Raw genomic sequence first — 43,528 nt, forward strand, 5'->3', positions numbered from 1 at the left:
CGGCCGGGCTGGCTGTCGACGCCGACCTCGCCACCCATCAGCGTCGCCAGCTCGCGGCAGATCGACAGCCCCAGCCCGGTGCCGCCGAAGCGCCGCGTCGTCGACTCGTCGGCCTGCGTGAACGGGCGGAACAGCCGGGCCTGCGTCGCCGGGTCGATGCCGGGGCCGGTGTCGTGCACCTCCAGCCGCACGCGGCCGGCCGGCACGCGGCGCACCACGACACGCACGCCGCCCGCGGCGGTGAACTTCAGCGCGTTGCCGAGGAAGTTGGTGACGATCTGGCGCACCCGCAGCGGGTCGCCGACGACGGTGCCGTCCAGCCCCGGGCCGATGTCGAAGTCCAGCGTCAGGCTGCGCGCCGCGGCCATCGTCGCGTAGACGCGCTGCGCGCCGTGCAGCAGCTCGACCAGGTCGAAGGGCTCGCTGGCCAGCTCCATGCGCCCGGCCTCGATCTTGGAGACGTCCAGGATGTCCGAGACGATCGCCGCCAGCGACTGCGCGCTCTCGGCGATGTGGTCCAGGTACTGCTGGCGCACCTGCTCGTCGAGCTGGGCGTCGCGGGCCAGCTTGGCGAGGTTGATCATGCCGTTGAGCGGGTTGCGCAGCTCGTGGTTGGTGTTGGCCAGGAAGGCGCTCTTGGCGCGGCTGGCGGCCTCGGCGGCGTCGCGTGCGGCGGCCAGGCGGCGCTCGAACTCGCGCCGCTCGGTGACGTCCTCGACGATCCAGACCGCACCGCCGCGCGCCGGGTCGACCGGGTCGACGGCCTTGACCACGAGCCGGGCCAGGAAGGTGCTGCCGTCGCGGCGTTGGGCATGGCCCTCGATCTCCACCGGCTCGCCGCGGGCCAGCGCCGGCAGCGTGCCGCGGGCGATCTCGACGATCTCGTCGCTGCCCGGCCAGACCGCCGCCGCGGGGCGCTCGACGAGGCCGCCCGGCGGCCAGCCGAACATCTGCTCGAAACGCCGGTTGGCCATCATGAAGCGGCCGCCGCGTGTCACCGCGATGCCGATCGAGGCGTTGTCCAGGATCGCCTCGCGCTCGCGCCGGCTGCGTTCGGTCTCGGTGACGTCGCGTGCGTTGACGACGAGGTAGTCGTGGCCCTCGACGCTGAAGCGTGTGCCCGAGACCAGCACCGACAGCACGCGGCCGTCGCGGGCGCGGAAGTCCGCCGGCAGGTCGGTGGCGGTGCCGCTGCGCTGCATCTGCTCGGCGAACTGGCGGCGCTGCTCGTCGTGCAGCCACAGGCCGAGCTCGATCGCGGTGCGGCCGACGACGTCGGCGGCGGCGAAACCGGTGGCGCGCACGAAGGTGTCGTTGGCCATCGTGAAGCGCCCGGTGCCCAGGTCGGTCAGCGTGATCAGCTCGGGGCTGCTGGCGAACAGGTGCGCCAGCACCGCCTCGGAGCGGCGCAGCGTCTGCTCTGCGGCCAGGCGCTCGGTGTCGTCGGCGTAGATCGACAGCGTCGCCGGGCCGCCCTCGGCCTCGATGCGCACCGAGATCGCGCGCACCGACAGGCGCTCGCCGCCGCGCGGCTGCAGGCGGAAGTCGGCGATCGTCAGCGCGGTGCCGACCGGTGCGCCCTCCAGTTCGTCGAAGCGGCGGCGCTCGCGCTCGCGCGATTCGCCGGCTTCGTAGGCGCCCAGCAGCTCGTGGCCGACCAGCGTCTCCAGCATGTCGCAGCCCAGCAGCACCAGCGCCGCCGGGTTGGCGTCGAGCACACGCCCGCGGCGGTGCAGCACCAGCGGCGTCGGGATGCGCGCGAACAGCTCCTCGCAGCGGGTCTCGGCGGCCGCCAGCGCGCGCCGCGCGTCCATCTCGGCCGAGACGTCGCGCGCGACGCCCCAGAAGCCGGCGAAGCCGCCACGTTCGTCACGCCGCGGCTCGCCGCTGACCAGCAGCGACAGCGGCCGGCCGTCGGCACCCAGCCAGTGCACCAGCCGGTCGCGGAACGGGGCGCGGGCGTCGAGGTCGGCGCGCAGCAGGTCCAGGGTCTCGTCGTCGCACTGGAACTGCGGCAGCTCCCAGGGCAGGCGGCCCCGGGCCTCGGTGCCGGCCAGCGGGCTCGTGTCGCCGCGCTGGCGATAGGCGGCGACGAGGCGGTGCTCGGCGTCGAGCTCCCAGCAGACGTCGGAGGCCAGCTCGAGCAGCGTGCGCGCGCGGCGTTCGCCGGCGGCGGCGGCCTCGGCCAGCTGCAGCGCGCTGCCGCCCATCCGGCTGCCGGTGGCGGCGAGCAGCGCACCCAGGCCCAGCGCCAGGGCCAGCGGCACACGCAGTGCGGCGTCCAGCGGCAGCGGTGCGGCCAGTGCGGCCAGCGCCGCGGCCGCGCAGGCCAGGGCCGTGGCCCCGAGTGCACGGCGGCCGGCCTGCGTGCGCCGGCGCAGGCGCTCGGTGGTCGCGTCGCCGGCCGGACTGCGCTGCGACGCCGGCAGTGCGTGGTCTTCGGGCGGGCGCGTGACCAAGGTGAGCCCTGGCTACGAGCCGCGTTCGCGCTGCAGCAGCTCGCGGGTGGCCTCGGCGACACGCCGGGCCGCGGCGGCGAAGTCCTCGCCCGCGCTCGCGTACAGCACGGCACGCGACGAGTTGACGATGATCGGCCCGTCGGGGCGCCAGCCGGCACGCACCGTGGCCGCCGCGTCGCCGCCCTGGGCGCCGACGCCGGGGATCAGCAGCGGCACCGTCGGCGCGATCGCGCGCACGCGGGCGATCTCCTCCGGGAAGGTGGCACCGACGACCAGGCCCAGGCGGCGGTCACGGTTCCACGGGCCGGCGGCCAGACGCGCGACACGCTCGTACAGGCGTTCGCCGCCGTCGAGCAGCTGGTTCTGCAGGTCGCTGCCGCCGGGGTTGGAGGTGCGGCACAGCAGGATCAGGCCGCGGCCGTCCCAGCGCAGATAGGGCTCGATCGAGTCGAAGCCCATGTACGGCGACAGCGTCACCGCGTCGGCGTCGTAGCGCTCGAAGGCCTCGCGTGCGTACTGCTCGGCCGTCGAGCCGATGTCGCCGCGCTTGGCGTCCAGGATCACCGGCACGCCGGGCGCGACGCGCCGGATGTGGGCCACCAGGCGTTCGAGCTGGTCCTCGGCGCGGTGTGCGGCGAAGTAGGCGATCTGCGGCTTGAAGGCGCAGACGAGGTCGTGCGTGGCGTCGACGATCGCGGCGCAGAAGTCGTGGATGCGCGTCGCGTCGCCCTTCCAGGCGCCGGGGAAGCGCGCCGGCTCGGGGTCGAGCCCGACGCACAGCATCGACGCCTGGCGCGCCGTCGCGTCGGCCAGCCGGTCGATGAAAGACGTCATGCTTTATGAGCCAGCTGCACCGCCCGGCCGATGTAGTTGCCCGGCGTCATCGCCTTGAGCCGCTCGCGTTCGCCGGCGGGCAGCGCGTCCAGGCTGTCGATGAAGGCGTGGAAGGTCTCGCGCGTGACGGCGCGGCCGCGCGTCAGCTCCTTGAGCTGCTCGTAGGGGTTGGGCAGGCCGTGGCGGCGCATCACCGTCTGCACGGCTTCGGCCAGCACTTCCCAGGCGCCGTCCAGGTCGGCGGCGAGCGCGGCTTCGTTGAGCTCCAGCTTGTCCAGGCCGCGCAGCAGGCTGTCGTGGCCGAGCACCGCGTAGCCCAGCGCCACGCCCATGTTGCGCAGCACCGTGCTGTCGGTCAGGTCGCGCTGCCAGCGGCTGATCGGCAGCTTCTGCGACAGATGCGTCAGCAGCGCGTTGGCCAGCCCGTAGTTGCCTTCGGCGTTCTCGAAGTCGATCGGGTTGACCTTGTGCGGCATCGTGCTCGAGCCGATCTCGCCCGCCTTGGTCTTCTGCTTGAAGTAGCCCAGCGAGATGTAGCCCCAGACGTCGCGCGCGAAGTCGATCAGGATGGTGTCGCAGCGGGTCACGGCGTCGAACAGCTCGGCCATGTAGTCGTGCGGCTCGATCTGGATCGTGAACGGGTTGAACACCAGGCCCAGGCGGTCCTCGACGACCTGGCGGCTGAAGGCCTCCCAGTCGAACTCGGGCCAGGCGGCGATGTGGGCGTTGTAGTTGCCCACCGCGCCGTTCATCTTGGCCCGCAGCGGCACCGAGGCGATGACGTCGCGGGCGCGCGTCAGCCGCGCGACGACGTTGGCGATCTCCTTGCCGACGGTCGTCGGGCTGGCGGTCTGGCCGTGGGTGCGGCTGAGCATCGGCACCGCGGCGAAGCCGTGCGCCATCTTGCGCAGGCGCTCGATCAGCGCATCCAGCGCCGGCAGCAGCACGGTGTCACGCGCGGCCTTCAGCATCAGCGCGTGGCTGGTGTTGTTGATGTCCTCGCTGGTGCAGCCGAAGTGCACGAACTCGCCGGCCGTCTTCAGCTCGGGCTCATGCTCGATGCGCGCCTTGATCCAGTACTCGACCGCCTTGACGTCGTGATTCGTCGTGCGCTCGATGTCCTTGATCGCCTGGGCGTCGGCCTCGCTGAAACGCAGCGCCAGGCTGCGCAGCAGGCCGCGTGCGGCTTCGGACAGCGGCTTGAACTCGGCGAAACCGGCGTCCGACAGCGCGATGAACCACTCGACCTCGACCTGCACACGCCGGTGCATCAGGCCGAACTCGCTGAGCAGCGGGCGCAGCGCGGCGAGTTTGGCGGCGTAACGGCCGTCGAGAGGGGAGAGGGCGGTCAGGGCGGTCAGGGTCATCGCGGGCGCGCCGGGCAGGCGGAAATGGCGGCGGCCGTCGCGAAGACGGCCGAACGTCCCCCATCAAGGGGTATTGCAGATTCTAGGCCGTGTCCTGTGACACCTTGCCGGCGTTTTCCGCGCCGGGCCGCGCATCAGGCGTCTACCAGGTCAGCTCGAAGCGGCACTCGGTGTCGCCGCAGGCCTCGCAGGCCACCTCGCGGGCCTGCGCATTGCGGTGCACGAGCACCGTGAAGAGGCGCTCGAAGGTGCCGGTGTAGAAGTCGCAGGCGGGCTCGTCGGCCTGCCAGCCGCGGCACAGCGGGTTGTCGCGGATCGTCAGCACGCAGGGGCGGCCGACGACGTAGCTGAAGCGGCCGCTGCCGGCGAAGGTCCAGGAGTTGCGGCTGATCGCGGTGAGCAGCACGCGCGCGGCCAGCGGGGCCGGCATCAGCTTGAGCAGCACCTGCACCGGCTTGGGGATGCGCCGGGCGAGCAGGTAGTCGGCGGTGCGCACGCCGGCGGCGTGCGCGATCTCGCGCGCGGCCGCCGGGCCCAGCGACTCGCGCAGCACGCCGTGCAGGCGGCGCACCTCCGCCTCGTCGACCATCGACTCCGGCGGGGCGGTCAGGTAGTTCACCAGGCCGGCACGGTCGAACAGCCGCCGCGTCAGGTCGGTGCCGACCCGCGAGGGCAGCACCTCCGCGACGCGGATGATGGCGTTCGGACCGATGCGCCCGGCGACGTTCACGACGCGCGCGCCTCCGTGGCGGCCTGCTGCTCTTCGGTCAGCTGCTCGGTGCCGCCGCCGCAGGCCATGGCCTTCGCCGCGATCTCGAAGTTCTCGTCGCCCTTGCGGCGCTTCATCTCGATCTTCGGGCCGTGCATCGTGACCCAGCCGTCGTCGACGCGCGACAGCGCGTCCGCGGTCTGGGCGTCGATGCGGCGCTCCTTGTCGAAGCTGAAGTTGACCACCTTCTTGGACTGCGGGCCCCAGTAGCCGACGCGGCCCAGGTCGTAGAACTTGCGTTCGAAACCGCTCTTCAGGAACGCCTTCAGGCAGCCCATCAGGTACTTGCGGCGCAGCTTGTCCTTCGTGAACGGGTACTGCAGGAACGCCTTGTTCATGAAGAACCGGCGGTAGTTGTTCATCACCCGGTCGAGCAGCTCGCCGCGGTCCATCGCGTCGGGCTTCATGATCGGGGTCACGAAGTTGTACTTCTCGAAGTCGAAGACCTCGACCTTGTCGCCCAGCTCCTGGAACAGGTCGGAGAACGGCCACGGCGTGTACATCGCCCAGTTGGCCATGTCCGGGTTCCAGTCGCGCGCCATCCGGTACGTCTCTTCCAGCGTCTCGGCGGTCTCGTTCTCGAGGCCGACGATGAACTGGGCTTCGGTGACGATGCCGTTGTCCTTCAGGAGCTGGATCGCGCGCTTGTTCTGCTCGATCGTGGTCTCCTTGTTGAACATGTCGAGCTTGAGCTGCGCGGCGGCCTCGGTGCCCAGCGAGACGTGGATCAGGCCGGCCTTGCGGAACAGCGGCAGCAGCTTCTCGTCGCGCAGGATGTCGGTGACGCGGGTGTTGATGCCCCACAGCACGCCGAGGTCGCGCTTGATCAGCTCTTCGCAGAACTCGATGAACTTCTTGCGGTGGATCGTCGGTTCCTCGTCGGCGAGGATGAAGAAGCCGACGTCGTGCTGCTTGACCAGGACCTCGATCTCGTCGACCACCTTCTTCGGGTCACGGATGCGGTAGTCGCGCCAGAACTTCCACTGGCTGCAGAACGAGCAGGTGAACGGGCAGCCGCGCGCGAAGTTCGGGATCGCGACGCGCTTGTTCATCGGGATGTAGATGTACTTGTCCCACTCGAGGATGCCCCAGTCCGGCGTGATGCGGTCCAGGTCCTCGATCGGCGGCTCGGCCGGCGTGGCGACCACCTTGCCGTCCGGCGTCGCGAAGGCGATGCCGTTGACGCAGTTGCGGTCGGCCATGAAGCGGCCCTGGTCGACGGCGGTGACCAGGTTCAGCATGACCTGCTCGCCTTCGCCGCGCACGATGGCGTCGATCCACGGCGCTTCCTTGAGCACCTGCGGATACATGAACGTGCCGTGGATGCCGCCGAGCACCGTGACGATGTCGGGGTTCACTTCCTTGACGATCTGCAGCGTGCGCTCGGCCTTGTAGATCGCCGGGGTGATCGCGGTGCAGCCGACGATGTCGGGCTTGAGCGTCGTGATCTTCTCGCGGACCTGGTCTTCGCTCAGGTCGTTGGTCATCGCGTCGACGAAGATGACGTCCGTGTAGCCGCCCGCCTTGAGGTAGCCAGCCAGGTACGCCACCCACGCGGGAGGCCAGTTGCCGGCGATCTCGGCACCGCCGGAGTGATAGTTGGGGTGGATGAACAGCACACGCATGGAAACGGCTCCTCGCGATTCGGACTCGCACGGTAGGCGGGCACCCTGATTTCAGTTTTGCCCTAAGTCAATGACGCGCGACAGTCGCACTGACAACCCAGCCTGACACTCTTGGCGGCCGTCAAGTGCGTCAAGGCATGGCCCTTGCTAAAGTGGGCCGGTTGTCGTCGTCACATACCGATACAGCCCCAGGAGCCCTGATGAAGATCACCCGCCGCATCACCCTGCTCGCCGCCGCTTCGCTGGCGGCCGCCGTCGCCGTCCCGGCCTTCGCGCAAACCAAGCTGAAGGTCGCCGCCATCTACACCGTGCCGGTCGAGCAGCAGTGGGTGAGCCGCATCGACAAGGCGCTGAAGGCCGCCGCGGCGCGTGGCGAGGTCGAGTACGTGTTCAGCGAGAACGTCGCCAACGCCGACTACGAGCGTGTGATGCGCCAGTACGCCGAAGCCGGCAACGTGCTGATCGTCGGCGAGTCCTTCGCCGTCGAGACCGCCGCGCGCAAGGTCGCCAAGGACTACCCGAAGGTCGCCTTCCTGATGGGCAGCTCGGGCAAGCCGCAGGCGCCGAACTTCGGCGTCTTCGACAACTACATCCAGGAGCCGGCCTACCTCACCGGCATGATCGCCGCCGGCATGAGCAAGAGCGGCAAGATCGGCATGGTCGGCGGCTACCCGATCCCCGAGGTCAACCGCCTGATGAACGCCTTCATCGCCGGCGCCAAGGAAGTGAACCCGAAGGTCGAGTTCTCGATCAGCTTCATCAACAGCTGGTTCGACCCGCCGAAGGCCAAGGAAGCCGCCTTCGCGATGATCGACAAGGGCGCCGACGTGATGTACGCCGAGCGTTTCGGCGTCAGCGACGCCGCCAAGGAGCGCAAGGTGCTGGCGATCGGCAACGTCATCAACACCCAGGCCCAGTACCCCGACACGGTGGTCGCCTCGGCGCTGTGGAACATGGAGCCGACGATCGACGCCGCGCTCAAGGCGGTGAAGGCCGGCGCCTTCAAGGCCGAGGACTACGGCCGCTACTCGACGATGAAGTTCAAGGGCTCCGAGCTGTCGCCGCTGGGCACGTTCGCGAAGAAGGTCCCGGCCGACCTCGTCGCCAAGGTCCAGGCCAAGGAGAAGGCCATCCTCGACGGCAGCTTCGTCGTCAAGGTCGACGACAGCCAGCCCAAGGCCGGCAAGTGACGCGGCCCGGGGGAACCGCCTGGTTCCCCCGGCGCGTTCGCGCTTAGCATGCCGCCCGGGCGCACGACGCCCGCCCGCGGGCTCACGCCCCCTCTCGCCAACAAGACGAAGAAGCGCCTTCCATGACCCGTGCCCTGCTCTGTGCCGCCGTTCTCGCCGTCGCCGCGCCGTTCGCGTCGGCCGCCACCGCCCCGACCTACGACATCGAGGACTTCTCGACCGCCGCGCTGATCGACAAGCCGACCGTGATGGCGGCCTGGAAGGAGGCGCTGCCCACCGAGCGCCTGGTCAAGCTCTACCCGAAAGCCAAGTGGGGTTTCCTCAGCCAGGTCGAGGGCGGCGTCGTCGACGGCAAGCTGTGTGTCGTCACCGCGCGCGTGACGCTGCTGCCCAAGACCTCGCCGACGCGGCGTTTCGTCTGGGAGCCGGCCAAGAGCTCGACGGTCTTCGACGGCCGCCCGGTCGCCTCGGCCGCCGAGTGCAGCGCGCTGGCGCAGGACCGGCTGAAGGACGCGCTGCGTTCGCTGGTCTCCAGCCTGGTCAAGAGCTGAGCCTGGACGCAGGACGCCGGAAGGCGTTCTGCGCCTGCCGAAGGCCCTCGCGCGACTGCACGCACGAGGGCTGAGGTCCGGAGCGCCGCGGCCTCAGGCCAGCAGCGCCCACAGCGCCGCGAACATGGTCGCGGTGACCAGCGTCGTGAAGTAGAACGTCGCCAGGACGCTGGCGCGCAGCGCCTGCGTCCACCAGCGGCCGCCGTAGACGCGGCGCAGCGCCAGCCAGGTGTAGACCGGCACGGCCAGCCACGCCACGAGCTGCAGGCCGCCCAGCGGCAGCAGCGTCACGCCCAGCATCAGGAACCAGAACGCGTGCAGGTGCAGCGCGAAGACGAGGTGCTCGGTGTAGCGCAGCCGCCGGTTGCGGTAGGCGATCGCCAGCCCGGCCGCGAAACACGGCAGCAGCACGAACATCATCGGGCCGACGGCGTCGGTCAGCCGGGCCTTGAGCCCGCTCGTGTCGTTGGCCAGCGCCGCCGGCCCGATGCCCAGGCGCTGCTCCAGCCGCTTGCAGACCGCCGCCGGCACGTTGCGGCACTCGAAGCCCTCGCCGCCCGGCTTGATGCCGACCTGCATGCTGGCGCCGCCGACGCTGAGCTCGATCTTCGGCGTCTCGCCCTTGTCGACCTGCAGCGCCGGTTGTGGCGTGCTGGGGTCGAGCAGCGTGGACACACGCACCGCCAGCAGCACCAGCACGCTGATCGTCAGGTACAGCCGCAGCGGCAGCACGTAGTGCTTGCGCCGGCCGCGCAGGTACTGGCGCGTCAGCTCGCCTGGGCGGCGCAGCAGCAGCGCCAGCGTGCGCCACATCGCGCCTTCGGTCGACAGGTAGGCGCCGCCGAACTGCTGCACGAACTCGCCGACGGTCGGCGCACGCACCCGCGTCTCCTGGCCGCAGTGCGGGCAGAACTTGGGTGTCGGCTCGGGCAGCGGCTGCTCGCAGTTGGGGCAGGAGTCCAGGATGTGTGGTTCAGGTGGCGGGCGGCCGTGATGGTAGCGGCCGCCCCGGCGCCCGCCCGGGCTGGCGCGCTTCGTGCGTGACAATCCGCCGATGTCTGCGAGTCCCCCGGTCCTGCGCCTGAAGGGCGTCACCAAACGCTTCGGCCCCCTGGTCGCCAACGACGGCATCTCGCTGGATCTGGACCGCGGCGAGGTGCTCGCGCTGCTCGGCGAGAACGGCGCCGGCAAGAGCACGCTGGTGTCCATCCTCTTCGGCCATTACGTCGCCGACGAAGGCTCGATCGAAGTCGACGGCCGCACGCTGCCGCCGGGCCAGCCCAAGGCGGCGCTGGCCGCCGGCATCGGCATGGTGCACCAGCACTTCACGCTGGCCGACAACCTCAGCGTGCTCGACAACGTGATGCTCGGCACCGAGCCGCTGTGGCAGCCGTTCACGCGCCGCGGCGACTGGCGCCGCCGCCTGCTCGACGCGGCGCAGCGTTTCGGCCTGCAGGTCGACCCCGACGCGCGCATCGCCGACCTGTCGGTGGGCGAGCGCCAGCGCGTCGAGATCCTGAAGGCCCTGGTGCGCGGCGCACGCATCCTGATCCTCGACGAGCCGACCGCGGTGCTGACGCCCCAGGAGAGCGAGTCGCTGTTCGCGACGCTGGCGCAGATGGTCGCCGACGGGCTGTCGATCATCTTCATCAGCCACAAGCTCGACGAGGTGCTGCGCGTCAGCGACCGCATCGCCGTGCTGCGCGGCGGCAAGCTGATCGCCGTGCTGCCGGCCGAAGGCGCGAGCAAGTCCGACCTCGCCGAGGCGATGGTCGGCCGCAGCGTCGCCCCGGCGGTGAAGACACGCCACGAGCCCGGCCCCGTCGTCTGCGAGCTGCCCGGCACGACGCTCTCGATCCGCGCCGGCGAGGTCTTCGCGGTCGCCGGTGTCGCCGGCAACGGCCAGCAGGCGCTGGCCGAGGCGCTGTGCGGCGAACACGCGCCGCCCGGTGGCGCCGTGCGGCTGGACGGCCGCGAACTGCCGGCCGCGCCGCGGCGTTTCGTCGAAGCCGGCGTCGCGCGCATCCCCGAGGACCGCCACGCCGTCGGCGTCGTCGGCGACCTGCCGATCTGGGAGAACGCGGTGCTCGAGCGCCACGCCAGCCCGGCTTTCGCGCGCTGGGGCGTCGTGCGCCGCGGCGCCGCCCGCGCCTTCGCGCGCCAGGTCGTCGAACGTTTCGACGTGCGCGGCGGCGGCCTGGACACGACGACGCGCTCGCTGTCCGGCGGCAACATGCAGAAGCTGATCCTCGGCCGCGCGCTGCTGGGCAGCGGCACGACGCCGCGGCTGGTCGTCGCCAACCAGCCGACCTGGGGCCTGGACGTCGGCGCCGTCGCCTACGTGCACCAGCAGCTGCTCGACGCCTGCGCCGCCGGCGCCGCGGTGCTGCTGATCAGCGAGGACCTGGACGAGATCTTCGCGCTCGCCGACCGCGTCGCCGTGATCTGCCACGGCGTGCTCGGCGCGCCGCGCGCGGCCGCCGACTGGACGCTGGCCGACATCGGCCTGGCGATGGCCGGTGCCGGCCGGGAGGTGGCACATGCGGCTTGAACGACGCACCGAAGTGCCGCGTGCGCTGCTCGTCGCCGCGCCGCTGGCCGCCGTGGCCTTCACGCTGCTCGTCACCTCGCTCCTCGTGGCCTGGGCCGGCGCGCCGGTCGGCCGGGCCTACGCGCTGCTGCTCGAAGGCGGCTTCGGCTCGCGCTTCGCGATCACCGAGACGCTGACCCGCGCCACGCCGCTGATCTTCACCGGCCTGGCCGCCGCGGTCGCGTTCCGCGCCCGGCTGTTCAACATCGGCGCCGAAGGCCAGCTCTACGCCGGCGCGCTGGCGGCGGTGGCCGTCGGCGGGCTGCACGACGGCGTCGGCTACGAGATCGCGCCGGCGCTGCTGTTCGTGCTGATGTTCGCCGCCGCGGCGCTGGCCGGCGCGCTGCTGCTGCTGGGCCCGGCGCTGCTGAAGAGCCGCTTCGGCGTCGACGAGGTCGTGACGACGCTGCTGCTGAACTTCATCGTGCTGCTCTTCGTCTCGGCGATGCTCGACGGCGCGATGAAGGACCCGATGGCGATGGGCTGGCCGCAGAGCGTGGCGCTGCAGGACGCGCTGCAGCTGGACAAGCTGGTCGAACGCAGCCGCGTGCACACCGGCCTCGTCGCCGCGGTCGTGCTGGCCGTCGCGTTGTGGGCGTTGCTGAAGTACACGACGCTGGGCTTCGAGATCCGCGCCGTCGGCGCCAACCCGCGTGCCGCGCGTTTCGCCGGCATGCCGGTGGGCTGGACGACGGTGAAGGTGGCGCTGCTGTCGGGCGCGCTGGCCGGGCTGGCCGGCGCCGTCGAGGTCGCCGGGCGCACCGGCTACGTCACGCTGGACATGAGCCCGGGCTACGGCTACAGCGGCATCGTCATCGCGATGCTGGCGATGCTGAACCCGCTGGCCGTCGTCGCCGCCGCGGTCTTCGTCGCCGGCATGCTGGTCGGCGCCGACAGCATGAGCCGCGCCGTCGCCGTGCCGACCTACATCGCCGACGTCATCGTCGCCGTGTCGCTGATCACGGTGCTGGTGGCGACGATGCTCACCCAATACAGGATCCGTCGGGCATGAGCGATACGCTTGATTTGCTGATGGCCGCGCCCTTCTGGGTGGCGGTGCTGCGCATCGCGACGCCGCTGGTGCTGGGCACGCTGGGCGTGCTGATGTGCGAACGCGCCGGGGTGCTGAACCTCGGCATCGAAGGGATCATGGTCGCCGGCGCCTTCGCCGGCTGGCTGGCGGTCTACCAGGGCGCGGGGCTGTGGACCGGCGTCGCCGTCGCCGCGGCGGTCGGCGCCGTCTTCGGCTTGCTGCACGGCGGGCTGACGGTCGTGCTCGGGCTGTCGCAGCACGTCGCCGGGCTGGGCATCACGCTGCTGGCGACCAGCCTGGCGAGCTTCGCCTACCGCGTCGGCTTCCCCAAGGTCGAGACGCCGCCGACGATCCAGCCGTTCGAGCCGATGTCCTGGCTGCCGATCCCCGTGCTCAACGAGCAGACGCCCCCGGTGCTGCTGGCGTTGCTGCTGGTGCCGGCGATCGCCTGGTTCCTCTACCGCACGCCGCTGGGGCTGGCGGTGCGCATGGTCGGCGAGAACCCGGCCGCCGCCGAAGGCCAGGGCCTGAACGTCGTGCGCCTGCGCCTCGGCGCGGTGGCCGCCGGCTCGGCGCTGATGGGCGTGGCCGGCGCCTTCCTGACGCTGTCGGCCTTCAACGCCTTCTACTTCAACATGGTCAACGGCCGCGGCTGGGTCTGCGTGGCGCTGGTCGTGTTCGCGTCCTGGCGGCCGGGCAAGGCGCTGGCCGGCGCGCTGCTGTTCGCCTTCTTCGACGCGCTGCAGCTGCGATTGCAGCAGGCCGGCGGCGGCGTCTTCGGCGTCGAGCTGCCGTACCAGGTCTACCTGATGCTGCCGTACGCGATGGCGATCGTCGCACTGGTCGTGATGGCGCGGCGCGCGGCGTACCCGCAGGCCTTGATGAAGCCCTATCGCCAGGGCGAACGTTAGACGCCGTCCAGCGCGGCGAAGAACGCGGCCAGCTTGCGGTCGTCGAGCTGGCCGTCGCAGCGCACGCCGCTGCACAGGTCCAGGCCGTAGGGCTGCACCGTTTCCACGGCCTGGCGCACGTTGGCCGGGTTCAGGCCTCCGGCCAGGTACAGCGGCAGCGGGCCGATCGTGTCGCGGATGCGGCGGCTGATCGCCCAGTCGTGGCGACGCCCGGTGCCGCCCAGCTCCTTGACCGCCAGCGCCGGGTTGCCCGAGTCGAGCAGGATCGCGTCGACGTACGGCTCCACCGCCACCGCTTCGTCGATCGACGCTTCGCCGGTGACGTGGATGACCTGCACGATCTCGACGCCCGGGCACAGCCTGCGCAGCGCCTGCAGCTCCTCGACCGCCACCGCGTCGACGAGCTGCAGCGTCGTCGTGCCGGCCGCGGCGTGCTGCGCGGCGATCGAGGCCGCGTCGGTGCGGCAGGTCAGCAAAAAGGTGCGTGTCGGCGGTGGCACCGCGGCGGCGATCTCGGCGATCGTCGTGTCGTCGATCACGCCGGGCCCGCTGGGCATCGCCGACACCAGGCCCAGCGCCGAGGCGCCGGCCGCGACCGCGCGGCGCGCTTCGTGGACGCTGGCGATGCAGCAGATCTTGACCACGGGCTTCAAACGTCGTCTCCGTCGATCCGCTGGTGCAGCCAGGGCGGTGGTGGTGGCGCCGTGTCGGCCAGCGTGACGGCCGCCTGCACCGCGGCCACGGCACGCGCGGCGCTGTCTTCGTCGGCGGCATGCACACGCGCCAGCGGCTCGCCGGCGCGGCGTGTCTCGCCCAGCGCGACCATCGCGTCCAGGCCGACACGCGGGTCGATCACGTCGCCGCCACGGCGCCGGCCGCCGCCCAGCTCGACGATCGCATAACCCAGCGCACGCGCGTCGATCGCGGAGACGACGCCGTCGCGCGGCGCCGGCACCTCGGCGATGACCGGCGCGGTGGCCAGGCGCGCGTCCTTCAGCACGTCGGCCGGCCCGCCGAGCCCGGCGACCATCGCCGCAAAACGTTCGGCCGCCGCGCCGCTGGCCAGCGCCTGGCGCGCCGCGGCCAGCGCCGCCGCTTCGTCGGCCTGCAGCCCGCCCAGCACCAGCAGCCGCGCCGCCAGGCCCAGCGTGACGTCGACCAGGCGCGCGTCGCCCGGCTCGCCACGCAGCAGCGCCAGGCATTCGGCGACCTCCAGCGCGTTGCCGGCGCTGCGGCCCAGCACCTGGTTCATGTCGGTGACCAGCGCCGCGGCGGCCAGCCCGGCGCCGCGTGCCGTGTCGACGAGGCTCGTGGCCAGCGCCTGCGCCGCCGCCGCGTCGCGCATGAAGGCGCCGCTGCCGAGCTTGACGTCGAGCACCAGCGCGTCCAGCCCGGCCGCGAGCTTCTTGCTGAGGATGCTGGCGGTGATCAGCGGCAGCGACTCGACGGTGGCCGTGACGTCGCGGATCGCGTAGAGCCGGCGGTCGGCCGGCGCCAGGCGCTCGGACGCGCCGACGATGGCGCAGCCGGCCGCGCGCAGCACCGCGTGCAGGCGCTCGGGCGACGGGTTCACGCCGTAGCCCGGCAGCGCCTCCAGCTTGTCCAGCGTGCCGCCGGTGTGGCCCAGGCCGCGGCCGCTGATCATCGGCACCAGGCCGCCGCAGGCGGCGACGATGGGCGCCAGCAGCAGGCTGGTCTTGTCGCCCAGGCCGCCGGTGCTGTGCTTGTCCAGCACCGGGCGGCCGAAACCGGCCCAGCGCAGGCGTTCGCCCGAATCGGTCATCGCCTGCGTCAGCGCCACGGTCTCGGCGCGGTCCATGCCGCGCAGCAGCACGGCCATCGCCAGCGCCGCGACCTGGGCGTCGCTCCAGCGCGCATCGCCTTCGGGTGCTGTCAGCCCGGCGACGAAGGCGCGGATCTCGGTGTCGGACAGCGCGTGGCCGTCGCGCTTGTTGGCGATCACTTCGGCTGCCAGCATCGTTCTGCCTCGTTCAGTGGCGGCGCACGGCGCGTGCATCCTGCGGCGGCTGCAGGCCGGGGTGGCGGCCCAGGTAGTCGGCCAGCGCGTCGGCGTCGCCGATGCCGACGACACGCTCGCGGCCGTCGCGCAGTGTCGGGAAGCGGTCGCCGCCGTCGGCGAGGTAGCTGTTGACCGTCAGGCGCACGGGCTGCCCGGGCGTGACCGGCTGGCCGTCCAGCGTCAGCGAGCCCGGCAGCAGCCGCGCCCCGGCCGGGCGCGTGGCGTCCCACTCGTAGCGCAGGCCGCGCGAGGCCTGCAGCACCCGCGGGCGTTCGCCAGCGAACTGCTGCTCCAGCAGCGCCGCGAGTTGCGCGCCGCTGATCGTCATCGTCACCAGCCGGTTGCCGAAGGGCTGGGCCTCGAACACGTCCTCGTAGCGCACGCGGCCGTCGGCGGGCTTCAGGATCGGGCTGCGCAGCCCGCCGGGGTTGGTCAGCGCCAGCTGGGCGCCGGCGGCGCGGGTGGCCTCCAGCTGCGCGTCGGCGACCACGCGGCCCAGCACCGACTCGCCCGAGGCGTCGGGCTCGCGTGTCAGCGACGCGGCGATCGTGCCGACCACACGCTTGGCCAGCGGCGCGGCCAGGCGCTCGTAGGCGGCGATCAGCGCCGCCTGGCCGGCGTCGGGCGCGAAGCGGCGCGTGTCGACGACGACGTTGTGCGCCTGCGAGCGCAGCACGTCGCCGCTGGCGCGGTCGAGTTCCAGGTCGATGGCCGTGACCAGCGTGCCGTAGCGGTCGCCGCTGGTGACCAGCCGCCCGTCGACGCGGCAGACGTAGGCGCGGTGCGTGTGGCCGCTGACGACGACGTCCACCGCCGGGTGCAGCCGCGGCACGATGCGCGTGACGGCGCCGCGCAGGTTGTCGCAGCCGTCGCGCCCGCCGTCGGCGTCGCCGCCCTCGTGCAGCAGCACGACGATGGCCTGCACGCCCTGACGCTGCAGCTCGGGCACCAGCGCATTGACGGTCTCGGCCTCGTCGCGGAACTCCAGCCCGGCCACGCCGGCGGGCGCCACGATCTGCGGCGTGCCCTTCAGCGTGAGGCCGACGAAGGCCACCGGCACGCCGTCGAAACGGCGGATGGCGTAGGGCGGCAGCAGGGTCTGGCCGGTGGCGCGCACGACGGTGCTGGCCGCCAGGTACTGGAAGCCGGCGCCGGCGAAGGGCTTCGGCCCGCGGCAGCCGTCCACCGGATGGCAGCCGCCGCGCTGCAGGCGCAGCAGTTCGTCGGCGCCGTCGTCGAACTCGTGGTTGCCGACGGCGGCGAAGGCCAGGCCCATCGCCGACAGCGACTCGACCGTCGGCTCGTCGTGGAACAGCGCCGACAGCAGCGGCGACGCGCCGACCAGGTCGCCGGCGGCGACGAACACATGGTTCGGGTGGCCAGCCGTCAGTTCGCGCACCGCGCTGGCCATGGCCGCGGCGCCGCCGGCGGGGATGCTGGTGCCGCGCGACGCGTCGGCTTCGTGATAGCCGCCGGGTGGTGGCAGCAGGTGGCCGTGGAAGTCGTTGATGGCCAGCAGGCGCACGGCCACCGTGCCGGCCGCCGCCACAGGGGGCGTGGGCAGCGGCGGCGTTGCGGCGCAGCCGGTGACGGCGGCGGCGGCCAGCGCGGCGAGCGCTGCGCGCCAGGCGGCCATCAGTAGCTGCCGGCCGCACCCGGCCGCGCGGTGCCGCCGATCACGGCCTGCAGGTCGTCGAGCAGGCTGCTGGCGCCGATGCGAAAGCGCGCTGGCGTCGGCTGGCCGAGCGCCGCACGCGCCAGGTAGACGTAGTTCTGCGCCTGTTCGGCGGTGCGGATGCCGCCCGAGACCTTGAGGCCCACTTGGCGGTAGCCGCCGCTGCTGATGGCGGTGAGCAGCAGGCGCGCGGCGTCGATGGTGGCGCCGTTGGGCGTGCGGCCGGTGCTGGTCTTCAGGAAGTCGGCGCCGGCGTCGAGCGCGATGCGGGCGGCGTTGCGGATCAGGAGCGGGTCGCGCAGCTCGCCGGTCTCGAGGATGACCTTCAGCGTGCGGCCGCGCGTTTCGCGCCGCACCTGGGCGAGCAGCGTGCGCGCCTGGTCCAGCGCCTGCCAGGGCATCACGACGTCGACCTCGTCGCCGCCGGCGGCCACGATCTCGGCCGCTTCGCGCACGGCGCGTTCGACATCGGTGCTGCCGTCCGGAAAGTTGGCCACCGCCGCCACCTTGACCGCCGGCGGCAGCGCCGTACGCGCCTGCGCCACGAACCGCGGCCAGACGCACACCGCCGCCACCCGCCCCTGCGGCCCCTCTGCGCGCCGGCACAGGCGCTCCACGTCAGCCGCCGTGTCGGCGTCGTTCAGGCTCGTCAGGTCCAGACAGGCGAGCGCGGTGCGGGAGGTGGCGATCAGGTCTTTCATTTCGGGTGGGTGGGCGGGGATGGGTGTCGGGGTGGAGTTTGACACCGGGGTGTGGCGCGGTGGTTGATGGCGCCGGAGGTTGTCGTCGGCTTGCCTTTTGTTTGGTTGCGCGTGGCGTTGCGTCGGTGCATATCGCATGCGAGCGCCGCGCCGTGCCACGGCAGCCGGGTGGCCAGTTGCCGTCGGTCACTACTCGAAGGCGGGCTGATGGCATGGCGGCGTTGGCTGGCAACAGAGAATCCACAGTGCAGCGGTTGTCGCAGGCGGAGCGCCACCTTACATTGCTCCACTACGCCTGCAGAGCGGCAGGTTTTGTTCAACAGTAGGGGTGCCTGCCGCGCCACGCCGGCGTGTGCTGTGCAGATTGACTAGGTGGCAAACGCTATTCGTTAGGCGGCACAAGTCGAAACTTGGTAACGCCACATGATTCTCGCGGACGTACAAACAAGGAAGAGTCGTGGAGCGATGCGGCTACGCCGTGCCAATACTTGGTTTATTTTCGTATGCGACGGCTATTGGGGCGAGCCTGTCCCTGGGTTCCGCTTGGCCATTTATTCATCCGGCAGATTTGGCGGCGCACAATACCAATCAGGATGGCATTTATCTTCTTGCTTATATTCTAGACGGCATCCTCGATGTGGTTGTCGTTGAGATGGCTGTTGAAGGCTGGTTTTGTGTGCTGAGCGCCATGGCATCAATCTATTGAATCTAAAGATTCGGTGTCTGCTATTGGTGCGCTACGTAGATAAGGGTCCGAGAGTCACCAGGATAATAAATCTTGGTCAATCGAGCATGTGGTTGGAAAACGATTCTTCAGTAGCTTGCTAAGACTTAAATCAACCAGGCGTCCGGTAAGGGCGGTTGCCGATGGAATCCATCCTTCGCGCCTCGGTCAACGATCGCCTCGAAGGTTCGAATTCAAAAATCAATAGCTCCACAATGATGCGACTAAAAGATATCTATCTAGGCAGCATTGATGCCAAGAATGAGTTGTTGGCAAACTCGCCAGATGAACGCGCTCGGTTCGCGGCTTCCTTCGTCGTTCCGCCAAATCTCACGATCGACGAGTTTATCAATCGCGAGAAATACTACGTGCTTGGTCTGAAGGGCACTGGAAAAACGGCGCTATTGCGATATATATCTATTCGCCTCGAAGAGGTTGACAAGGCGTACTCATCATTCGTGCTCTTCAAGTCTGAGATCGATGAAGACATGCGCGCAGACTTTGGCAAGACAGCGCGGCTACTGTTCGCAACGGCGAACCCGGAGTCTTTCGAGGGTACGGACTTTGAGGCGATCTGGCGATGGTTCATCTATCGCAAGATTGTTGAAGCGGTCACCTCCAATAGGTCATCCCCGTTTCAAGACAACTCTAGGTGGGAGGAGTTCAGGGCTCTAGTTCTCTCCGAAGCAATGAAGAGCAAGCCGACCGGTCTCATGCGACTTGTGCCGAGGCTTAAGAAAGGACAGATCGAACTCAGCAAGGACCCGAAGCTGTCGCTGGATCTCGAATGGGACTCCAAGGGAACTGCGCGAATGAAATTTGTGGACCTCGTCCGCAAGGCGGATGCCGTTTTTGCGGACCTCCAGCCATCAGATTCACGCCTCAATCTCTTCTTCGACGAGCTTGAGCTCAGCTACTCTGCGGATAGTCAATACGATAGAGACGTCCGCATGCTGCGCGATCTTATCGTCTCTATTGAGAAGATAAATGGCGTCGGAAAGGCGAAGGGATTCGCGCTCTGCTTGTACGCAGCGATTCGCTCGGAAGTCCTGAGTGCAGTGGCGTCGCTTGGGAAGGAAATTAACAAGCCATTGTCTGACTTTGGGACAGAGATTCTCTGGAACAGGCCAGGACATGATGCATCGCGCCAGCCACTTATTTACATAATTGAGCAAAGGCTCGCCAGTGCTCGAGGTGAGCACAACATGAAGCCGATTAAGAGTGCGGAGCTCTGGTCCGCATACTTCCCTGCGCAACTAGAAAAGATGGCGCCGCAACGATACATCTTGCATCAAACATGGTACCGTCCACGCGACGTCGTTCGCCTGCTTCGTTCCGCGCAGGAGCAGTTCCCGAACGAGGTGGGATTTACCTCGCATGTCTTCGAGAACATTCGAAAGAAGTACTCTACTGCGTGTTGGGTCGAAGTTACAGAAGAGATGAAGACAAGATATTCTTCTCTTGGTATTGATGGGATAAAGAAGCTGCTGTATGGGATTCGGCCTCCAGTAAGTGCAAGGTTTCTCGAGGATCGCTTGGCAAAGCTCCGCCGAGAACATGCTGAAGTAGAGCATTTGGCCAAGAAGGCATCAGCTCAAGCACTGATCGCAGATCTCTTTCGGATCGGAGTACTTGGCAATACGGCGAACGGGAACATGCGTTGGTCCTTCCGCGGTGACGATGAAGTATTGCCGGAACAGAGCTTGGTTATTCATAACGCGCTTCGCTCGTACCTCTCTATCCAGTGACGTCTCTCTACAGGGACGCCCCACCTAATCAACAATCGATGGCTCCGGTGAGTGGTCTTCCGGCCGAGGCGTCCACTGCGAGGCTGAGTCGGCATAAAAAACAGACTGCGCATCTAAAGGTGGCCTTGTTGAACTTGCTTTTCAAGGCCGATACGAGCCGCTCGGTAGGGCTCTATTCGCTCGTCGTCGGTGCCTGTGGCGCTAGTGGACCGAGATCCGGCGCGCGCTGAAGCTGTCTGGCGAACTTAGAGACGCTTCGTGACCGAGACCAAGCCACCGCTGAAGCTGGTCGACTTCGACGCCGCCCGCTACCTCGACAACGACGACGCGATCGCCGAGTACCTATCGGCAGCGCTCGAGGCGAACGACCCCGACTTCCTGCTGCTGGCGCTGGGCGACGTCGTGCGGGCCAAGGGCATGACGCAGGTCGCACGCGACGCCGGCCTGAGCCGTGAGAGCCTGTACAAGGCGCTGGCGCCGGGCGCCAAGCCGCGTTTCGAGACCGTCGCGAAGCTCGTGCGTGCGCTGGGGCTGGAGTTCAAGGCATTGCCTCGCTGAGCGAACAGCACGAAAGCAAAGCGAACCGTTCGACGGGAGCACCCCGAATGGCCACGAACCTTGCCATCGACCCCGAACTGCTCGAGCGCGCCTTCCGCCTCAGCGGCGAGCCGACCCCGGATGCGGCGGTAAATCTCGCTCTGAAGGAGTTCATTGCCCGGCGAGAGCAAGCGCGGGTGACAGACCTCTTCGGCCAGCTTGAACGGGACCCCGGCTACGACCACAAGGCCGAACGCAGCCGAAAGCAGTGAGCCAGGCTTTGATCCGGGACTTCCTCTGTACGCGCAGGTCCCGCGCACCGGCCCCTTATCGCGCCGCCCCTCCGCGCCGCCAGCCGGTCGTCGGGGCGTGTCCCGGAGAGAAGTATTAGGAGGAGGGCGGGCGCAGCCCGCCCGGGGGACATGAACGCAGGGACACGCCCCGGCGGCCGGCCCCCACCGGCGCAAGCGGACGTGCACCACCACGACGCACCCGAGGCGAGCAATCGGTCACACCCCGCCGACCCCAGCACCAAAGCACACCCCCTGCTGGTCATGGGATGGACGCCGCCCAAGATTTACCATCTCGCCCTCCCAGATCCCCCGAAAGACGGCCCCCCATGGCGTCCCTGCGTTTCGGCCGGCTGGCAGTCATCACGCTGCTGGCGGCCTGCGGTGTTGCGAGTGCCCAGACCCCGGGTGACACGCTCAGCCGCATCAAGTCCACCAAGACCATCACCCTGGGCGTGCGCGAAGCGGCGCGGCCCTTCTCGTTCCTCGACGAGAACAAGCGCCCGGTCGGCTACTCGGTCGACCTGTGCCTGGCCGCCGTCGACGAGCTGAAGCGCGAGCTGAAGCTGCCCGAGCTGCAGGTCCAGTACAAGGTGGTCAGCGGCGCCGAGCGCATCCCCAAGCTGCTGGCGCGCGAGATCGACCTGGAGTGCGGCTCCACCACCAACACCAAGGCGCGGCAGGAGCAGGTGGCGTTCAGCTACACGATGTTCGTCGCCCAGATGCGCGTGCTGACGCCCAAGGACACGCCGGTCACGACGCTGAAGGACCTGGACGGCCTGCCGCTGGCGCTGAGCAAGGGCACGACGTCCGAGAAGCTCTTCACCCGCCTGGCCGAGACCGAGGTCAACCTCAAGCTGCAGGTCTTCCCCAGCAACACCGAGGCGTATGCCGCGCTGAAGGCCGGCAAGGTGCGCGCCTTCGCGCAGGACGACGCGCTGCTGCAAGGCCTGGCCTCGGCCGACGGCGCGGCCGACAAGTTCCAGCTCAGCACGCTGGCGCTGTCGGTCGAGCCCTATGGCGTCATGGCGCGCAAGGACGACAAGGCGCTGCTCGCCGCCGTCGACCGCACGCTGGGCCGCCTGTACGCCAGCGGCGAAGCCGACACGCTCTATCGCAAGTGGTTCGTCGGCGACAAGCTGGCCATCCGCATGAGCCGGATGACACGCGACAGCATCCTGCGCCCCAACAAGGAAGCCGGGGTCGCGATGGTGCTGGGCTACCAGCTCTAGAGAGGCGCGCCTTCTAGGCCGCGGCCAGCGCCGGCAGCAGCGCCGCCAGCAGCCGCGCCGCGTCGTCGGCGCCGCCGCGTGCCACGGCCATCGTGTGCTCGTGGCTCAGCGTCTCGGCCGACAGGCCGGCGGCCATGTTGGTGAACATCGACAGCCCCAGCACGCGCAGCCCGGTGTGGCGCGCCAGGATGGTCTCGGGCACGGTGCTCATGCCCACCGCCTGCGCGCCCATCGCCGCCAGCATGCGGATCTCCGCCGGCGTCTCGAACTGCGGCCCCAGCACCCAGGCGTAGACGCCTTCGGGCAGCGCGATGCCCTCGGCCGCCGCCACCTGGCGCGCCCGCTCGCGCAGCGCCGGGTCGTAGGCGCGGCCCATGTCGACGAAACGGTCGTTGCCCGGCTCGCCGTGCAGCGGCGTGCGCTGCACGACGTTCAGGTGGTCGGCGATCAGCATCAGCGAGCCCGGCGGCATCGCCGCGTCCAGGCTGCCGGCGGCGTTGCTCAGCACCAGCGTGCGGCAGCCGGCGGCGGCCAGCGTGCGGATGGCGCCTTTCATGCCGGCCGCGTCGCCGTCTTCGTAGGCGTGTTTGCGCCCGCGCAGCAGCCACACCGGCGTGCCACCCACGCGCCCGGCGCGCAGCACGCCGGCGTGCCCGGCGACGCCCAGCCGCGGGAAGGCGGGCAGCTCGGCATACGGCACGTCGACCGGGTCGTCGACCAGCGCGGCGATGCCGTCCCAGCCGCTGCCCAGCACGACGGCGACGGCGGGCGCCGGGCCCAGCGCGGCCAGGCACTGCACGCTGGCGGCAATGCTCTCGTTCATGGCGTGTTCTCCTGCAGATGGTCGGGCCCGAAGGCCGCGGGCAGCAGCGCGCCCAGCGTGTGGCGCGCGGTGATGCCGTGTTCGTCGGCGCTCCAGACGGGGCAGTCGTCGGTGGCGAACTCGCGCAGCTTCTGGCGGCAGCCGCCGCAGGGCGTCAGCGGCCGCAGCCCGGCACCGACGACGACGACGGCGCGCACGCGCCGGCCGCCGGCGGCCACCATCGCCGCCAGCGCCGAGGTCTCGGCGCACCAGCCCTGCGGGTAGGCGGCGTTCTCGACGTTGGCGCCGGCGTGCACGCGGCCCTGGGCGTCCAGCAGCGCGGCGCCGACGGCGAAGCGCGAGTAGGGCGCGTAGGCGTTCAGGCGCACCGCGCGCGCGGCGTCCACCAGCCGCTGCATCGTCTCGTCGTCGGGGGCGTCCATCAGCGCTCCTTCACGTAAGGCCGGCCCAGCGCCGCCGGCGCGCGCGAGCGGCCGATGAAGCCGGCCAGCAGCACCACCGTCAGCAGATAGGGCAGCGCCTGGATGGCCTGCACCGGCACCGTGCCGACAAGCGGCAGCTCGGCGCCCTGCAACCGGATCGACACCGCGTCGAGGAAACCGAACAGCAGGCAGGCCGCCAGCGCGCCGGCCGGGTGCCACTTGCCGAAGATCATCGCCGCCAGCGCCATGTAGCCGCGCCCGGCGGTCATGTTCGGGATGAACGACGGGTTCTGCGCCAGCACCAGCGAGCAGCCGGCCAGCGCCGACAGCAGGCCGTTGAGCGCCAGCGCCTGGTAGCGCAGCCGCGCGACGCCGACACCGGCGGCGTCGACCATCGCCGGGTTCTCGCCGACGGCGCGCAGCCGCAGCCCGAAGCGTGTGCGCCACAGCAGCCACCAGACGGCGGCCACCAGCGCCAGCGCGCCGTAGACCAGCGCCGTGTGGCCGAACAGCGCCAGCGCCAGCCCCGGGCCGACGCCCGGAAGCCGCGCCACCTGCTCGCCCAGCGCGGTGAACCACGGCCCCAGGCGCACCGTGTCGGACAGCGGCGGCGTCTGCCCGCCCTGCTGGAACCAGGCCAGCCCGAGCACGACGGTGGCGCCGGCGGCGGTCATCGTGATCGCCATGCCGAACACGACCTGGTCGCCGCCGTGCGTGACGCAGGCGTAGCCCTGCAGCATCGACAAGGCCAGGCCGACCGCCAGCGCCACGGCCAGCGCCGCCGGCAGCGACTGCGTCACCGCGCCGGTGGCCGCGGCGGCGAAGGCGGTCGCGAGCATCTTGCCTTCCAGCCCGAGGTCGATGACGCCGGCGCGTTCGGACAGCAGCCCGGCCAGCGCGCACAGGATCAGCGGCACCGACACGCGCAGCGTGCTCGCCACCAGCGAGCCGATCGCCAAGTCATCCACGCGCCGGCCTCCCGAACAGCCGCGCCAGCGCCGGCGCGCCGATGCGCGACATCGCCCCGGCGAACAGCACCACCAGCCCCTGCAGCAGCACGACCATGTCGCGCGAGAAGCCGGGCAGCTCGAAAGCCAGCTCGGCGCCGCCCTGGTACAGCGCGCCGAACAGCAGCGACGCGAGCACGATGCCCAGCGGGTGGTTGCGCCCGATCAGGCTGACGGCGATGCCGACGAAACCGGCGCCGGCGACGAAGTCGGGGATCAGCCGGCCGTGCACGCCGGCGATCTCGTTGACGCCCACCAGCCCGGCCAGCGCACCCGAGGTCGCCATCGTCAGCAGCACCGTGCGCCTGGGCGCGATGCCGGCATAACGCGCCGCCTCGGGGGCGAAGCCGACGGCACGGATGGCGTAGCCGGCGCGTGTCTTCCACAGCAGCGCCCAGACGCCGACGGCGGCGGCTGCGGCCAGCAGCAGCGACAGGTTCAGCGGCGTCTTCGGCCACTCGACGCCGATCCAGCCCAGCGCCTCGTGCAGCCCCGGCAGATGCGCCGAGTCGGCGAAGGCGGCGCTTTCGGGCGTCATGTTGCCGGGCTCCTTCAGCGGCCCGACGAGCAGCCAGCCCAGCAGCGCCGCGGCGACGAAGTTGAACATGATGGTCGTGATGACGACGTGGCTGCCGCGCCAGGCCTGCAGCGCGCCTGGCACCGCCGCCCAGGCGCAGCCGCCGGCCGCCGCGGCGGCCACCATCAGCGGCAGCATCACCCAGGCCGGCAGCACGCTGGAGGCGGCCAGCGCCACCAGCCCGGCGCACAGCCCGCCCAGCATCGCCTGGCCTTCGCTGCCGATGTTGAACAGCCCGGCGTGATAGGCCACGGCCACCGACAGCCCGGTGAAGACGAAGGTCGTCGCGTAATACAGCGTGTAGCCCCAGCCGATGCGGCTGCCGAACGCGCCCTGCGCCAGCAGCTTCATCACCTGCAGCGGATCGAAGCCCACCAGCGCCATCACGCCGCCGGCCACCAGCAGCGCCGCCGCCAGGTTCACCAACGGCAGCACGGCGATGTCGACCCAGCGGGGGAGGTCGGGGGTGCGGGTCATGGGGCTTCGTGCTCCTCGTGGGAGGCGTTCTCCGATAGATGCGCGGGGGCCGGCCGCCGTGCGTTCATGCATCGGCGCGTCCGCAGGCCGTCGGGGCGTGCCGCTGCGTTCATGTCCCCCGGGCGGGCTGGCGCCCGCCCTCCTCCTAATACTTCACTCCGCGACACGCCCCGACGACCTGCTCGTACACCGAGACAGGCGCACAGACAGGTGGCATGCCACCGCTCGTTGTGGGCACGGCAGGGGGCCGCCGTCGGGGGCGACTTTCGCGGGTGAGCAGCGGAGGATTCGGGGTCGGCGCGCGCAGCGCGCATCGTGATCTGACTCGCGGCCGACTGTCTGAGCGGAGCGAACGAAGTGAGCGCAGCGAGTTGGGCCGCGCGACCCCGAATCCGAGCAGCGCAACGAAGCCGGCGCGCAGCGCCGGTCCGCGAGCCGGAGCCCCCGGCGGCGGCCCCCTGCCGTGCCTCGCGCCGATGCAGGCACGCCGGCCGTCGCGCATTCATGCATCGGCGCGTCCGCAGGTCGCCGATGCCGAAGGACACGGCAAGCCCGACCGCCACCTCAGGCGCGAGAGCCGGCCGCCGGGGCGTGCCCCTGCGTTCATGTCCCCCGGGCGGGCAAGCCCGCCCTCCTCCTAATACTTCACTCCGGGGCACGCCCCGACGTCCGGCTCCACCACTGCTGGTGGTGCACAGACAGGTGGTGCGCCAGCGCTCGCTGTGGGCACGGCAGGGGGCCGTCGCTGGGGGCGACTTTCGCGGGTGAGCAGCGGAGGATTCGGGGTCGGCGCGCGCAGCGCGCATCGTGATCTGACCCGCGGCCGACTGTTTGAGCGGAGCGAACGAAGTGAGCGCAGCGAGTTGGGCCGCGCGACCCCGAATCCGAGCAGCGCAACGAAGCCGGCGCGCAGCGCCGGTCCGCGAGCCGGAGCCCCCGGCGGCGGCCCCCTGGCGTGCCTCGCGCCAATGCAGGCGAACGATCCCGGCTACTGCGCCCTGCCGGACTCCGCGCCGATCCATGCACGCTGTCAGCACGCAGCTCCCCCCATCAACCTCCCCAACACCGCCTCACTGCACTCCGAAACCGGCAGCTCCCCGACAACGCGCCCGCCGGCCATCACCAGCACCCGATCCGCCAACGCCAGGATCTCGTCGAGTTCCGAGGACACCACCAGCACCGCCGCCCCGCCGTCGCGCAGCGCACGCAGGCGGCCGTGGATGAACTCGATGGCGCCGATGTCGACGCCACGCGTCGGCTGGCCGACCAGCAGCACCTTCGGCCCGCCCCAGGTCTCGCGCGCCAGGATCAGCTTCTGCTGGTTGCCGCCGCTGAAGCTGGACGAACGCAGCGCCGGGTCGCGCGGGCGCACGTCGTAGCGCTCCATCATCGTCGCGCAGTCGGCGCGCATGCGCCCGCCGTCCAGCCAGCCGGCGCGTGCGTAGCCGGCCTCGTGGCCCAGCGCCGCCGACTCCCACATCGGGAAGGGCATCACCAGCCCGCGTGCGTGGCGGTCTTCGGGAACGTGGGCGAGTTTCAGCGTGCGCGCCGTCGCCGGGTCCAGCCAGTGCGGCGGCGTGAAATGCCGGCCGCCGAGCGCGAGTTCGCCTTCCTGCGGCGCCAGCAGCCCGGCCAGCGCGTCCAGCAGCTCGCCCTGGCCGTTGCCGGCGACACCGGCCACGCCGACGATCTCGCCGGCACGCAGCGCCAGCGACACGCCGTCCAGCCGCGGCACGCCCAGCGCGTCGCGCCAGCGCAGGCCGTGCGCGGCCAGCAGCTCTTCGCCCGGCGCCGCGCCAGCGTCGACACCGCGGCCCAGCTGCACGCGGCGGCCGACCATCGCCTCGGCCAGCCCGTCCAGCGTCATGCCGGCGATCGGGCCGTCGAGCACCACGCGGCCGGCGCGCATCACCGTCACCGCGTCGCACAGCGCCAGGATCTCCTTGAGCTTGTGCGTGATCAGCAGGATCGTCGTGCCGCGTTCGCGCAGCCGGCGCAGCGTGACGAAGAGCTGCTCGGTCTCCTGCGGCGTCAGCACCGCGGTCGGTTCGTCCAGGATCAGCAGGCGCGCGCCGCGCACCAGGGCCTTCAGGATCTCCAGCCGCTGGCGCTCGCCGACCGGCAGCTCGGCCACCGTCGCGTCCAGGCGTACCTGCAGGCCGGTCTCGGCCATCAGCGCGTCCAGCCGCGTGCGCAGCGCGGCGCGCGCGCGGCCCAGCTGCCAGCCGTCTTCGGCGCCGAGCAGCACGTTGTCCAGCGCGCTCAGGCTGTCCACCAGCATGAAGTGCTGGTGCACCATGCCGATGCCCAGCGCGATCGCGTCGCGCGCGCTGGCGATCGTCACCTCGCGGCCGTCGACCTCGATCGTTCCCTCGTCGGCCGGGTGGAAGCCGTAGAGGATGGCCATCAGCGTGCTCTTTCCCGCGCCGTTCTCGCCGACGATGCCGTGCACGCGGCCTGGCGCCACCGTCAGGTCGACACCGTCGTTGGCCTGCACCGCGCCGAAACGTTTGCGGATGCCGCGCAGGCGCACCGCGGCGCCGCGCCCCTCGGGCCCCGTCGTCGGCATCAGCGGCAGGCGTTGTTGGCCATGTAGTCGACGACCTTCAGCTTGCCGGCGACGATGTCGGCACGCGCCTGCTCGACCTTCGCCTTAATCGCCGGCGTCACCAGCTTCGCGTTGTATTCGTCGATCGCGACCTCGACGCCGCCTTCCTTCAGGCCGAGCGCGGTGACGCCGGGCTGCACGCCCTGGAAGGCCTTGTAGACCGCGACGTCGACACGCTTGACCATCGAGGTCAGCATCGTGCCGGGGTGCAGGTGGTTCTGGTTGCTGTCGACGCCGATCGCCAGCTTGCCGCCGTCGCGTGCGGCCTGCAGGATGCCGACGCCGGTGGCGCCCGCGGCGGCGAAGACGACGTCGGCGCCCTGGGCGAACTGCGCGCGTGCCAGTTCGGCGCCGCGGGCCGGGTCGCTCCAGGCGGCCGGCGTCGTGCCGGTCATCGCGGCCAGCACCTTGGTCTTGGCGTCGGCGTGTTTCACGCCCTGCTCGTAGCCGCACTGGAACTTGCGGATCAGCGGCACGTCCATGCCGCCGACGAAACCGACGGTGCCGGTCCTGCTGGCCGTGGCCGCCATCACGCCGACGAGGAAGCTGCCTTCGTGCTCCTTGAACAGGATGCTCTGCACGTTGGGCAGCGTGACGACGGCGTCGACGATGACGAAACGCTGCTTGGGGAAGTCGCGCGCCACCTTCTCGACGGCGCTGCTCTGCGCGAAGCCGATGCCGACGATGGGGTCGGCACCGCGTTCGGCCATGCGCCGCAGCGCCTGTTCACGCTGCGCCGGGTTGGTGACGGTGAACTCGAGGAAGGGCTGGCCGGTCTCGCGTTTCCAGCGCTCGGCGCCTTCGGCGGCCGACTGGTTGAACGAGCGGTCGAACTTGCCGCCGGTGTCGTAGACCACGGCCGGCGCGGCCCAGGCGGCGTGCACGGCGGCGACGCAGGCCGCGAGCGCGGCGAGGGTACGGAGCGGCATGGCGCGACGGCGGTGGGGATGGGGCGGTCAGGATACAAGACGTCCTGTAGCAAAAGCCTTGCCTCGACCGTGCCCGACCGGCACGGTGCTTGCTGACTCCGCCGCGATGCACGACCCCGACACCCCGCTGGCCCACGCGCTGCCCAAGGTGCTGCTGCACGAGCATCTGGACGGCGGCTTGCGTGTCTCGACGCTGCACGAGCTGCTGCAGCAGCGCGGCCTGCCGTCGCCGGCGCCCGACGTCGCCGCGCTCGACGCCTGGTTCGACGCCAACGCGCACGCCGGCAGCCTGCCCAAGTACCTCGAAGGTTTCGCCTTGACGGTCGCGGCGATGGCCACGCCCGAGGCGCTGGCGCGTGTCGCCTACGAAGCCGCCGAGGACGCACGCGCCGACGGCGCGCTGCTGGCCGAGTTCCGCGTCGCGCCGCTGCTGTTCGAGGCCCACGGCGTCGATGGCGACGCGGCGGTCGAAGCCATCGTCGACGGCCTGAAGCGCAGCCCGCTGCCCTCGGGCCTGATCGTCTGCGCGATGCGCCAGCTGCCCGAGGTGCAGACCTTCCGCGCGCTGGAGCTGGCGCTGCGCTGGGCCGACCGCGGCGTCGTCGGCTTCGACCTCGCCGGCCCCGAACACGGCCACCCGGCGGGCGACCACGCCGACGCGCTGGCCGCGGCGCGTGCCGCCGGCCTGCCGCTGACGCTGCACGCCGGCGAGGCCGACGGCGCCGAACGGGTGCTCGAAGCGCTGCAGCATGGCGCACGGCGCGTCGGCCACGGCGTGCGCCTGGTCGAGGTGCTGTCCGACCCGGCGCGTGTCGAGATGCTCGACCGCGTGCGCGACGCCGGGCTGCACCTGGAGGTCTGCCCGACGAGCAACGTGCACACCGGCGCCGCGGCCTCGGTGGCGGCGCACCCGATCACCGCGCTGTGGCGCGCCGGCGTGAGCCTGAGCTATCACACCGACAACCGGCTGATGTCCTGCCTCAGCCACTCGTCGGAAGCCGCGGCGCTGCTGCGCGAGACGCCGCTGGCCGTGGCCGACCTGCTGGCGATGGCGGTGCAGGCGGCGCGCCACTCCTTCCTCGGCGAGCGCGAACGCACGGCCGCCGAGGCCGTGGTGCGTGCGCACGCCGCGGCGTTGGGCGTGTCGCTGCCGGCCTGACTTACTTGCAGGCGTTGGCCGCGGTGTAGTCGATGACCTTCAGCCGGCCGGAGACGATGTCGGCGCGCGCCTGCTCGACCTTGGCCTTCATCGCCGGGGTGATGAGCCTGGCGTTGTGTTCGTCGAGCGCGTAGTCGACGCCGCCTTCCTTCAGCCCCAGCACCGTCACGCCCGGCTGCACGCCCTTGAAGGCTTGGTAGACCGCGAGGTCCACGCGCTTGACCATCGAGGTCAGCATCGTGCCGGGGTGCAGGTGGTTCTGGTTGCTGTCGACGCCGATGGCGTAGATGCCGGCGTCCTTGGCCGCCTGCATGATGCCGAAGCCGGTGGTGCCGGCGGCGCTGAAGACGACGTCCACGCCCTGGGCGATCTGGGCCTTGGTCAGTTCGGCGCCGCGCGGCGGGTCGGTCCAGGCGGCGTTGGTCGTGCCGGTCATCGCCGACAGCACCTGCACCTTGGGGTTGGCGTACTTCGCGCCCTGCTCGTAGCCGCAGAGGAACTTGCGCACCAGCGGGATGTCCTGGCCGCCGACGAAGCCGACCTTGCCCGACTTGCTGGCCATCGCCGCCAGCATGCCGACGAGGAAGCTGCCCTCGTGCTCGCGGTAGACGAAGCTCTGCACGTTGGGCAGCTTGACGACCATGTCGACGATCGCGAAGCGCTGCTTCGGGAAGTCGCGGGCCACCTTCTCGATCGCCGAGGCCTGCGGGAAGCCGACGCCGACCACCGGGTCGGCGCCGCGTTCGGCAAAACGCCGCGCGGCCTGCTCGCGCTGCGCGGCGTTGGCGATCTCGAACTCGAGGTACGGCTTGCCGGTCTCCTTCTTCCACTGTTCCGCGCCCCGCCAGGCCGCCTCGCCGAAGGACTTGTCGTTCTTGCCGCCGAGTTCGTAGATCACCGCCGGCTGCGCAGCGGCGGTGGCGGCCGCCGCGAGCGTCGCGGTGGCCAGGAGGAAGCGTTTCATCGTCGTCAGAAGCTGGCCTTGAACTGCACCCCGTAGGTCCGCGGGTCGTTGATGAAGCCGGTGAGGTTGTTGAAGTCGATGCCGCCGACGACCCGGACCTGGTCCGTCAGGTTGCGCACGAAAGCCGCCGCATCGTACTTCCCGTTGCCCCAGGTGTAGCCGACGCGCAGCCCGCCTTCGAGCAGCGACTTGCTGGTGAACTCGGTGGACTCGTAGAGGAAGAAGTTGACCGCGCTGCGGTAGGCCCAGTCGGTCAGCACGTAGACGTCGCCGGCGGCCAGCGGCTGGGTGTACTTCAGCGTGAAGCTGACGGTGCGCCTGGGGGCCTGCGGCAGCGGGTTGCCGTCGATCAGCGCGTAGGTCGTGGTGCCGATGACGGTCTTCGGGTCGTTCACCGTGCACTGCGCGCAGGTGGCGACGAGCAGGTCCTTGTCGTGGATCTTCGTCAGGTTGTAGCCCACGCCCAGCGTGGCCAGCAGGTTCTCGCTGAGGTAGGCCTGCAGGTCGAGCTCGAAGCCCTGGCCGGTGGCCTTGTCGGCGTTGAGCAGGATGTTCGAGTTGGCCGCGCCGCCCACCGCGGTGAGCTGCTGGTCCTTCACGGTGTAGCGGAAGACGTTGAAGGCCAGGCGCGCACGGCGCTCGAACAGGTCGGCCTTCACGCCGGCCTCGAACGAGGTGTTGGTCTCGGGCGTGGCGATCGACTGGCCGTTGTAGGCGCCGGCGCCCTGCACGCTGCTGGCGCGGAAGCCGGTGGCGGCACGCGCGTACAGGTTGACGTCCCTGGACAGCGCGTAGGTCGCGCTCAGGTCCCAGCTGAGCTTCTTGTCCTCGGTGTTCGCGGCGATCTTGTCCAGGCTGCCCAGCCCGCCCGAGTACTCGAGCACGTCGAAGTCCTTCTTGTCGCGCGTGTAGCGCAACCCGGCACGCAGCGACAGTGCCGGCGTCGCCTGCCAGGTGGCGGCGCCGAACACCGCCCAGGCGTCGTTCTTCTGGCGCGAACGTTCGTACGAGTTCTGCGGGTTGCCGGCGCTGAGCGAGTCGTAGCCGAAGTTCTCGAAGTCGAAGTTCTCGCGGAACAGGAACACGCCGGCCTGCCAGCCCAGCGCCGCGTCGCCGGTCGACTCGGCGCGGAACTCCTGCGTCCACTGCGAGTGTTTCGGGATGCCGTCGGCGGTCTCCGACGGGAAGTAGATGACGCCGGGGCCGCCGGGCGTGCCGCCGTCGATGTCGCCGCGGCTGTAGGTCTCGACGCTCTCGTAGCCGGTCACCGAGTACAGCGCCACCGGGCCCAGGTCCCAGCGCAGCCGGGCGCTGCCGCCGTGGTTCTGCAGCTCGGAGTGGTTGACGCCGTCGATGAAGATCTTGCCGGGGTCGAAGCCGGCGACGAGGTCGTTGCTGCCGGCCTGGATGATGTTGGCGCGGAACAGCCGCGCCGAGCCGTCGAAGTCGCGTGCGTGCAGGTTGAACAGCGCGCTGAAGTCCTTCGTCGGCTGCGTCTTCCACTGCAGGCGCACGGCGCTGTCGCGGTAGCCCTCCAGGTCCTGCGTCGGGCCGTCGGGGTTGGTGTTCTCGACCCAGTCGCTGCGCGTCTGGTTCAGCACCGAGACACGCAGCGCCGAGCTGTCGGAGGTCGGCACGTTCAGCGCGCCTTCGAGGTTGGTGGTGTTCCAGCGGCCGTAGGACAGGCTGCCGTAGCCCTCGAAGCGCTGCGTCGGCGCCACCGAGTCGAACTTGACGACGCCGGCCGGCGTGTTGCGCCCGAACAGCGTGCCCTGCGGGCCGCGCAGCACCTCGATGCGCTCCAGGTCGAAGGCCGGGAAGCCCTTCAGGATCGCGTTCTCCTGCACGACGTCGTCGTAGACCAGCGACACCGGCTGCGAGGCGTTCAGGCGGAAGTCGGTGTTGCCGTAGCCGCGCAGGTAGAAGCGCGGGAAGGCGCGGCCGAACGAGGACTCGATGTTCAGGCTGGGCACACGCGCCGACAGCATGCGGATGTCCTGGCCGCTGGTGTTCAGCACCTCCAGCGTCTCGCCCTGCAGCACGCTGACCGAGTTCGGCACTTCCTGGATGTTCTCCAGCCGGCGTTCGGCGGTGATCGAGATCGTCTGCAGCTTGCCGGCTTCGGCGTCGTCGGCGGACTGTGCGGATGCACCGAGGTGAAGCGCGGCGATCGCGGCGGCTGCGACGGCGTGGTGCGCCGGCAGGCGCGGGGTTCGGGCCATGGGATCCTCCTGGTGTGATTCGGGCTCGCGGCGCGCCGGCGCAAACGGCGTGCCACCGAACACCGTGCTGGCGCGGCACACCCTCAAGCAGGCGGGGAAGCCCGCAACCGTCCGGCGGGCGCGGTGTCGGCCGTCGTCCGCCCGTCCGGGCGGAACGTGATGCGCGCCGGCGACCGCATCTTCGGCCCCGGTCGCCGCCGTATGCTCGGTGGCGTCCACCGCCTTGCCGACCTCCCCATGCTCGTTCGCAACATCACCCTGCCCGACGGCCGCAGCGGCCTCGACCTGCTCGTCCAGGACGGCCGCATCGCCGCCGTCGGCCCCGCGCTCACCGCGCCCGAAGGCACGCCGGTCGTCGACGGCGGCGGCTGGCTCGTCAGCCCGCCTTTCGTCGACGCCCACTTCCACATGGACGCGACGCTCAGCTACGGGCTGCCGCGTGTCAACGCCAGCGGCACGCTGCTCGAAGGCATCGCGCTGTGGGGCGAACTCAAGCCGCTGCTGACGCAGGAGGCGCTGGTCGAACGGGCGCTGCAGTACTGCGACTGGGCGGTGGCGCGCGGGCTGCTGGCGATCCGCAGCCACGTCGACGTCTGCGACCCGCGGCTGCTGGCCGTCGAGGCGCTGCTGGAGGTGAAGAGACGCGTCGCGCCCTACCTCGACCTGCAGCTCGTCGCCTTCCCGCAGGACGGCGTGCTGCGTTCGCCGGGCGCGCTGGCCAACCTGGAGCGGGCGCTGGACCTGGGTGTCGACGTCGTCGGCGGCATTCCGCACTTCGAGCGCACGATGGCGGACGGTGCCGCCAGCGTGAAGCTGCTGTGCGAGATCGCCGCGCGCCGCGGACTGCGTGTGGACATGCACTGCGACGAGAGCGACGACCCGCTGTCGCGCCACGTCGAGACGCTGGCCAACGAGACCCAGCGCCTGGGGCTGCAGGGCCGCGTCACCGGCTCGCACCTGACGTCGATGCACTCGATGGACAACTACTACGTCAGCAAGCTGCTGCCGCTGATGGCCGAGGCCGGGCTGCACGCGGTGGCCAACCCGCTGATCAACATCACGCTGCAGGGCCGCCACGACACGTATCCGAAGCGCCGCGGCATGACGCGCGTGCCCGAGCTGCTGGCCGCGGGCGTCAACGTCGGCTTCGGCCACGACTGCGTGCTGGACCCGTGGTATTCGCTCGGCTCGGGCGACATGCTCGAAGTGGCGGCGATGGGGCTGCACGTCGCGCAGATGACCTCGCAGGCCGGCATGCGCCAGTGTTTCGACGCGGTGACGGTGAACAACGCGCGCATCCTCGGGCTGGAGGGCTACGGGCTGGAGCCCGGCTGCCGCGCCGACTTCGTGCTGCTGCAGGCGCGCTCGCCGGCCGAGGCGATCCGTTTGCGCGCCCAGCGCCTGCTGGTGGTGCGCGGCGGCCGCGTGCTGTCGCGCGCGGCACCGGCGACCGCCGAGCTGGCGCTGCCCGGCCGGCCGGCGAGCGTCGACTTCACGCTACAGCGGTCCTAGGGGCGGGGTGCCCCGGGGGGTTCAGGGGGGCTTGGCTAGAATCGATCGGCCCTGGCAAGCCCAAAGCTGTAACTCTCCTCCCCCCATGAAACTCATCGGTTCGCTCACCAGCCCCTACGTCCGCAAGGTGCGCGTCGCCATGGCCGAGAAGAAGCTGGACTTCCAGCTCGTGCTGGAAGACGTCTGGGGCACCGACACGATCCTCAAGTCCAACCCGCTGGGCAAGGTGCCCTGCCTGGTGATGGAAGGCGGCGAGGCGGTGTTCGACTCGCGTGTCATCGTCGAGTACCTGGAGGCGCTGTCGCCGGTCGGCAAGCTGATCCCGCCGTCGGGCCGCGAACGGGTCGAGGTGCGCACCTGGGAGGCGCTGGCCGACGGCGTGCTGGACGCGCTGATCCTCGCCCGCCTCGAAGCCACCTGGAACGGCCGCACCGAAGGCCAGCGTTCGCAGGCCTGGATCGACCGCCAGATGGCCAAGGTGCAGGCCAGCCTGAAGGCGATGAGCCAGGGCCTGGGCGAGCGCCCCTGGTGCGCCGGCACCCACTACACGCTGGCCGACGTCGCCGTCGGCTGCGCGCTGGGCTACCTCGACTTCCGCTTCCCCGAGGTCGACTGGCGCGGCCCCTACCCGAACCTGGCCAAGCTGGCCGAGAAGCTGGCGGCACGCCCCAGCTTCATCGACACCGCGCCGCCCAGGGGCTGACGCGCGGCGCCGGCAGCGATGTGCCGGTGGCTATACTCCTTCCTCCAGCGCCGATTTGATCCTGATTGCGGGCGCTTCAACAAATGCCGCTAAAGAGGACACCGAGACCCGGTGCCCGCTGACGGCGGCGCCGGGTTTTTGCTTATGGCTTCGGTCGGACGCGTCACTCCCCAGACGATGCACTTCGACGAACCGCTGCCGCTGCGCAGCGGGGCGTCGCTCCCCTCCTACTCGCTGGTCTACGAGACCTACGGCACGCTCAACGCCGAGCGCAGCAACGCGGTGCTGGTGTGCCACGCGCTCAACGCCAGCCACCACGTCGCCGGTGTCGACGAGCGTGGCGCCACCGGCTGGTGGGACAACCTCGTCGGCCCCGGCAAGCCGCTGGACACCGAGCGTTTCTTCGTCATCGGCGTCAACAACCCGGGCTCGTGTTTCGGCTCGACCGGGCCGACGCACGTCAACCCGGCCACCGGCAAGGCCTGGGGCGCGGACTTCCCGGTCGTCACCGTCGAGGACTGGGTCGACGCGCAGGTGCGGCTGGTCGATCGCCTGGGCATCCCCAAGCTGGCGGCAGTGCTGGGCGGCAGCCTGGGCGGCATGCAGGCGCTGTCCTGGGCGATGCGCCACCCCGAGCGCCTGGAGCACTGCATCGCGGTGGCCACCGCGCCCAACCTGTCGGCGCAGAACATCGCTTTCAACGAGGTCGCGCGGCGGGCCATCGTCACCGACCCCGACTTCCACGGCGGCCACTTCTACGAACACGGCGTCGTGCCCCAGCGCGGCCTGCGCGTGGCGCGCATGATCGGCCACATCACCTACCTGTCCGACGACGCGATGGAAGCCAAGTTCGGCCGCGAACTGCGCGCCGCCGAGCTGGGCTACAGCACGCAGGAGATCGAGTTCCAGATCGAGAGCTACCTGCGCCACCAGGGCGACAAGTTCAGCGCCTATTTCGACGCCAACACCTACCTGCTGATCACGCGCGCACTCGACTACTTCGACCCGGCGCGCGAACACGGTGGCCGGCTCGCGGCGGCCTTCGCGCCGGCACGCGACAAACGGTTCCTCGTCGTCAGCTTCACGACCGACTGGCGCTTCTCGCCGGCGCGTTCGCGCGAGATCGTCAAGGCGCTGGTCGACAACCGCATCGCCGTCAGCTACGCCGAGATCGACGCCCCGCACGGCCACGACGCCTTCCTGCTGGAGGACCCGCGTTACCACCAGGTGATGCGCGCCTACTTCGAGGGTGTCGCCGCGCGCGTCGGCGCCGTGAAGACGGAGGCCGCCCATGTCTGAACGCCGCGACCTGCAGATCATCGGCGACCTCGTGCCGCACAGTGCCCGCGTGCTCGACCTGGGCTGCGGCAACGGCGAGCTGCTGGCCTGGCTGCAGCGCCACAAGGGCTGCACCGGCTACGGCATCGAGATCGACGACGCCAACGTGCTCGCCTGCGTGCAGCGCGGCGTCAACGTCGTGCAGCTCAACCTGGAAGAAGGGCTGGCGCTGTTCGACGACCAGAGCTTCGACGTCGTGCTGCAGATCGAGACCCTGCAGCACCTGCGCAATGCCGAGCGCATGCTGCACGAGACGGTGCGCGTCGGCCGCATCGGCATCGTCAGCTTCCCGAACTTCGCCCACTGGCCCAACCGCGTGCGTGTCGTCGGCGGCCGCATGCCGGTGACGCGGGCCCTGCCCTACGAGTGGTACGACACGCCCAACATCCGCGTCGGCACCTATGCCGACTTCGAGGTGCTGGCGCGCAAGAACGGGCTGCAGATCAGCGACGCCTTCGGGCTGCAGGACGGGCGCGTCGTGCGCACGCTGCCGAACCTGCGCGCCAGCGTCGCGGTGTTCAAGTTCCAGCGCGGGTGAGCCGACGCCGGGTGGGGTCAGCGCCGGGTGGGGTCAGGTCCCGCGGGACCTGACCCCGATGCATCCCCGATGCATCCTGCCAGCTGCGGGCCGCGTCCGTCCGCGTCCGTCCGGGGTCAGGTCCCACGGGACCTGACCCCGATGCACCTCACGGGACCTGACCCCGATGCACCTCACGGGACCTGACCCCGATGCACCTGACCCCGATGCACCCGATGCACCTGACCCCGATGCACCAGTTCGAGCGCGGTGAGCGGGGGCCGGGTCGGCACGCGCTCCCGGCGCGGCCGGCCGCGCCTAGACTCGGGCACCTTTGGCACGAGGAGCTGGCCGTGATCGGATACGTCACCCTGGGCACCAACGACCTGCCGCGCGCCGCGGCGTATTACGACACGCTGCTCGCCGAGATTGGCGCCAAGCGCATGATGGATTTCGGCCGCGGCTACGCCTGGGGGCGATCGATGGCGCAGCCGATGCTGGGCGTGATGAAACCCTTCGACGGCCAGGCCGCCAGCGTCGGCAACGGCGTGATGGTCGCGTTCCAGGTCGACAGCCGCGAGGCCGTCGACCGCGTCTACCGCAAGGCGCTCGAACTCGGCAGTGCCGACGAAGGGGCCGCCGGGCCGCGCGGCGAAGGTTTCTACGCCGGCTACTTCCGCGATCTCGATGGCCACAAGCTCAACGTCTTCTGCATGGGCTGAGCCCGCCGCCGGCGGCCCGCTGGCCGGGCTCAAGGTGCTCGAACTCGGCCAGCTGATCGCCGGGCCGTTTGCCGCCAAGACCCTGGCCGACTTCGGCGCCGAGGTCATCAAGATCGAGCCCCCCGACGGCGGCGACCCGCTGCGCCGCTGGCGGCTGCTGAAGGACGGCACCTCGGTCTGGTGGCAGCTGCAGTCGCGCAACAAACGCTCGGTGGCGCTGGACCTGAAGGACCCCCGAGGCCCAGGCCGTGGTGCGCGAGCTGGCGCTCGAAGCCGACGTGCTGATCGAGAACTTCCGCCCCGGCGCGCTGGAAGGTTTCGGCCTCGCGCCCGAGGCGCTGATGGAGGCCAACCCGCGGCTCATCGTGCTGCGTGTCAGCGGCTACGGCCAGACCGGGCCGTACCGCGACAAACCCGGCTTCGGCGTCGTTGCCGAGGCGATGGGCGGCCTGCGTCACCTGAGCGGCGAACCCGGGCGCGTGCCGGTGCGGGTCGGCGTGTCGATCGGCGACACGCTGGCGGCGCTGCACGGCGTCATCGGCGTGCTGATGGCGCTGCACGAGCGCGGCCAGAGCGGCCGCGGCCAGATCATCGACGTCGCGCTCTACGAGGCGGTTTTCAACTGCATGGAGAGCCTGCTGCCCGAGTACAGCGCCTTCGGCGCCGTGCGCGGCCCGGCCGGCAGCGCCTTGCCGGGCATCGCGCCGAGCAACGCCTACGCCTGCCGCGACGGCCAGGTGCTGGTGGCCGGCAACGGCGACAGCATCTTCCGCCGGCTGATGACGGCCATCGGCCGCGAGGACCTGGCCGCCGACCCGGCACTGGCCGACAACACCGGCCGCGTCGTGCGTGTGCAGGAGATCGACGCCGCGATCGGCGCCTGGACCGCCGGGCGCACGGTCGACGAGGTGCTGGCCGCGCTGGACGCCGCCGCGGTGCCGGTCGGCCGCATCTACACCGCCGCCGACATCGCGCACGACCCGCACTACGCGGCGCGCGAGATGCTGCTGCCGGTGACGATGGCCGACGGCAGCACGCTGACCGTGCCCGGCATCGTGCCCAAGCTGTCGCGCACGCCGGGCAGCCACCGCCGCAACGCGCCGGCGCTGGGCCAGGACACCGACGAGGTGCTGGCGGCGCTGCGTGCGAAGCGCGAAGCCGAAGGCTAGACGCGCGGCACCGGGGTAGGGGTCAGGTCTCAACAGACCTGACCCCGTTCTTCCGTTCTTCAGGACACCGACGAGGTGCTGGCTGCGCTGCGTGCGAAGCGCGAAGCCGAAGGCTAGACGCGCGGCACCGGGGGTAGGGGTCAGGTCTTAACAGACCTGACCCCGTTCGTCCGTTCGTCCGTTCGTCCCGCCGCCAACGGCACGCCTGGAGGGGCTCGGGTGGTAGGGGTCAGGTCTCAACAGACCTGACCCCGTTCTTCCCCTGGCCGCATTGCGTCCTAGACCCGCGGGACCGGGGCCAGCGGGTCGAAGCCCGCCGGCTGCTTGCTCTGCCAGGCCTGGATGGCCTGTGCCATCTCGCCGATGTCGAAGATCGCGCTCTGCAGCAGCGCCATCTGCTCCAGCGCGTCGGCCGTCGGGTGGTCGATGGCGTAGTTCAGCGCCAGCTTGCTGCCGGCGATGGCCAGCGGCGACTTGGCGGCGATCTCGGCGGCCAGCGTCATGGCGTGGTCCAGCGTCGCCGCGGCGTCGGGCAGCACGGCGTTGACCAGGCCGACGGCCAGCGCGCGTTCGGCGCCGACACGTTCGCCGGTGTAGGCCATCTGGCGCGCCACGCCCGGCGGCACGATCTTCGGCAGGCGCTGCAGCACGCCCAGGTCGGCGGCCATGCCGATCTGGATCTCCTGCACGGTGAAGAAGGCGTCGGCCGAGCAGACGCGCAGGTCGCAGGCTGCGGCCAGGTCGAGCGCGCCGCCGATGCAGCCGCCCTGCACTGCGGCGATGACCGGGAAACGCGCCGACTCCAGCACGTCGAAGCAGCGCATCAGCTGGCGCAGCGAGTCCTGGAAGGCCAGCCGCCGGCGTGCGTTGCCGGTGTCCAGCAGCGACAGGTCGCTGGCGAAGACGTCCAGCGCCATGCCGGCGCTGAAGTGCTTGCCGGTCGACGAGATCACCAGCACGCGCGTGCGGCCCTCGGCGTTGAGCGACTCGACGACCTCGCGCAGCGCCGGGAAGAAGGCCGGCGTCATCGTGTTCAGCCGCTCGGGGCGGGCGAGCTGCAGGTGGGCGACGCCGGTGTCGGCGAGCTCGAGGCGGAAGAAGTCGGTCGTCATCGGGCCAGGATAGCGGCGGCCCCCGGCGCTGCGAAGCCCGGCTTCCCCTCGGGGCGCGGGGGCGCAGGCCTACACTGGTGGGATTGCCCGATTCACGCAGGAGCCGCCCATGAACGCACCCGACCGCCACCTGCCGCTGGCCGACTTCGTCGACCGCGCCTGGGACGAGCGCATCGTGCCCGCCCTCACCGACTACATCGCCGTGCCGGCCAAGAGCCCGATGTTCGACGCCGACTGGCAGGCCCACGGCCACATCGAACGCGTCGTGCAGGACGCCGTGGCCTGGGTCGAATCGCGCCGCGTGCCGGGTCTGGCGATCGAGATCGTGCGCATCCCCGGGCGCACGCCGGTGATCTTCTTCGAGGTCGCCGCCACCGGCGCGGCGACCGACACGGTGCTGTTCTACGGCCACCTGGACAAGCAGCCCGAGTTCAGCGGCTGGCGCAACGACCTGGGCCCCTGGACGCCGAAGTACGTCGACGGCCTGCTCTACGGCCGCGGCGGCGCCGACGACGGCTACGCGATCTACGCCGCGGTCACCGCGATCGAGGCGCTGAAGGCCCAGGGCACGGCGCACCCGCGCTGCGTCGGCGTCATCGAGACCTGCGAGGAAAGCGGCTCGCACGACCTGCCGGCCTATCTGGACGCCTTGAAGCCCCGCCTCGGCGAGGTCGGCCTCGTCGTCTGCCTGGACAGCGGCGCCGGCAACTACGACCAGCTGTGGCTGACGACCAGCCTGCGCGGCATGGTCAGCGGCGTGCTGAAGGTCGAGATCCTGACCGAAGGCATCCACTCCGGCGACGCCAGCGGCCTGGTGCCGTCGAGCTTCCGCATCCTGCGCCAGGTGCTCGACCGGCTGGAAGACGCCAGGACCGGCCAGCTGCTGCCCGAGTTCTTCCACTGCGAGGTGCCGGCCTCGCGCGTCGCCCAGGCCCAGGCCACCGCGGCCATCCTCGGCGACGACGTCTGGAAGCGCATGCCCTGGGTCTGCGGCGCCGACGGCAACCTGGCGCTGCCGACGACCACCGACCCGGTCGAAGGCCTGCTCAACCGCACCTGGCGGCCGACGCTCAGCGTCACCGGCGTCGACGGCTTCCCCGAGCTGAAGAGCGCCGGCAACGTGCTGCGCCCGTACACCGCGTTCAAGCTCAGCCTGCGCCTGCCGCCGCTGGTCGACGGCCACGAGGCCAGCATCCGGCTGAAGGCGCTGCTGGAAGACAACGCGCCGTACAACGCGCGTGTGACCTTCGTGCCCGACGGCCGCGCCGGCGCGCTGGGCGCCAGCGGCTGGAACGCGCCCGAGCTGCCGGTGTGGCTGGAAGACGCGCTGAACGCGGCGTCGAACGCGCACTTCGGCGCCCCGGTCGGCTACATCGGCCAGGGCGGCACGATCCCGCTGATGAGCATGCTGCAGGCCGGTTTCCCGAAGGCGCAGATGATGGTCTGCGGCGTGCTGGGCCCGAAGAGCAACGCCCACGGGCCCAACGAGTTCCTGCACGTGCCCTACGCCAAGCGCCTGACGGCCGCGGTGGCGCAGGTGGTCGCTGCCTTCCGCTGAACCCAGGGCCGGGAGCCGCGATGGACCAGCTGCGCGCGATGAAGGTCTTCGTGCGCGTCGTCGACGAAGGCGGCTTCGCGCGTGCGGCGCGGGCGCTGGACATGGCGCCGCCGGTCGTCACGCGGGTCGTCGCCGAACTCGAGGCGCATCTGGGCGCGCGGCTGCTGAACCGCACGACACGCCGCGTCGCGTTGACCGAGGTCGGCGAGAGCTACCTGGAGCGCGCGCGCCGCATCCTGGCCGACGTCGACGAGGCCGACGCGCTGGCCGGCGAATCGACGCGCGAGCTGAGCGGGCCGCTGCGCCTGCTGTGCCCGTCGGCGCTGGCGGCGCACCAGTTGGTGCGCCACCTGGCGCGCTTCTCGGCCCAGCATCCCAGGCTGTCGATCGATCTGGTGTCGCCCTGCCGTGTCGAGACCGTCGACGAGGACTACGACGTCACGCTGCTGACGCTGCGCGGGCCGATCGACGGCGACTTCGTCGCGCGCCGGCTGGCGCGTTCGGAGGTGCTGCTCTGCGCCGCGCCGGGCTACCTGGCGCGCCACGGCCGGCCGCGCCACCCGCGCGACCTGGCGCGCCACGAGCTGCTGTTCCAGCCGGGTGTGCAGCCGCGCGGGCTGGTGTTCTTCCGCGGCGACGCCGGCGAGGCCGCCGAGACGGTGGTGCCCGAGCAGGCCGGCGCGCTGCACTGCGACGACCTGCAGACCCAGCTCGCCGCCGCCCAGGCCGGGCTGGGCGTCGCCGCGCTGCCGACGCTGATGCTCGACGAGGCGCTGGCTGCCGGCCGTGTCGAGCGTGTGCTGCCGTCGTGGCGCCTGGCGGGGCTGTCGATCTGGGCCGCGATGCCCAGCCGCAAGCACGTGCCGGCGCGCACACGCGCGCTGATCGAGTTCCTGGTGCAGGCCTTCGGCGGCGACGACCGCGATCCCTGGCTGGCCGCCTGCGGCGGCCCGCTGGCGCTGGTGGCCTAGGCGCCTGCGCGGCTTCTGCCGCGCAGGCGCCTGGGCGATGGCTCCCCAAGTCCCCTCCTGTATGGACCGGGGACACAGGTGACAGGTGTGCGAGGACATAGGTGACACTTTTTCCTGCCTAGCCAGCGGAGAACGAAGTTGCCGTGGAGCGCAGTCACCGTGAAGGATCAGACACAGGAGTTCGTCGGTCTGGCCCGCCAAGCGGATGCGAACGTCAGTGAGCTGTGTCGCCGGTTCGGGATCAGCCGCAAGACGGGCTACAAGTGGCTCAGCCGCGAGGACTTGGAGGACCGATCCCGTCGCCCATGCCATTCGCCATCTCGCACAGCGCAGGAACTGCAGGACCAGGTGTTGGCCGTTCGAAGCGAGCACCCGGCGTGGGGTGGCCGCAAGATCGCCCATGTCCTGGCTCGTGACGCAGGTGTGCGCATCGCAGCGAGCACGGTCAACTCGGTGCTCAAGCGCCACGGCTTGATCAGCCC

The 43,528-nt window shown here is 70.7% G+C and carries 38 protein-coding genes, 1 pseudogene and 1 riboswitch; of the genes and pseudogenes, 20 read left to right on the plus strand and 19 right to left on the minus strand.

Annotation, left to right across the window (positions count from 1 at the left end; translation table 11 throughout):
* The 5 genes from RBXJA2T_RS19430 to bchE form a co-directional block, all read right to left on the minus strand.
* Positions 1 to 2,459 (minus strand): PAS domain S-box protein (locus RBXJA2T_RS19430; protein WP_009856149.1); only part of this gene is annotated, 2,459 nt, incomplete at its 3' end.
* 12 nt (positions 2,460 to 2,471) lie between these two features.
* Positions 2,472 to 3,293 (minus strand): orotidine-5'-phosphate decarboxylase, encoded by an 822-nt coding sequence (gene pyrF, locus RBXJA2T_RS04565; RefSeq protein ID WP_009856150.1) that lies wholly within the window; start codon positions 3,291 to 3,293, stop codon positions 2,472 to 2,474.
* Positions 3,290 to 4,660, minus strand: coding sequence for an adenylosuccinate lyase (purB, locus tag RBXJA2T_RS04570; RefSeq protein ID WP_009856151.1), 1,371 nt, complete (start codon positions 4,658 to 4,660; stop codon positions 3,290 to 3,292). The genes pyrF and purB overlap by 4 nt, the downstream gene beginning before the upstream one ends.
* A gap of 142 nt (positions 4,661 to 4,802) precedes the next feature.
* Positions 4,803 to 5,390, minus strand: a complete 588-nt coding sequence (bchJ, locus tag RBXJA2T_RS04575; protein ID WP_009856152.1) for a bacteriochlorophyll 4-vinyl reductase — start codon at positions 5,388 to 5,390, stop codon at positions 4,803 to 4,805.
* Positions 5,387 to 7,054 (minus strand): magnesium-protoporphyrin IX monomethyl ester anaerobic oxidative cyclase, encoded by a 1,668-nt coding sequence (bchE, locus tag RBXJA2T_RS04580; protein WP_009856153.1) that lies wholly within the window; start codon positions 7,052 to 7,054, stop codon positions 5,387 to 5,389. The genes bchJ and bchE overlap by 4 nt, the downstream gene beginning before the upstream one ends.
* A gap of 200 nt (positions 7,055 to 7,254) precedes the next feature.
* On the opposite strand from bchE, the gene RBXJA2T_RS04585 reads away from it, so the two are divergent.
* Positions 7,255 to 8,244: a BMP family protein gene (locus tag RBXJA2T_RS04585; protein WP_009856154.1), complete on the plus strand. Its 990-nt coding sequence runs from the start codon at positions 7,255 to 7,257 to the stop codon at positions 8,242 to 8,244.
* 122 nt (positions 8,245 to 8,366) lie between these two features.
* On the plus strand, positions 8,367 to 8,795 hold the full coding sequence (locus tag RBXJA2T_RS04590; protein WP_009856155.1) for a hypothetical protein: 429 nt from the start codon (positions 8,367 to 8,369) through the stop codon (positions 8,793 to 8,795).
* Between the two features lie 93 nt (positions 8,796 to 8,888).
* Here RBXJA2T_RS04590 and RBXJA2T_RS04595 read toward each other — a convergent pair whose 3' ends face one another.
* Positions 8,889 to 9,677 (minus strand): DUF3667 domain-containing protein, encoded by a 789-nt coding sequence (locus tag RBXJA2T_RS04595; RefSeq protein WP_009856156.1) that lies wholly within the window; start codon positions 9,675 to 9,677, stop codon positions 8,889 to 8,891.
* A gap of 172 nt (positions 9,678 to 9,849) precedes the next feature.
* On the opposite strand from RBXJA2T_RS04595, the gene RBXJA2T_RS04600 reads away from it, so the two are divergent.
* The 3 genes from RBXJA2T_RS04600 to RBXJA2T_RS04610 are packed head-to-tail and all read left to right on the plus strand — an operon-like array spanning position 9,850 to position 13,329.
* On the plus strand, positions 9,850 to 11,346 hold the full coding sequence (locus RBXJA2T_RS04600; protein ID WP_009856157.1) for an ABC transporter ATP-binding protein: 1,497 nt from the start codon (positions 9,850 to 9,852) through the stop codon (positions 11,344 to 11,346).
* The gene (locus RBXJA2T_RS04605; protein WP_029718887.1) at positions 11,336 to 12,397 is read left to right on the plus strand and encodes an ABC transporter permease; all 1,062 of its coding nucleotides are present in this window, start codon (positions 11,336 to 11,338) and stop codon (positions 12,395 to 12,397) included. Before RBXJA2T_RS04600 ends, RBXJA2T_RS04605 begins: the two co-directional genes overlap by 11 nt.
* Complete coding sequence (locus RBXJA2T_RS04610; RefSeq protein WP_029718888.1) at positions 12,394 to 13,329, plus strand: ABC transporter permease; 936 nt, start codon at positions 12,394 to 12,396, stop codon at positions 13,327 to 13,329. The genes RBXJA2T_RS04605 and RBXJA2T_RS04610 overlap by 4 nt, the downstream gene beginning before the upstream one ends.
* On the opposite strand, the gene RBXJA2T_RS04615 is transcribed toward RBXJA2T_RS04610, so the two are convergent.
* Genes RBXJA2T_RS04615 through deoC form a run of 4 tightly spaced genes read right to left on the minus strand, consistent with a single transcriptional unit; the run spans position 13,326 to position 17,725 of the window.
* On the minus strand, positions 13,326 to 13,973 hold the full coding sequence (locus tag RBXJA2T_RS04615) for a phosphoribosylanthranilate isomerase (RefSeq protein ID WP_237704854.1): 648 nt from the start codon (positions 13,971 to 13,973) through the stop codon (positions 13,326 to 13,328). The genes RBXJA2T_RS04610 and RBXJA2T_RS04615 overlap by 4 nt on opposite strands.
* A gap of 5 nt (positions 13,974 to 13,978) precedes the next feature.
* Positions 13,979 to 15,307, minus strand: coding sequence for a thymidine phosphorylase (locus tag RBXJA2T_RS04620; protein ID WP_009856161.1), 1,329 nt, complete (start codon positions 15,305 to 15,307; stop codon positions 13,979 to 13,981).
* Between the two features lie 13 nt (positions 15,308 to 15,320).
* Positions 15,321 to 16,985, minus strand: coding sequence for a bifunctional metallophosphatase/5'-nucleotidase (locus tag RBXJA2T_RS04625; protein WP_009856162.1), 1,665 nt, complete (start codon positions 16,983 to 16,985; stop codon positions 15,321 to 15,323).
* Positions 16,985 to 17,725 (minus strand): deoxyribose-phosphate aldolase, encoded by a 741-nt coding sequence (deoC, locus tag RBXJA2T_RS04630; RefSeq protein WP_009856163.1) that lies wholly within the window; start codon positions 17,723 to 17,725, stop codon positions 16,985 to 16,987. The genes RBXJA2T_RS04625 and deoC overlap by 1 nt, the downstream gene beginning before the upstream one ends.
* Before the next feature lie 457 nt (positions 17,726 to 18,182).
* On the opposite strand from deoC, the gene RBXJA2T_RS20065 reads away from it, so the two are divergent.
* The 5 genes from RBXJA2T_RS20065 to RBXJA2T_RS04645 all read left to right on the plus strand — a co-directional run bounded on the left by RBXJA2T_RS20065 (position 18,183) and on the right by RBXJA2T_RS04645 (position 22,256).
* Positions 18,183 to 18,431, plus strand: a complete 249-nt coding sequence (locus RBXJA2T_RS20065; RefSeq protein ID WP_138938784.1) for a hypothetical protein — start codon at positions 18,183 to 18,185, stop codon at positions 18,429 to 18,431.
* Positions 18,432 to 18,592: 161 nt separating this feature from the next.
* Positions 18,593 to 20,197 (plus strand): P-loop ATPase, Sll1717 family, encoded by a 1,605-nt coding sequence (locus RBXJA2T_RS20070; RefSeq protein ID WP_138938785.1) that lies wholly within the window; start codon positions 18,593 to 18,595, stop codon positions 20,195 to 20,197.
* Positions 20,198 to 20,455: 258 nt separating this feature from the next.
* The gene (locus RBXJA2T_RS04635) at positions 20,456 to 20,755 is read left to right on the plus strand and encodes an addiction module antidote protein (protein WP_009856164.1); all 300 of its coding nucleotides are present in this window, start codon (positions 20,456 to 20,458) and stop codon (positions 20,753 to 20,755) included.
* 47 nt (positions 20,756 to 20,802) lie between these two features.
* Positions 20,803 to 21,006 carry a type II toxin-antitoxin system VapB family antitoxin gene (locus RBXJA2T_RS04640; protein ID WP_009856165.1) on the plus strand — a complete coding sequence of 68 codons (204 nt, stop codon included), beginning with the start codon at positions 20,803 to 20,805 and terminating at the stop codon, positions 21,004 to 21,006.
* 347 nt (positions 21,007 to 21,353) lie between these two features.
* Positions 21,354 to 22,256 (plus strand): amino acid ABC transporter substrate-binding protein, encoded by a 903-nt coding sequence (locus RBXJA2T_RS04645; RefSeq protein ID WP_009856166.1) that lies wholly within the window; start codon positions 21,354 to 21,356, stop codon positions 22,254 to 22,256.
* 13 nt (positions 22,257 to 22,269) lie between these two features.
* Here RBXJA2T_RS04645 and RBXJA2T_RS04650 read toward each other — a convergent pair whose 3' ends face one another.
* The 6 genes from RBXJA2T_RS04650 to RBXJA2T_RS04675 all read right to left on the minus strand — a co-directional run bounded on the left by RBXJA2T_RS04650 (position 22,270) and on the right by RBXJA2T_RS04675 (position 29,099).
* Positions 22,270 to 23,079 carry a purine-nucleoside phosphorylase gene (locus RBXJA2T_RS04650; RefSeq protein WP_009856167.1) on the minus strand — a complete coding sequence of 270 codons (810 nt, stop codon included), beginning with the start codon at positions 23,077 to 23,079 and terminating at the stop codon, positions 22,270 to 22,272.
* Positions 23,076 to 23,501 carry a cytidine deaminase gene (locus RBXJA2T_RS04655; RefSeq protein WP_009856168.1) on the minus strand — a complete coding sequence of 142 codons (426 nt, stop codon included), beginning with the start codon at positions 23,499 to 23,501 and terminating at the stop codon, positions 23,076 to 23,078. The genes RBXJA2T_RS04650 and RBXJA2T_RS04655 overlap by 4 nt, the downstream gene beginning before the upstream one ends.
* The gene (locus tag RBXJA2T_RS04660) at positions 23,501 to 24,469 is read right to left on the minus strand and encodes an ABC transporter permease (RefSeq protein ID WP_029718889.1); all 969 of its coding nucleotides are present in this window, start codon (positions 24,467 to 24,469) and stop codon (positions 23,501 to 23,503) included. The genes RBXJA2T_RS04655 and RBXJA2T_RS04660 overlap by 1 nt, the downstream gene beginning before the upstream one ends.
* Complete coding sequence (locus RBXJA2T_RS04665) at positions 24,462 to 25,562, minus strand: ABC transporter permease (RefSeq protein WP_009856170.1); 1,101 nt, start codon at positions 25,560 to 25,562, stop codon at positions 24,462 to 24,464. The genes RBXJA2T_RS04660 and RBXJA2T_RS04665 overlap by 8 nt, the downstream gene beginning before the upstream one ends.
* A gap of 1,030 nt (positions 25,563 to 26,592) precedes the next feature.
* The gene (locus tag RBXJA2T_RS04670; protein ID WP_009856171.1) at positions 26,593 to 28,131 is read right to left on the minus strand and encodes an ABC transporter ATP-binding protein; all 1,539 of its coding nucleotides are present in this window, start codon (positions 28,129 to 28,131) and stop codon (positions 26,593 to 26,595) included.
* Positions 28,131 to 29,099: a BMP family lipoprotein gene (locus RBXJA2T_RS04675; RefSeq protein ID WP_009856172.1), complete on the minus strand. Its 969-nt coding sequence runs from the start codon at positions 29,097 to 29,099 to the stop codon at positions 28,131 to 28,133. Before RBXJA2T_RS04675 ends, RBXJA2T_RS04670 begins: the two co-directional genes overlap by 1 nt.
* A gap of 85 nt (positions 29,100 to 29,184) precedes the next feature.
* On the opposite strand from RBXJA2T_RS04675, the gene RBXJA2T_RS04680 reads away from it, so the two are divergent.
* Positions 29,185 to 30,258 carry an adenosine deaminase family protein gene (locus RBXJA2T_RS04680; protein WP_037291040.1) on the plus strand — a complete coding sequence of 358 codons (1,074 nt, stop codon included), beginning with the start codon at positions 29,185 to 29,187 and terminating at the stop codon, positions 30,256 to 30,258.
* Position 30,259: 1 nt separating this feature from the next.
* Here the strand turns inward: RBXJA2T_RS04680 and RBXJA2T_RS04685 are convergent, their stop codons facing one another.
* Positions 30,260 to 31,222, minus strand: a complete 963-nt coding sequence (locus tag RBXJA2T_RS04685; RefSeq protein WP_009856174.1) for a BMP family lipoprotein — start codon at positions 31,220 to 31,222, stop codon at positions 30,260 to 30,262.
* Positions 31,223 to 31,227: 5 nt separating this feature from the next.
* Positions 31,228 to 33,444, minus strand: coding sequence for a TonB-dependent receptor (locus RBXJA2T_RS04690; protein WP_009856175.1), 2,217 nt, complete (start codon positions 33,442 to 33,444; stop codon positions 31,228 to 31,230).
* Between the two features lie 237 nt (positions 33,445 to 33,681).
* Between RBXJA2T_RS04690 and RBXJA2T_RS04695 the strand changes: the two genes are divergently transcribed.
* From RBXJA2T_RS04695 to RBXJA2T_RS04720, 6 genes and pseudogenes are all read left to right on the plus strand, one after another.
* Positions 33,682 to 34,956: an amidohydrolase family protein gene (locus tag RBXJA2T_RS04695; protein ID WP_029719067.1), complete on the plus strand. Its 1,275-nt coding sequence runs from the start codon at positions 33,682 to 33,684 to the stop codon at positions 34,954 to 34,956.
* An 85-nt stretch (positions 34,957 to 35,041) separates the two neighbouring features.
* Complete coding sequence (locus tag RBXJA2T_RS04700) at positions 35,042 to 35,659, plus strand: glutathione S-transferase family protein (protein WP_009856177.1); 618 nt, start codon at positions 35,042 to 35,044, stop codon at positions 35,657 to 35,659.
* Between the two features lie 37 nt (positions 35,660 to 35,696).
* Positions 35,697 to 35,773, plus strand: a riboswitch (SAM riboswitch).
* A gap of 30 nt (positions 35,774 to 35,803) precedes the next feature.
* Complete coding sequence (gene metX, locus RBXJA2T_RS04705; protein ID WP_029719066.1) at positions 35,804 to 36,958, plus strand: homoserine O-succinyltransferase MetX; 1,155 nt, start codon at positions 35,804 to 35,806, stop codon at positions 36,956 to 36,958.
* Positions 36,951 to 37,535, plus strand: a complete 585-nt coding sequence (gene metW, locus RBXJA2T_RS04710; RefSeq protein WP_009856179.1) for a methionine biosynthesis protein MetW — start codon at positions 36,951 to 36,953, stop codon at positions 37,533 to 37,535. Before metX ends, metW begins: the two co-directional genes overlap by 8 nt.
* A 332-nt stretch (positions 37,536 to 37,867) precedes the next feature.
* On the plus strand, positions 37,868 to 38,236 hold the full coding sequence (locus tag RBXJA2T_RS04715; RefSeq protein ID WP_009856180.1) for a VOC family protein: 369 nt from the start codon (positions 37,868 to 37,870) through the stop codon (positions 38,234 to 38,236).
* Positions 38,202 to 39,405, plus strand: a pseudogene (locus tag RBXJA2T_RS04720) (CaiB/BaiF CoA transferase family protein). Before RBXJA2T_RS04715 ends, RBXJA2T_RS04720 begins: the two are co-directional and overlap by 35 nt.
* 278 nt (positions 39,406 to 39,683) lie before the next feature.
* On the opposite strand, the gene RBXJA2T_RS04725 reads toward RBXJA2T_RS04720, so the two are convergent.
* The gene (locus RBXJA2T_RS04725; RefSeq protein WP_009856182.1) at positions 39,684 to 40,517 is read right to left on the minus strand and encodes an enoyl-CoA hydratase-related protein; all 834 of its coding nucleotides are present in this window, start codon (positions 40,515 to 40,517) and stop codon (positions 39,684 to 39,686) included.
* Positions 40,518 to 40,626: 109 nt separating this feature from the next.
* Here RBXJA2T_RS04725 and RBXJA2T_RS04730 point away from each other — a divergent pair, with 109 nt between their 5' ends.
* The 3 genes from RBXJA2T_RS04730 to RBXJA2T_RS19725 form a co-directional block, all read left to right on the plus strand.
* The gene (locus RBXJA2T_RS04730; RefSeq protein WP_009856183.1) at positions 40,627 to 42,075 is read left to right on the plus strand and encodes a M20 family metallopeptidase; all 1,449 of its coding nucleotides are present in this window, start codon (positions 40,627 to 40,629) and stop codon (positions 42,073 to 42,075) included.
* 20 nt (positions 42,076 to 42,095) lie between these two features.
* A complete protein-coding gene (locus tag RBXJA2T_RS04735; protein WP_009856184.1) occupies positions 42,096 to 43,046 on the plus strand; it encodes a LysR family transcriptional regulator in 951 nt (316 codons plus the stop codon).
* Between the two features lie 138 nt (positions 43,047 to 43,184).
* Positions 43,185 to 43,528: helix-turn-helix domain-containing protein (locus tag RBXJA2T_RS19725; protein ID WP_138938786.1), on the plus strand; the 344-nt coding region annotated here is incomplete at its 3' end.

It is taken from the genome of Rubrivivax benzoatilyticus JA2 = ATCC BAA-35 (genome assembly GCF_000190375.1).
Lineage (GTDB): Bacteria > Pseudomonadota > Gammaproteobacteria > Burkholderiales > Burkholderiaceae_C > Rubrivivax > Rubrivivax benzoatilyticus.

Bases quoted from the DNA above. Each gene is read 5' to 3' on its own strand.
- pyrF (WP_009856150.1), bottom strand. From the start codon at position 3,293: ATGACGTCTTTCATCGACCGGCTGGCCGACGCGACGGCGCGCCAGGCG.
- purB (WP_009856151.1), bottom strand. From the start codon at position 4,660: ATGACCCTGACCGCCCTGACCGCCCTCTCCCCTCTCGACGGCCGTTAC.
- bchE (WP_009856153.1), bottom strand. From the start codon at position 7,054: ATGCGTGTGCTGTTCATCCACCCCAACTATCACTCCGGCGGTGCCGAG.
- RBXJA2T_RS04585 (WP_009856154.1), top strand. From the start codon at position 7,255: ATGAAGATCACCCGCCGCATCACCCTGCTCGCCGCCGCTTCGCTGGCG.
- RBXJA2T_RS04590 (WP_009856155.1), top strand. From the start codon at position 8,367: ATGACCCGTGCCCTGCTCTGTGCCGCCGTTCTCGCCGTCGCCGCGCCG.
- RBXJA2T_RS04600 (WP_009856157.1), top strand. From the start codon at position 9,850: ATGTCTGCGAGTCCCCCGGTCCTGCGCCTGAAGGGCGTCACCAAACGC.
- RBXJA2T_RS04605 (WP_029718887.1), top strand. From the start codon at position 11,336: ATGCGGCTTGAACGACGCACCGAAGTGCCGCGTGCGCTGCTCGTCGCC.
- RBXJA2T_RS04610 (WP_029718888.1), top strand. From the start codon at position 12,394: ATGAGCGATACGCTTGATTTGCTGATGGCCGCGCCCTTCTGGGTGGCG.
- RBXJA2T_RS04620 (WP_009856161.1), bottom strand. From the start codon at position 15,307: ATGCTGGCAGCCGAAGTGATCGCCAACAAGCGCGACGGCCACGCGCTG.
- RBXJA2T_RS04625 (WP_009856162.1), bottom strand. From the start codon at position 16,985: ATGGCCGCCTGGCGCGCAGCGCTCGCCGCGCTGGCCGCCGCCGCCGTC.
- deoC (WP_009856163.1), bottom strand. From the start codon at position 17,725: ATGAAAGACCTGATCGCCACCTCCCGCACCGCGCTCGCCTGTCTGGAC.
- RBXJA2T_RS20070 (WP_138938785.1), top strand. From the start codon at position 18,593: ATGGAATCCATCCTTCGCGCCTCGGTCAACGATCGCCTCGAAGGTTCG.
- RBXJA2T_RS04640 (WP_009856165.1), top strand. From the start codon at position 20,803: ATGGCCACGAACCTTGCCATCGACCCCGAACTGCTCGAGCGCGCCTTC.
- RBXJA2T_RS04645 (WP_009856166.1), top strand. From the start codon at position 21,354: ATGGCGTCCCTGCGTTTCGGCCGGCTGGCAGTCATCACGCTGCTGGCG.
- RBXJA2T_RS04650 (WP_009856167.1), bottom strand. From the start codon at position 23,079: ATGAACGAGAGCATTGCCGCCAGCGTGCAGTGCCTGGCCGCGCTGGGC.
- RBXJA2T_RS04655 (WP_009856168.1), bottom strand. From the start codon at position 23,501: ATGGACGCCCCCGACGACGAGACGATGCAGCGGCTGGTGGACGCCGCG.
- RBXJA2T_RS04665 (WP_009856170.1), bottom strand. From the start codon at position 25,562: ATGACCCGCACCCCCGACCTCCCCCGCTGGGTCGACATCGCCGTGCTG.
- RBXJA2T_RS04670 (WP_009856171.1), bottom strand. From the start codon at position 28,131: ATGCCGACGACGGGGCCCGAGGGGCGCGGCGCCGCGGTGCGCCTGCGC.
- RBXJA2T_RS04675 (WP_009856172.1), bottom strand. From the start codon at position 29,099: ATGCCGCTCCGTACCCTCGCCGCGCTCGCGGCCTGCGTCGCCGCCGTG.
- RBXJA2T_RS04685 (WP_009856174.1), bottom strand. From the start codon at position 31,222: ATGAAACGCTTCCTCCTGGCCACCGCGACGCTCGCGGCGGCCGCCACC.
- RBXJA2T_RS04690 (WP_009856175.1), bottom strand. From the start codon at position 33,444: ATGGCCCGAACCCCGCGCCTGCCGGCGCACCACGCCGTCGCAGCCGCC.
- RBXJA2T_RS04695 (WP_029719067.1), top strand. From the start codon at position 33,682: ATGCTCGTTCGCAACATCACCCTGCCCGACGGCCGCAGCGGCCTCGAC.
- RBXJA2T_RS04700 (WP_009856177.1), top strand. From the start codon at position 35,042: ATGAAACTCATCGGTTCGCTCACCAGCCCCTACGTCCGCAAGGTGCGC.
- metX (WP_029719066.1), top strand. From the start codon at position 35,804: ATGGCTTCGGTCGGACGCGTCACTCCCCAGACGATGCACTTCGACGAA.
- metW (WP_009856179.1), top strand. From the start codon at position 36,951: ATGTCTGAACGCCGCGACCTGCAGATCATCGGCGACCTCGTGCCGCAC.
- RBXJA2T_RS04725 (WP_009856182.1), bottom strand. From the start codon at position 40,517: ATGACGACCGACTTCTTCCGCCTCGAGCTCGCCGACACCGGCGTCGCC.
- RBXJA2T_RS04730 (WP_009856183.1), top strand. From the start codon at position 40,627: ATGAACGCACCCGACCGCCACCTGCCGCTGGCCGACTTCGTCGACCGC.
- RBXJA2T_RS04735 (WP_009856184.1), top strand. From the start codon at position 42,096: ATGGACCAGCTGCGCGCGATGAAGGTCTTCGTGCGCGTCGTCGACGAA.